The organism is Klebsiella sp. ZJOU C1, from assembly GCF_035620215.1.
Taxonomy (GTDB): domain Bacteria; phylum Pseudomonadota; class Gammaproteobacteria; order Enterobacterales; family Enterobacteriaceae; genus Klebsiella; species Klebsiella variicola.
Map to the genome: position 1 here is coordinate 575305 of NZ_CP141644.1, position 55708 is coordinate 631012.

57 protein-coding genes, 2 rRNA genes and 1 pseudogene (1 of these 60 cut by a window edge) are annotated in these 55708 nt (G+C 57.7%); 20 read left to right on the forward strand and 40 right to left on the reverse strand.

Annotated features, from left to right (window positions below; all coding sequences use genetic code 11):
* From SPE70_RS02655 to SPE70_RS02670, 4 genes are all read left to right on the forward strand, one after another.
* Positions 1-727, forward strand: a 23S ribosomal RNA gene (locus tag SPE70_RS02655) (it extends 2180 nt beyond the left edge of the window).
* Between the two features lie 96 nt (positions 728-823).
* Positions 824-939, forward strand: a 5S ribosomal RNA gene (gene rrf / locus SPE70_RS02660).
* A gap of 362 nt (positions 940-1301) precedes the next feature.
* Positions 1302-1577, forward strand: coding sequence for a DUF2574 family protein (locus SPE70_RS02665; RefSeq protein ID WP_012542998.1), 276 nt, complete (start codon positions 1302-1304; stop codon positions 1575-1577).
* A gap of 323 nt (positions 1578-1900) precedes the next feature.
* Positions 1901-2218, forward strand: coding sequence for a hypothetical protein (locus tag SPE70_RS02670; protein ID WP_012969041.1), 318 nt, complete (start codon positions 1901-1903; stop codon positions 2216-2218).
* 40 nt (positions 2219-2258) lie between these two features.
* Here SPE70_RS02670 and SPE70_RS02675 read toward each other — a convergent pair whose 3' ends face one another.
* The 3 genes from SPE70_RS02675 to SPE70_RS02685 are packed head-to-tail and all read right to left on the reverse strand — an operon-like array spanning position 2259 to position 7206.
* On the reverse strand, positions 2259-3383 hold the full coding sequence (locus tag SPE70_RS02675; protein WP_012542996.1) for an ABC transporter permease: 1125 nt from the start codon (positions 3381-3383) through the stop codon (positions 2259-2261).
* Positions 3383-6142 (reverse strand): ribosome-associated ATPase/putative transporter RbbA, encoded by a 2760-nt coding sequence (rbbA, locus tag SPE70_RS02680; RefSeq protein WP_063106338.1) that lies wholly within the window; start codon positions 6140-6142, stop codon positions 3383-3385. The genes SPE70_RS02675 and rbbA overlap by 1 nt, the downstream gene beginning before the upstream one ends.
* Entirely contained in the window at positions 6139-7206 is a 1068-nt protein-coding gene (locus SPE70_RS02685) for an HlyD family secretion protein (protein ID WP_008807610.1), read from the reverse strand. Before SPE70_RS02685 ends, rbbA begins: the two co-directional genes overlap by 4 nt.
* Before the next feature lie 403 nt (positions 7207-7609).
* Between SPE70_RS02685 and SPE70_RS02690 the strand changes: the two genes are divergently transcribed.
* Positions 7610-9004, forward strand: a complete 1395-nt coding sequence (locus SPE70_RS02690) for a diguanylate cyclase (RefSeq protein WP_012542993.1) — start codon at positions 7610-7612, stop codon at positions 9002-9004.
* Positions 9005-9052: 48 nt separating this feature from the next.
* Here SPE70_RS02690 and trpS read toward each other — a convergent pair whose 3' ends face one another.
* The 18 genes from trpS to SPE70_RS02780 all read right to left on the reverse strand — a co-directional run bounded on the left by trpS (position 9053) and on the right by SPE70_RS02780 (position 24612).
* Positions 9053-10060 carry a tryptophan--tRNA ligase gene (gene trpS, locus SPE70_RS02695; protein ID WP_064170642.1) on the reverse strand — a complete coding sequence of 336 codons (1008 nt, stop codon included), beginning with the start codon at positions 10058-10060 and terminating at the stop codon, positions 9053-9055.
* Between the two features lie 200 nt (positions 10061-10260).
* Positions 10261-10590: a DMT family transporter gene (locus SPE70_RS02700; protein WP_004204123.1), complete on the reverse strand. Its 330-nt coding sequence runs from the start codon at positions 10588-10590 to the stop codon at positions 10261-10263.
* A gap of 17 nt (positions 10591-10607) precedes the next feature.
* On the reverse strand, positions 10608-11021 hold the full coding sequence (locus tag SPE70_RS02705; RefSeq protein ID WP_046882164.1) for a DMT family transporter: 414 nt from the start codon (positions 11019-11021) through the stop codon (positions 10608-10610).
* Between the two features lie 31 nt (positions 11022-11052).
* Positions 11053-11718: a hypothetical protein gene (locus SPE70_RS02710; protein ID WP_064166998.1), complete on the reverse strand. Its 666-nt coding sequence runs from the start codon at positions 11716-11718 to the stop codon at positions 11053-11055.
* 12 nt (positions 11719-11730) lie between these two features.
* Entirely contained in the window at positions 11731-12351 is a 621-nt protein-coding gene (locus tag SPE70_RS02715; protein ID WP_023296997.1) for a phosphate propanoyltransferase, read from the reverse strand.
* Positions 12348-12746, reverse strand: coding sequence for a BMC domain-containing protein (locus SPE70_RS02720; protein WP_012542988.1), 399 nt, complete (start codon positions 12744-12746; stop codon positions 12348-12350). The genes SPE70_RS02715 and SPE70_RS02720 overlap by 4 nt, the downstream gene beginning before the upstream one ends.
* A 12-nt stretch (positions 12747-12758) precedes the next feature.
* The gene (gene cutD, locus SPE70_RS02725; RefSeq protein WP_022065980.1) at positions 12759-13706 is read right to left on the reverse strand and encodes a choline TMA-lyase-activating enzyme; all 948 of its coding nucleotides are present in this window, start codon (positions 13704-13706) and stop codon (positions 12759-12761) included.
* A gap of 85 nt (positions 13707-13791) precedes the next feature.
* On the reverse strand, positions 13792-17178 hold the full coding sequence (gene cutC / locus SPE70_RS02730; protein WP_064170640.1) for a choline trimethylamine-lyase: 3387 nt from the start codon (positions 17176-17178) through the stop codon (positions 13792-13794).
* A gap of 131 nt (positions 17179-17309) precedes the next feature.
* Complete coding sequence (locus tag SPE70_RS02735; protein ID WP_012969031.1) at positions 17310-18491, reverse strand: 1-propanol dehydrogenase PduQ; 1182 nt, start codon at positions 18489-18491, stop codon at positions 17310-17312.
* A 17-nt stretch (positions 18492-18508) separates the two neighbouring features.
* Positions 18509-18766, reverse strand: coding sequence for a EutN/CcmL family microcompartment protein (locus SPE70_RS02740; protein ID WP_004146127.1), 258 nt, complete (start codon positions 18764-18766; stop codon positions 18509-18511).
* Between the two features lie 24 nt (positions 18767-18790).
* Positions 18791-20392, reverse strand: coding sequence for an acetaldehyde dehydrogenase (acetylating) (locus SPE70_RS02745; RefSeq protein WP_064170639.1), 1602 nt, complete (start codon positions 20390-20392; stop codon positions 18791-18793).
* A 53-nt stretch (positions 20393-20445) separates the two neighbouring features.
* A complete protein-coding gene (locus SPE70_RS02750; protein WP_004146125.1) occupies positions 20446-20724 on the reverse strand; it encodes a BMC domain-containing protein in 279 nt (92 codons plus the stop codon).
* A 12-nt stretch (positions 20725-20736) separates the two neighbouring features.
* Positions 20737-21021, reverse strand: a complete 285-nt coding sequence (locus SPE70_RS02755) for a BMC domain-containing protein (protein ID WP_002442227.1) — start codon at positions 21019-21021, stop codon at positions 20737-20739.
* Between the two features lie 17 nt (positions 21022-21038).
* Positions 21039-21317: a BMC domain-containing protein gene (locus SPE70_RS02760; protein WP_012542984.1), complete on the reverse strand. Its 279-nt coding sequence runs from the start codon at positions 21315-21317 to the stop codon at positions 21039-21041.
* A 446-nt stretch (positions 21318-21763) separates the two neighbouring features.
* Entirely contained in the window at positions 21764-22282 is a 519-nt protein-coding gene (locus tag SPE70_RS02765) for a FidL-like protein (RefSeq protein ID WP_004182811.1), read from the reverse strand.
* Positions 22279-23082 carry a winged helix-turn-helix domain-containing protein gene (locus tag SPE70_RS02770; protein ID WP_012542983.1) on the reverse strand — a complete coding sequence of 268 codons (804 nt, stop codon included), beginning with the start codon at positions 23080-23082 and terminating at the stop codon, positions 22279-22281. Before SPE70_RS02770 ends, SPE70_RS02765 begins: the two co-directional genes overlap by 4 nt.
* Positions 23083-23103: 21 nt before the next feature.
* Positions 23104-23688, reverse strand: coding sequence for a TetR/AcrR family transcriptional regulator (locus SPE70_RS02775; protein WP_012542982.1), 585 nt, complete (start codon positions 23686-23688; stop codon positions 23104-23106).
* Between the two features lie 141 nt (positions 23689-23829).
* Complete coding sequence (locus tag SPE70_RS02780; RefSeq protein WP_012542981.1) at positions 23830-24612, reverse strand: NAD(P)H-dependent oxidoreductase; 783 nt, start codon at positions 24610-24612, stop codon at positions 23830-23832.
* An 86-nt stretch (positions 24613-24698) separates the two neighbouring features.
* On the opposite strand from SPE70_RS02780, the gene SPE70_RS02785 reads away from it, so the two are divergent.
* The 4 genes from SPE70_RS02785 (at position 24699) to SPE70_RS02800 (ending at position 26764) form a co-directional block, all read left to right on the forward strand.
* The gene (locus tag SPE70_RS02785; protein WP_012542980.1) at positions 24699-25607 is read left to right on the forward strand and encodes a LysR family transcriptional regulator; all 909 of its coding nucleotides are present in this window, start codon (positions 24699-24701) and stop codon (positions 25605-25607) included.
* Positions 25601-26020 (forward strand): FosA5 family fosfomycin resistance glutathione transferase, encoded by a 420-nt coding sequence (gene fosA, locus SPE70_RS02790; RefSeq protein ID WP_064170638.1) that lies wholly within the window; start codon positions 25601-25603, stop codon positions 26018-26020. The genes SPE70_RS02785 and fosA overlap by 7 nt, the downstream gene beginning before the upstream one ends.
* Positions 26021-26187: 167 nt before the next feature.
* On the forward strand, positions 26188-26475 hold the full coding sequence (locus SPE70_RS02795) for a BrnT family toxin (RefSeq protein ID WP_012542979.1): 288 nt from the start codon (positions 26188-26190) through the stop codon (positions 26473-26475).
* On the forward strand, positions 26462-26764 hold the full coding sequence (locus SPE70_RS02800) for a BrnA antitoxin family protein (RefSeq protein WP_022065028.1): 303 nt from the start codon (positions 26462-26464) through the stop codon (positions 26762-26764). Before SPE70_RS02795 ends, SPE70_RS02800 begins: the two co-directional genes overlap by 14 nt.
* Before the next feature lie 79 nt (positions 26765-26843).
* On the opposite strand, the gene SPE70_RS02805 is transcribed toward SPE70_RS02800, so the two are convergent.
* A complete protein-coding gene (locus SPE70_RS02805; RefSeq protein ID WP_060619705.1) occupies positions 26844-28256 on the reverse strand; it encodes an aminotransferase-like domain-containing protein in 1413 nt (470 codons plus the stop codon).
* Positions 28257-28433: 177 nt separating this feature from the next.
* Between SPE70_RS02805 and SPE70_RS02810 the strand changes: the two genes are divergently transcribed.
* From SPE70_RS02810 to SPE70_RS02825, 4 genes are all read left to right on the forward strand, one after another.
* Positions 28434-28598: a DUF1127 domain-containing protein gene (locus tag SPE70_RS02810; protein ID WP_008807599.1), complete on the forward strand. Its 165-nt coding sequence runs from the start codon at positions 28434-28436 to the stop codon at positions 28596-28598.
* A gap of 165 nt (positions 28599-28763) precedes the next feature.
* Positions 28764-29228: a MarR family winged helix-turn-helix transcriptional regulator gene (locus SPE70_RS02815; RefSeq protein ID WP_008807598.1), complete on the forward strand. Its 465-nt coding sequence runs from the start codon at positions 28764-28766 to the stop codon at positions 29226-29228.
* A gap of 6 nt (positions 29229-29234) precedes the next feature.
* Positions 29235-30302, forward strand: coding sequence for an HlyD family secretion protein (locus SPE70_RS02820; protein WP_008807597.1), 1068 nt, complete (start codon positions 29235-29237; stop codon positions 30300-30302).
* Positions 30292-31356 carry a DUF2955 domain-containing protein gene (locus tag SPE70_RS02825; RefSeq protein WP_008807596.1) on the forward strand — a complete coding sequence of 355 codons (1065 nt, stop codon included), beginning with the start codon at positions 30292-30294 and terminating at the stop codon, positions 31354-31356. The genes SPE70_RS02820 and SPE70_RS02825 overlap by 11 nt, the downstream gene beginning before the upstream one ends.
* Before the next feature lie 2 nt (positions 31357-31358).
* Here the strand turns inward: SPE70_RS02825 and SPE70_RS02830 are convergent, their stop codons facing one another.
* Positions 31359-32273 carry a LysR family transcriptional regulator gene (locus SPE70_RS02830; RefSeq protein ID WP_008807595.1) on the reverse strand — a complete coding sequence of 305 codons (915 nt, stop codon included), beginning with the start codon at positions 32271-32273 and terminating at the stop codon, positions 31359-31361.
* A 362-nt stretch (positions 32274-32635) separates the two neighbouring features.
* On the opposite strand from SPE70_RS02830, the gene SPE70_RS02835 reads away from it, so the two are divergent.
* The 3 genes from SPE70_RS02835 to SPE70_RS02845 are packed head-to-tail and all read left to right on the forward strand — an operon-like array spanning position 32636 to position 34903.
* Positions 32636-33319: a nucleoside recognition domain-containing protein gene (locus SPE70_RS02835; protein WP_008807594.1), complete on the forward strand. Its 684-nt coding sequence runs from the start codon at positions 32636-32638 to the stop codon at positions 33317-33319.
* Positions 33312-33779, forward strand: a complete 468-nt coding sequence (locus tag SPE70_RS02840; protein WP_008807593.1) for a YjiG family protein — start codon at positions 33312-33314, stop codon at positions 33777-33779. Before SPE70_RS02835 ends, SPE70_RS02840 begins: the two co-directional genes overlap by 8 nt.
* Before the next feature lie 20 nt (positions 33780-33799).
* Entirely contained in the window at positions 33800-34903 is a 1104-nt protein-coding gene (locus SPE70_RS02845) for a M20 peptidase aminoacylase family protein (RefSeq protein WP_023297005.1), read from the forward strand.
* 134 nt (positions 34904-35037) lie between these two features.
* Here SPE70_RS02845 and SPE70_RS02850 read toward each other — a convergent pair.
* The 8 genes and pseudogenes from SPE70_RS02850 to SPE70_RS02885 form a co-directional block, all read right to left on the reverse strand.
* A pseudogene (locus SPE70_RS02850) lies at positions 35038-35289 on the reverse strand (DUF3343 domain-containing protein); the annotation flags it as partial.
* Entirely contained in the window at positions 35286-36053 is a 768-nt protein-coding gene (yjiL, locus tag SPE70_RS02855) for a putative 2-hydroxyacyl-CoA dehydratase activator YjiL (protein ID WP_324726468.1), read from the reverse strand. The gene yjiL and the pseudogene SPE70_RS02850, both read right to left, overlap by 4 nt.
* 9 nt (positions 36054-36062) lie before the next feature.
* Entirely contained in the window at positions 36063-37214 is a 1152-nt protein-coding gene (locus SPE70_RS02860) for a double-cubane-cluster-containing anaerobic reductase (RefSeq protein WP_064170637.1), read from the reverse strand.
* 97 nt (positions 37215-37311) lie between these two features.
* Positions 37312-37551 (reverse strand): DUF2164 domain-containing protein, encoded by a 240-nt coding sequence (locus SPE70_RS02865; RefSeq protein ID WP_008807589.1) that lies wholly within the window; start codon positions 37549-37551, stop codon positions 37312-37314.
* A 25-nt stretch (positions 37552-37576) separates the two neighbouring features.
* The gene (gene mdtM / locus SPE70_RS02870) at positions 37577-38824 is read right to left on the reverse strand and encodes a multidrug efflux MFS transporter MdtM (RefSeq protein WP_012969015.1); all 1248 of its coding nucleotides are present in this window, start codon (positions 38822-38824) and stop codon (positions 37577-37579) included.
* Between the two features lie 53 nt (positions 38825-38877).
* Complete coding sequence (locus SPE70_RS02875; protein WP_012969014.1) at positions 38878-40170, reverse strand: DUF445 domain-containing protein; 1293 nt, start codon at positions 40168-40170, stop codon at positions 38878-38880.
* The gene (locus SPE70_RS02880) at positions 40163-40825 is read right to left on the reverse strand and encodes a LysE family translocator (protein ID WP_008807586.1); all 663 of its coding nucleotides are present in this window, start codon (positions 40823-40825) and stop codon (positions 40163-40165) included. Before SPE70_RS02880 ends, SPE70_RS02875 begins: the two co-directional genes overlap by 8 nt.
* 47 nt (positions 40826-40872) lie before the next feature.
* Complete coding sequence (locus SPE70_RS02885; protein ID WP_012969012.1) at positions 40873-41688, reverse strand: AraC family transcriptional regulator; 816 nt, start codon at positions 41686-41688, stop codon at positions 40873-40875.
* A gap of 217 nt (positions 41689-41905) precedes the next feature.
* Here SPE70_RS02885 and SPE70_RS02890 point away from each other — a divergent pair, with 217 nt between their 5' ends.
* Together SPE70_RS02890 and SPE70_RS02895 are read left to right on the forward strand one after the other, a co-directional pair.
* The gene (locus SPE70_RS02890) at positions 41906-42844 is read left to right on the forward strand and encodes an Rpn family recombination-promoting nuclease/putative transposase (protein ID WP_324726469.1); all 939 of its coding nucleotides are present in this window, start codon (positions 41906-41908) and stop codon (positions 42842-42844) included.
* 158 nt (positions 42845-43002) lie between these two features.
* On the forward strand, positions 43003-44373 hold the full coding sequence (locus tag SPE70_RS02895; protein ID WP_064170636.1) for an NAD-dependent succinate-semialdehyde dehydrogenase: 1371 nt from the start codon (positions 43003-43005) through the stop codon (positions 44371-44373).
* Positions 44374-44422: 49 nt separating this feature from the next.
* Here the strand turns inward: SPE70_RS02895 and SPE70_RS02900 are convergent, their stop codons facing one another.
* The 5 genes from SPE70_RS02900 to SPE70_RS02920 all read right to left on the reverse strand — a co-directional run bounded on the left by SPE70_RS02900 (position 44423) and on the right by SPE70_RS02920 (position 49113).
* On the reverse strand, positions 44423-44743 hold the full coding sequence (locus tag SPE70_RS02900; RefSeq protein ID WP_016160232.1) for a hypothetical protein: 321 nt from the start codon (positions 44741-44743) through the stop codon (positions 44423-44425).
* On the reverse strand, positions 44743-45288 hold the full coding sequence (locus SPE70_RS02905; RefSeq protein WP_008807582.1) for a YfaZ family outer membrane protein: 546 nt from the start codon (positions 45286-45288) through the stop codon (positions 44743-44745). The genes SPE70_RS02900 and SPE70_RS02905 overlap by 1 nt, the downstream gene beginning before the upstream one ends.
* A gap of 393 nt (positions 45289-45681) precedes the next feature.
* The gene (gene yjiA, locus SPE70_RS02910; protein ID WP_008807581.1) at positions 45682-46638 is read right to left on the reverse strand and encodes a GTPase; all 957 of its coding nucleotides are present in this window, start codon (positions 46636-46638) and stop codon (positions 45682-45684) included.
* A gap of 11 nt (positions 46639-46649) precedes the next feature.
* Positions 46650-46853 (reverse strand): YbdD/YjiX family protein, encoded by a 204-nt coding sequence (locus SPE70_RS02915; RefSeq protein ID WP_002887451.1) that lies wholly within the window; start codon positions 46851-46853, stop codon positions 46650-46652.
* Between the two features lie 109 nt (positions 46854-46962).
* Positions 46963-49113 (reverse strand): carbon starvation CstA family protein, encoded by a 2151-nt coding sequence (locus tag SPE70_RS02920; RefSeq protein ID WP_008807580.1) that lies wholly within the window; start codon positions 49111-49113, stop codon positions 46963-46965.
* Positions 49114-49497: 384 nt separating this feature from the next.
* On the opposite strand from SPE70_RS02920, the gene SPE70_RS02925 reads away from it, so the two are divergent.
* Both SPE70_RS02925 and SPE70_RS02930 read left to right on the forward strand, forming a co-directional pair.
* The gene (locus SPE70_RS02925; protein WP_008807579.1) at positions 49498-50121 is read left to right on the forward strand and encodes a hypothetical protein; all 624 of its coding nucleotides are present in this window, start codon (positions 49498-49500) and stop codon (positions 50119-50121) included.
* 127 nt (positions 50122-50248) lie between these two features.
* Positions 50249-50959: a transcriptional regulator gene (locus tag SPE70_RS02930; protein WP_074183194.1), complete on the forward strand. Its 711-nt coding sequence runs from the start codon at positions 50249-50251 to the stop codon at positions 50957-50959.
* A gap of 74 nt (positions 50960-51033) precedes the next feature.
* Here the strand turns inward: SPE70_RS02930 and SPE70_RS02935 are convergent, their stop codons facing one another.
* The 4 genes from SPE70_RS02935 to hpaX form a co-directional block, all read right to left on the reverse strand.
* Positions 51034-51546 carry a 4-hydroxyphenylacetate 3-monooxygenase reductase subunit gene (locus SPE70_RS02935; RefSeq protein ID WP_012542962.1) on the reverse strand — a complete coding sequence of 171 codons (513 nt, stop codon included), beginning with the start codon at positions 51544-51546 and terminating at the stop codon, positions 51034-51036.
* A gap of 19 nt (positions 51547-51565) precedes the next feature.
* Positions 51566-53128, reverse strand: a complete 1563-nt coding sequence (gene hpaB, locus SPE70_RS02940; RefSeq protein ID WP_002887473.1) for a 4-hydroxyphenylacetate 3-monooxygenase, oxygenase component — start codon at positions 53126-53128, stop codon at positions 51566-51568.
* 225 nt (positions 53129-53353) lie between these two features.
* On the reverse strand, positions 53354-54244 hold the full coding sequence (gene hpaA, locus SPE70_RS02945; protein WP_012542961.1) for a 4-hydroxyphenylacetate catabolism regulatory protein HpaA: 891 nt from the start codon (positions 54242-54244) through the stop codon (positions 53354-53356).
* 9 nt (positions 54245-54253) lie between these two features.
* Complete coding sequence (gene hpaX, locus SPE70_RS02950) at positions 54254-55630, reverse strand: 4-hydroxyphenylacetate permease (RefSeq protein WP_012542960.1); 1377 nt, start codon at positions 55628-55630, stop codon at positions 54254-54256.
* Positions 55631-55708 lie beyond the last annotated feature (78 nt).

Consider the following 55708-nt stretch of genomic DNA (forward strand, 5'->3'; position numbering starts at 1 on the left):
CCTTTAATGTTTGATGTTCTAACGTAGGCCCCTGACCGGGGTTGCGGACAGTGTCTGGTGGGTAGTTTGACTGGGGCGGTCTCCTCCCAAAGAGTAACGGAGGAGCACGAAGGTTAGCTAATCCTGGTCGGACATCAGGAGGTTAGTGCAATGGCATAAGCTAGCTTGACTGCGAGCGTGACGGCGCGAGCAGGTGCGAAAGCAGGTCATAGTGATCCGGTGGTTCTGAATGGAAGGGCCATCGCTCAACGGATAAAAGGTACTCCGGGGATAACAGGCTGATACCGCCCAAGAGTTCATATCGACGGCGGTGTTTGGCACCTCGATGTCGGCTCATCACATCCTGGGGCTGAAGTAGGTCCCAAGGGTATGGCTGTTCGCCATTTAAAGTGGTACGCGAGCTGGGTTTAGAACGTCGTGAGACAGTTCGGTCCCTATCTGCCGTGGGCGCTGGAGAATTGAGGGGGGCTGCTCCTAGTACGAGAGGACCGGAGTGGACGCATCACTGGTGTTCGGGTTGTCATGCCAATGGCACTGCCCGGTAGCTAAATGCGGAAGAGATAAGTGCTGAAAGCATCTAAGCACGAAACTTGCCCCGAGATGAGTTCTCCCTGAGACTATAAGTCTCCTGAAGGAACGTTAAAGACGATGACGTTGATAGGCCGGGTGTGTAAGCGCAGCGATGCGTTGAGCTAACCGGTACTAATGAACCGTGAGGCTTAACCTTACAACGCCGAAGCTGTTTTGGCGATTTGAGAGAAGATTTTCAGCTCTGATACAGATTACTCGATGCGTCCGTGAGACGTGTTGAAAACAGAATTTGCCTGGCGGCGATAGCGCGGTGGTCCCACCTGACCCCATGCCGAACTCAGAAGTGAAACGCCGTAGCGCCGATGGTAGTGTGGGGTCTCCCCATGTGAGAGTAGGGAACTGCCAGGCATCAAACAAGTAAAAAGCCCATCCTGCCGGATGGGCTTTTTGCGTTTCAGTGGTCCGGGCAGCGTGCCGGTATGTCTCCCCGGTGGCGCTGCGCTTACCGGGGCTACGGATTCGCACCCGCCCTGCACGACCTGTAGCCCGGACAAGGTGCGCAGCACCGCCTCCGGGGAAACATCCGGCCCGACCGCCGGGTTCGTTAACATCAGCAATACCTATCACATTAATAGGTTATCCTGCAATTGTCCTTACTAATAATATGGATTATATTCCCTGCGTGATGAATCAACGCATCATCTCTCCCGAGGGAGAAAAATAGAAAGCAACTCGCTTATTTCTCATCCTGTTAACTGGTTATAAATTCAATGAAAAAACCGCTAATTGGGATTCTGGCTTTCGCTTATGGACTAAGCTTACCTCTGTTTGCTGCTGATACCGCCACATTAACGCTCTCCGGGCGGGTGGTTTCAGAAACCTGCAGTACCGATATCGTCAATAAACAACCTCAGCAGCGTTGCGGAAAGAATACCTATCTTATTGCTTCGCAAAATAGCGTGACGAATGCTCGCGGCGTGATCACGCGGACGGTGAATTTACCGGATGATGCAAGTCGGAAAATAATTATTAGTAGTTACGATTAATATGATCTCTCTATTTCAGCGCCATTTTATTGTGCCTCGGTAAAATAATGGCGCTGCCTCTTCCTCCCGCAAAATAACGCACTTACGATTCAGAAAAAATATTTCCGTGACTGAATACTTCGCTCCCGGATGTATTGTGCCAAACAGTATGCTTCTTCCCTGTTTTTGTCTTAATGAGCTACATCATTAACACTTTGTTAACTTGATCTGGTTTATATGGCGGAAAATTTGTTATACAAAGGGGGATGATTGCCTGTATGGATGCTGCCCGAAATACCTTGCGAGACATATGCAGGTTATCGGCTGGCAATATGAGAATAGAAATGAAAATCCTGCTTAACTGGTCGCCACTGCGCCAGCTCTTCACTTACATTCAGGAGCGCTTTACCTTTCTGGTGCTGCTCTGCTGGCCAGCGATTATCTGGCTGTTCTGCCGGGTCGGCGTATGGCTTATGGATAACGTTTATGAACTGCTGGGGAAATCACCCGCCCAGTCCTTCACCGTTTATCTGCAGCCGTTTATGACCCCCGGCACGCTGCTGCGCATCTCCATCAGCTGGATTGTCTTATTGTTTATCCTGTTTAGTATGGCGATGGCCTTCACCTGGGGTTTACGTCGCTTTATGAACCGCCACAAATAAATCCCTGGGCCGCCGTAAGTCGACGGCCCTTCTTAAGCCCTTACGCCATCTCGCCAATAGTCTTACGAAAACGCAGCAACGCGATAGTAAAGAACACCCCGCCGATAGCCAGCAAGGTTAAGAACTGCGGCCAGACGATGGCAAAGCTGGCGCCACGGTACAGTATCGCCTGCGCCAGACTGACGAAGTGGGTGGTCGGCATGGTCAACATAATATCCTGTACCAGCTGCGGCATACTTTCCCGCGGCGTGGATCCGCCGGAAAGCATCTGCAGCGGCAGCAGCACCAGAATCATCAGCAGCCCCAGCTGCGGCATCGAGCGGGCGAGGGTGCCCATAAAAATGCCGATTGAGGTCGTGGCGAACAGGCTGAGCGCCACCCCCAGCATAAACAGTGGGATCGACCCCTCAATGGGCACCTGCAAAATCCCCTGCACCATCAGTATCAGCGACAACCCGGAGACCACCAGCACCACCAGGCCCATCGACCAGATCTTGGCCATCATGATTTCAAACGGCGTTACTGGCATCACCAACAAGTGCTCTATGGTGCCATGTTCCCGCTCGCGGATCAGCGCCGAACCGGTGAGGACGATCGCCAGCATGGTGATGTTATTGATGATCGCCATCACCGCGCCAAAGCGCTCCTGCTCAAGGTTAGGGTTAAAACGCATCCTTACCGCCAGCTCTACCGGCAGTACGCTGTTATCCCGATAACGGGCGACAAAGCTGTTGACTTCGCCACTGATAATATTCTGGATATAGCCGTTACCGGTAAAGGCCTGGCTCATTCGCGTGGCGTCAACGTTGACCTGGATTTCCGGCTGCCGACCGGCCAGCACATCGCGCTGGAAGTTAGGCGGGATGTTGATGGCGAAAGTGTAGCGCCCGGCATCCAGCCCGGCGTCCATCTCATCAGCGGTGATCAGCTCCGGCTCGAGAAACCAGGGACGGTAGAAAGCGTTAATAATGCGTGAAGAGAGCTGGGATTTATCCATATCAGCAACCGCGATCGGCGCCAGGTGCAGCGAACCGGGCATCACCGTGGCCGAGGAGTACACCGACACGGTAAACGCAAACACGATCAGCGCCAGCATCGCTTTATCGCCGAGCAGGCTGCGCAGCTCTTTGACGCCAAGATTATAAATATTGCGTAATCCGCGCATCATTCCTCCTGTTTCTTCAGCAGCAGCACGCTCAGCCCGAGCACCAGCGGCACCGCAATCAATAGCGGAATGAACGAGCCCCACAAATCGCTGAGATTCAGCGCTTTGGAGAAGGTGCCGCGAGCGATAGTCAGGAAGTGGCTGGTCGGATAAATTTGCCCGATCCAGCGCCCGGGCCCTTCCAGCGACGCCACCGGATCGATCATCCCGGAGAACTGGGTTGCCGGGATCAGCGTAATGATCGCGGTACCGAAGATGGCGGCGATTTGGCTCTTCATAAAGGTTGAGATCAGCAGCCCCAGACCGGTGGCGATGGTGACATACAGCAGCGCCGCCAGGGTCAGCGTCAGGAAGCTGCCCTTATGCGCGACGCCAAAGATAAAGACCGACAGCGCGCACAGCAGGAAGAAGTTAAACATCCCCAGTACGATGTAAGGCAGCTGCTTGCCGAGCAGGAATTCACTGCGGGTGGTTGGCGTTACGTACAAGTTGATAATCGATCCGAGCTCTTTCTCACGGACTACGCTCAGGGCGCTGAGCATCGCCGGGATCATCATCAGCAGCAGCGGGATCACCGCCGGGACGATGGCCGGCAGGCTCTTCACGTCCGGATTATAGCGATAGCGGGTCTCGATGGAGATGAGCGAGGTATCGCGCTGTGGGCTGCTCTGGCGGCCGGCCATCTCCTGCAGCCAGGCGAGATGCATCGCCTGCACGTAACCGCGCACGGTTTCCGCGCGGTTGGGCATCGCGCCGTCCACCCAGACGCCGATTTGCACCGGTGTGCCGCGGGCGATATCGCGACCAAAGTTCGGCGGGATCTCTATTGCCACCGCCAGTTCGCCGTCACGCATCCGGCGGTCCAGTTCGTCATAGCTGTGCAGTGGCGCCTGCTCGATAAAGTAGCGTGAACCGGCTATGTTCTGCGACCAGCCCTGGCTGCTGAGGGTTTGGTCGCGGTCGAGGACGGCAAAGCGCAGATCCTCAACGTCCATGCTGATCCCATAACCCATGATAAACATCAGGATCACCGTCCCCAGCAGCGCCAGCGTCGATCGCACCGGATCGCGGCGCAGCTCCAGCGCCTCGCGGCGGCTGTAGCTAAACAGGCGGCGCAGGCTGAATGACTGGCGTGGGGACGCGTTCTGCTGGTGTGATACGACAGCAGGCGGTGCGGGCGTGGTAGAGACAGAAACGGTCGGTTGTGCGGCATCCGCCGCTTCCTGCAGCCAGGCGATAAACGCCTCTTCGAGGCTGGCTGAGCCACGTTGCTCAACCAGCGCCTGCGGCGTATCGCTGGCCAGCACCTTGCCGGCGTGCATCAGCGAGATGCGATCGCAGCGTTCCGCCTCATTCATAAAGTGGGTGGAGATAAATATAGTAACGCGATCCTGGCGCGCCAGGTCTACCATCAGCTGCCAGAACATATCGCGCGCCACCGGGTCGACGCCGGAGGTCGGCTCATCGAGGATCAGCATCTCCGGGCGGTGGATGACCGCCACCGCTAACGACAGGCGCTGACGGATCCCCAGCGGCAGATCGGCGGGAAGCGCGTCTTTAACCTCGGTCAGCATAAAGCGCTCGCTCATCTCAGCGACCCGGTGGGCTATTTCGTCGTCCGGGATATGAAACAGGCGGGCGTGCAGCTCGAGGTTTTGCCGAACGCTCAGTTCGCTATAGAGCGAAAAGGCCTGTGACATATAGCCCACCCGCTGGCGGGTGGCGATATCCTTCGGGTCGACCGGCTGGCCGAACAGCCAGGCTTCACCTTCGCTGGCGGGCAGCAGGCCGGTGAGCATCTTCATGGTGGTGGATTTGCCGCAGCCGTTAGATCCAAGGAAGCCAAAGATTTCGCCGCGGGCGATGCGAAAGTTAACGTGGTCGACGGCAACAAAGTTGCCGAAGCGCATGGTCAGGCCGCGCGCTTCGATAGCGATCTCTTCCTCACGGTCGTCGCGCGGCGGGATGATTACCGCCTTATGCGCCTGACGTTGCGCTTCAGGTAGCAGGGCGATAAACGCCTGCTCCAGGGTCTGGCTGCCGGTCTGGGCTTTGAGCTCCGCGGCGCTGCCGGTCGCCAGCACCTCGCCGGCATTCATCGCCACCAGCCAGTCAAAGCGCTCGGCCTCTTCCATGTAGGCGGTAGCCACCAGCACGCTCATCTCCGGCTGGCGCTGGCGAATACTGTCGATAAGCTCCCAGAACTGCGCCCGGGAAAGCGGGTCGACGCCGGTGGTCGGTTCATCGAGGATCAGTAATTGAGGGTCATGGATCAGCGCGCAGCACAGGCCGAGCTTTTGCTTCATCCCACCGGAGAGTTTTCCGGCGGGGCGATCGCGAAACGGCGCCAGCCCGGTGCTCTGCAGCAGCTCGTTGATACGCAGTTCGCGCTCTGCTTTATCGTGACCAAACAGGCGGGCGAAGAAGTCGACGTTTTCATACACCGAGAGGGTGTGATAGAGGTTTTTCCCCAGCCCCTGTGGCATCCACGCGATTTTCGGGCACACGTCGCGGCGGTGATGCACATCACGCATATCGCCGCCAAGCACCATCACGTTACCCTGTCCAATGGCCCGCGCCCCGGCGATCAGCGAGAGCAGGCTCGATTTGCCGACGCCGTCCGGGCCAATCAGACCAACCATACGCCGTGCCGGGATCGCCAGGCTGATATCCCGCAGCGCGATGGTGGCGCCATACTGCTGGCCAACGTTTTCCAGCAGGGCGACGGGGGGCGAGGTATCCTGCGGCGTCAGTTTCATTGCGGCAACCTCACCGTTAGCGCCTCAGGCCAGGGTTGTTGTTTATCCACCCGCACGTAAGCCATGCCGGGCAGGCCGGTTTTGACATATTCCAGATGCTGCGCCAGCAGCTCCGGCGGGATGCGCGCTTTGACGCGGAACATCAGCTTAAGGCGCTCGTCGCTGGTTTCTACCGTTTTCGGCGTGAACTGGGCGACGCTGGCGACAAAGCTGATGTTGGCCGGGATCACCAGATCCGGCGCGGCATCAAGGATCAAGCGCGCTTCGCTGCCGAGCGCCAGCAGGCCAGCCTGTTCGGTTGGCAGAAAGAAGGTCATATAGACATCGGCGAGATCGACCATATTCAGCACCCGGCCACCGGCGGCCAGGACTTCGCCTGGCTCAGCGACGCGATACTGAATGCGGCCATCACGGGGTGCTTTCAGCTCGCTATCGTCAATATCGGCAAGGATCCGCCGTTCGGTCGCCTGGGCGGCTTCGACGCGGGTTTGCGCCTGAATAATGCTGGTGCGGGCAGCTTCGATGGCGGCGCGGGCGGCAGAGACCTGGGCTTTTGCCGATTCCAGCGCCGCGCGGGCACTCTCTGCTGCCGCGCGGTCGTCATCCAGCTGCTGGGCGGAGACGGCGCCGCGCTGCGACAGGGCATTCGAGCGGACATGGCGTTTCGCCGAGGAATCCAGCTCCGCCTGGCGCTGCTTCACCACTGCTTCGCTGGCGCGCATTTCACTCTGCCGCTGATCGAGCAAGGCTCTGGCGGCGAGCACCGCGCTTTCCGCCTCCTTGATTTGTGCGGCGGCTTCAAGACGCTGCTCGTTCAGTACGCGAGTATCCATCCTCGCGAGGACTTCTCCCTGACGCACAAACTGGCCCTCTTTGACCAAAATCGTGTCGATACGCCCGGCGATTTTACTGGCAATATCGACTTCGGTGGCTTCGATTCGGCCGTTGCTACTGGCAAAACCGTCCGGGAGACCTGGCGGGCGCAGCAGCCACCATGCGGCGGCGGCGAGCACCACCAGTAAGCCGACAAGATACCCTGCCCAACGTTTCTTTATTTTGTCCATACGCGACTCGCTTGATTCCCTTTGCTGAGTGGTGCGCGTGTTTCCTCCGCCGAGCGGAGCGTCCTCCTTGCGAGGGACGAAAAGGTGGGGGTAAAGGCCGCTGACGCCGCGCTCTGCCGCGTCGATGCGCAGCCGATCGCTGTGCTACTTATGTGGTCATCATCAGCGATCCAGGCCTTAATGAAACACGCATAGTGAGAGCTACCGTCATCGCGATAGTAACATTCGTGGCGATGTTGTCCATACGAAGTGCATGGTCTTGTCGGTGCGTTAACAGAAATACCAACCGTCAGGATAAAACCGCGAAAACAGGGCGCCTGTTTTGTTATCTGGTTGCCCCCCGGTAACTACGATATGATTCCGCTCCTGGCATTGAGAAACATCCGACGAGTGCTTTAATTTCATGAATGAAGAAAGCCAAAAATATATCGCCGTGATTTTTAAGGAATGGCTACCGCTGTATGACAGCCTGACGCCGGACGTCCGTGCATTACTTAAAAAAATGGCCGATGAGCGATCGTCGATGTTAGCGACCCGCTTTTACGATTTTATTTTTCAGGATCCGGATATCGCCAGGCACCTCTCTTATGAGCTGGTTGAGGAACGTCTGAGCCGCTCTCTGGCGGGATGGGTACAGCAGATCCTGACCTGTGAAAAAGAGGATCTTCAGGCTCTTGCGGAGCGCCAGTATCAGATCGGCAGCATTCATTCGCGGATTGGCATCCCGGCAGAGGCGGTGCTGCGCGGCGCGCGGCAGATAAAATCCGGGCTGGTGGAGGCGATTCGTGACAGCCAGGTCGCGCGGGACACAGGGATAGCGGCTATCCATTACGCGATCATGGCGATGAATATGGCGGTGGAGATGATGTGTCACGCCTATACGCTGTCGCATTATCGGGCTACCAAAAATGAAGAAGCTTTTCGTCTGTACAGCCTGATGGATAACGTCCCGATGGAGTATGGCAAGCAGCAGGCATCGCTTTCGGGTTGGGAAAATAGTGCGATTTTTAATATCGTCAGTGAGAACAGGACGGACCTTAACGCAACGTTATTATCTGAATCCGAATTTGGTTTGTGGTTTCGCCATAAATGCGTTCGCTATTTTAACCACAATCCGCAGATGGGGGAGATTACTGAGTTGATCGGTCAGGTGGATGCGTTGATTACCGAATGGCGTACCGCGGAACAGGATGCTGGTTATAAAAATACTCAGAGCCTGCTGCAAAAGATCCATATCCATTGCCAGCACATCAGCAGCCAGCTGGGAGTGTTATTCAGTAGTCTGTCGCAGATGCAAAATGGCAAAGACGCGCTAACCAGCCTGCTTAACCGTCGCTATCTGCCTGTGGTGCTCAAGCATGAAGTCACCCTGGCGATTGAGTATGACCTGCCGCTGACGGTAGCGATTATCGATATTGATTTCTTTAAAGAGATCAATGACAAATGGGGCCATATGGTCGGCGACCGCGCCATTAAGCACGTAGCCGATCTGCTCAGCGATAATATTCGCTCCAGCGACTATCTCTTCCGCTACGGCGGCGAGGAGTTTCTGCTGGTGCTGGTGGAGACCCGCGCGGCAGAGGCTTTCCCTCTCCTTGAACGTCTGCGCAAAAAGATTGGCCAGCTGGCGTTTAACGTTGGCGGCGACACGCAGATCCCCATCACCGCCAGCATTGGCTTTGCCGCCCACACCGGTCACCCCGATTACAACCTGCTGCTGCGCGACGCCGATAACGCGCTGTATGCCGCCAAGCGCGAGGGGCGCAACTGCGTGAAGATGCACAAAGGCGGGGGATAAAACCGCAGCCCCGGTAAGCGTAGCGCGACCTGGGAAGGGCTCTGAAACTCAGAACAGCACCGGCAGCCCCAGCCCGCGCTTCACCTCATGCAGCGTCTGCTGCGTGAGCTGGTGGGCACGTTCGCTGCCCTGGCGCAGCAGCTCAAGCAGCATCCCTTTATCCTGAATATAGGTAGCCCGGCGTTCGCGGATCGGCGCCAGTAGTTCCTGCAAGCAGGTTTCCAGTTCATTCTTACACTGGCGATCGCCCAGCCCGCCGCGCTGATAGTGGGCTTTCATCTCTGCCACCAGCGCCTTATCGCTATGGAAAGCGTCGAGATAGGTGAACACCACGTTGCCGTCGACATGTCCCGGATCGCTGACTCTCAGGTGCGTCGGGTCGGTATACATCGCGCTGACCGCGCGGTGGATCTCCTCTTCACTGGCCGATAACGTCAGCGTATTGCCCAGCGATTTCGACATTTTAGCATTACCGTCGACGCCCGGCAGGCGGCTCACTTCGCTGAGTAGCGCCTTGCAGTGGCGCAGCACCGGCTCGCCGGTGAGGCTATTCATCTTGTGGACGATCTCGTTGGTCTGCTCAATCATCGGTAGCTGATCGTCACCCACCGGCACCAGCTCGGCCTTGAAGGCGGTGATATCGGCCGCCTGGCTAATCGGATAGGCAAGAAAGCCCACTGGCAGCGAACGGGCGAATCCCTTTTGGGCAATCTCATTTTTGACCGTCGGATTACGTTCCACGCGGGCGACGGTGACGATATTCATATACAGCGCGCTGAGCTCCGCCAGCGCGGGCAGAGCGGACTGCAGGCAAATAGTGGTGAGCCTGGGGTCGATGCCGACGGCCAGATAATCGGCCATGACTTCGAGGATATGGTGGCTGATTTTTTGCGGGTTGCTGCCGTTATCGGTGAGCCCTTGCAGGTCGGCGATCAGGATAAACTGCTGGTGGTCGTGCTGCAGCGCGACGCGCTGGCGTAGCGAGCCGACGTAGTGGCCAAGGTGCAGCTGGCCGGTCGGGCGGTCGCCGGTGAGGATGATTTGTGGATGGTTCATCAGGGACTCCTTATCAGACTGTTCAGCCGAAAGACGTCCTGAAAACACCAAAGCCGCCTTCCGGCGGCTTTGAAAATGGAAACGTGTATCGTGCCGCCTGTTATGCAGGCAGCCACCAACGACGGGGATAGGTAACGATAACGTTTCTGTTCATCTTTTTATCCTGCCACGAAATCACGGCGGGGTAAACCCGCCTCGTATTACATGGTCGAGAAGACGTTCATGATAACGCCGCCGGAGATAATCAGCGCCATGGCGATAATGGCCGCCAGGTCCGGTTTCTGCTTATAGAGGATCATGGAGCAAATCGTCACGCCGACGATACCGAAGCCGCACCACAGCGAGTAGGCTACGCCCACCGGAATGGTGCTCATCGCGCGGGTGAGGGCGAAGTAACACAGGCCGTAGGCGCAGACCACCAGCACCGAAGGCGCCAGTTTGCTGAAGCCGTTGGTTTTTTTGATCATCGAGGTGCCGGTGATTTCGGAGCCGATAGACAGCGCCAGCCATAAAAATCCGAGATTAAACATAGGGTGTTCCTTTCCTGTTAGTTGGCGATTTTCTTATCCATAGAGGCGACTGGCGCGGCGGGTGCGGGCTCTTCGCTCTCTTCGGAACCCATTTTCGAGAACAGGTTCATGATAACGATGCCGCTGGCGATCACCGCCATGCCGATGATGGCGGCGGTATCCGGATGCTGGCCGTAGAATGCCATTCCCAGCGTCGAGACCACCAGGATACCGGTTCCGGACCAGGTGGCGTACGCCAGGCCGACCGGGATATCTTTCACCGCCCTTGAGAGCGAGTAATAGCAGGTGCAATAGAGCGCAATCAGCAATACGAGCAGCAGCATTTTTGTGCTGCCTTCGCTGCTACCGAACATTTTTAACGTCGAGGTTGCCGAGGTTTCGGAGAGGATAACCAGCAGCATCCATAACCAGCATTTTGTTTTCGAAGACATCGTTAAGCTCCAGGTTCATAGTTGGGTAAGGTCATATCTTTCTGTTTTTTAAATAATCAATGGCCGCATCGGTCAGTTGCGCGTGCGGGGCCGCCGCCAGCGCCGGATTATTCACTATGTCTGTGACGGTGAGATAACGGCGCGGTTCGCTGCTGGCGGCAGGCGCGGTGGGCGCGTCCAGCGTCGTCAGCAGCTCATTCATGGTGCCGAGGAAGACGCCGCAGGCTTCCAGGCGAGTCAGCGTGGCCTGCAGATGTCCGGCGTAGGCGCTGTCGGCCTGCGCCCCGCGCAACTGGTTGAGTTCGCTGAGCGGATCGCAGTGGTAGCGCAGCGCCAGCACGGGAATACCCGCCAGCAGCGCCTCGTGCGCGCAGCGGGCGAGCGGGCTGCGCAGCGTGCCGTTCAGCAGGTCTGAAGCCAGCGGGTAATCGAGAAACGGCAGCAGTACCGCCCGCCACGGCGCTGACGGCAGGGCATCCTGCCAGGCCGATGACGGGATAATCTCGCCCACCTCCTGCCACGCGGCGGCGTCGGCGAGACCCTCCTCCAGCGCGAGGCGCAGCGGGTAGCCGCAGCTTGCCAGGCGCTGGCGGATTGCCGTGCGGTAGCCGTCAGCGGCGGTCACCATCACCAGTACCGGCGGGCGCAGGCGCTGTAAAATTCGCGCGACTAAACCTTCAATCTGTTCGTCGGTCATGGCGAGCCTCCGTTAGCCGATGAGCGTCACCTGCGCGCCGTTTTTCAACCCGGCGGCATTGGCTTCTTCGGTATCGATGTGAAACTCCAGCGCGAAGTCATCGCGCACCCGCACCACCACTTCATCGAAAGTCAGCTGACGCTTGCCGTTGCTGCGCACGCTGACCTTCTGGCCATTGCTAACGTTGAGCTGGCGCGCGTCCTGCGGCGACATATGAATATGCCGCCAGGCGCAGATCACCTGCGAATGGAGTTCAACGTGGCCTGCGGGCCCAATCAGCAGCGCGCTACCGGCATTATCCAGCTGGCCGGACTCACGAACCGGCGCCTTAATCCCGAGCGTGAAACAGTCGGCGCGCGATACTTCCAGCTGCGATACCGGGCGGGTCGGCCCGAGGACGCGGACGTTGGTCAGCGAGCCTTTCGGCCCGACAACGGTCACGCACTCCTGGGCGGCGAACTGCCCCGGCTGGCGCAGCGGTTTGAACGGCGTCAGGCTGTAGCCTTTGCCGAATAGCGCCTCGACGTCCTGTTGCGCGAGATGGACGTGGCGGTTGGAGATCCCCACCGGGATCGCCGGCGCCGTTGCGCTCAGGCGGGCGGCGATTTTTTCGCGAACCAGGGTGTCGATCATGACTTCTTCCCTTTCTTCAGCGCCGGATGTTTATCTTCCGTTTCGTTCGGGGCGGCAGGGGGGACGATGGGTTCCGGGGCGGCGATAACCACCGGTTCGGCCGCTTTTTTCGCAGGCGGCGGGTTGCCTTTGAGGTTGCTTAACGCTTCAACCACACAGCGCTCCGGGCGGGCAATCACCAGCGACTTCACGGTGTGCTCGGCGCCGGCCACCGCCACGCCGCGTTCAATGGCGGTGTGGATGGCGCTGATCTCCCCTTCAAAGCAGACGCTCACCAGCCCGGAGCCTGGTTTGCGATAGCCAATGCAGGTCACTCCCGCAGCTTTACAGGCGGCGTCGACGGCCTGAATGGCGGCGACCCATCCTCGCGTTTCAATTACGCCTAAACTTTTCATGGTCGGCTCCTGTTAATGGCGGACTAAGCGAATATCAAAATCAAATTGCCGGAAGAAGGTTTCCAGCCGGTCCAGTTCGTCCGGTGAATAAGACGGGTCCTGGGTAATCGGGTAGGGCATATCCAGGCGTTCGTACTTTTTGCGTCCCAACTGGTGGTACGGCAGCATGTCGATGCGGCGGATATTCCCGCGCTTCGCCAGCTTCTGTACGTAATCAATGGCGCCGGTAATGGCGTCGAATGAGTCGTTGTAGCCGCGAATGAGCGGCATACGCACAATGACGTTGGCGCCGGAATCCACCAGCCATTCGAGATTGCGGCGGATCCCTTCGTTGCCGATGCCGAGCATCGCCCTGTGGTGATCGCTGTTAATCTGCTTTATGTCGAATAAGAAGGTGTCGGTGACCGGCGCCAGCTTCTGGTAGTTGGCAAGCGGGGTGGTGCCCTGGGTTTCGACGGCGGTGTTAATCATCATCTTTTTGCATTCGCTGAATAAGGCGACGGCAAAATCGGTCTGCAGGCTCATCTCGCCGCCGCCGATGGTGACGCCACCGCCGGAGGAGATGTAGAAGTCGTAGTCCTGCATGATGATCTCCATCAGCTCGCTGACGGTGACGTCCTTGCCCATAATGTCCAGCGCGTTCTGGGTGCAAATCTCTTCGCATTTGCGGCAGCCGATACAGTCTTTATTGCGGTCGACGAAGTGCTTCATTTCGCCGTTTTCTTCCGCCCGATAATGAATACCCGCCGGACAGACGCTGACGCAGTCGCCGCAGTTAATGCATTTGTCGTGCGAGAACATCACCTGGAACTGGCTGTTCAGCCCTTCCGGGTTGGCGCACCACGGGCAGCGAATGTTGCAGCCCTTAAAAAACACCAGCGTGCGAATGCCATCGCCGTCATAGATCGAATATTTCTGGATATTGAAAATTCGGCCCGTTAATTCTTGTTTTGCGATCACGCTTGCCTCCCGCTCCGTCCCGTTACGGGACGGAGAACTTCCGGTTATTTCTCAAATACAGCTCATTTAATTCTCTTTAAGAGAACTAGAACTTCTCAATCACCGTACGGCTGATGATCTCGTCCTGGACCTCTTTGCACAGCTCGACGAAGTAAGCGCTGTAGCCGGCGACGCGGACGATCAGGTCGCGGTATTTCTCCGGCTCCTGCTGCGCCTTCTTCAGCACTTCGTTATCGACATAGCTGAACTGCATCTGGCCGTTGCCGAGAATCGAGGCGGTACGCAGCAGGGTAATCAAGCCGTGGCGACCTTCCGGGGTATCCAGCAGTCCTTTGAGGAACTTGAAGTTGTGCACCATGCCGATGTTCATGGTTTCCACATTCATCTTGCTGACCGACTTGATAATCGCCGTCGGGCCTTGTTTATCCGCGCCCTGGGTTGGGCTGATGCCGTCGGAGAGCGGCATCCACGCCAGGCGGCCGTTCGGCGTGGCGTTGGTCAGCTCGCCGATTGGCGTGTTGTTGGAGATAGACAGGGTGCCGTGGCTGAGGGTCGAGTAGAGCATTTTGTACTTACGGCACTCTTTCTCGGTCCATTCGGTAATATCCAGCGCGTACTGGTCGACGTAGTTATCGTCGTTACCGTATTTCGGCGCGTTCAGGCAGTCGCGGCGCAGCGCTTCGTAACCTTCAAAGTTGGCCAGCAGCGCATCGCGGATCTGCTCAAGGGTGTATTTCTTCTCTTCGAACACCAGCTTGCGGATCGCCGCCATCGAGTCGACGTAGGTCGCCAGACCGGAGAAAATCAGCCCCGGACCGTGGTTGACCATTGCGCCGCCGGCGGCGACATCTTTGCCGCTCTCCATACAGCCTTCAACCAGCAACGACATCAGCGGCTTCGGCGCCACATCGCGGTGGACACGCTGGCTGATGACGGTGCCGATGGCCGACAGGCGCACGATATGGGCGATCTGCTGTTTCACCGCCGCATCGAATTCGTCGAAGGTGCGCAGGTCGCGCAGGTCGCCGGTATCCAGCCCCTGATAGCTATCGAACAGCACCATCCGCCCGCGGTTGAGCACGAATTCGATAGCGATAGGCCACTGGGTGTAGCCGGTGGAGGTCCACTGGTAGATGCGCCCGGATTTCTGCGGCTCAACGCAGCCCATCAGGCAGTAATCGCGGGCGTCTTCAAAATCGAAGCCTTTGCGCAGCATCATCTTGATGTGGGAGTCATCGAAGTGGCAGGCCGGGAAGCCCATTCCCGCTTTCACCACGTCGACGATTTTTTCCATGTATTTCTGCGGCGACTGGTTGTGAATACGGCAGGCCAGCGACGGCTGGTAAACCTTCACAAAGCGCACGGCGTCCATAATCAGATAGGTCAGATCGTTACAGGCATCGCCCCCGCTACGTTTCTGGCCGCCAACGGTGAGGTTGATAAACGGCTGATAACCCGCGAAATATTTCGCGCCCAGCTCGCTCGACATCCACATCAGTTCGGCACATTTGATGATGAACGCCTGCAGCAGCTCCAGCGCGCTGTCGTGGGTCAGGCGGCCTTCGCGGATATCGGCTTCGAACATCGGGTAGCAGTACTGGTCGACGCGCCCCAGCGACAGCCCGGTCTGGTTCTCTTCGATTTCAAACAGTGATTCGACGGTCCAGATACTCTGCAGCGCTTCCTGCAGGGTCTTCGGCGGATTGGCCGGCACGTTTTCGTTGACGTCGGCGATGGTCAGCAACTCGGCGCGGCGCTGGGCGTTTTGCTCTTTAGCCGCCAGTTCGCGGGCGTGGGCGGCGATGCGGCGGGCGTAGTTGACCACCCCTTCACAGGTTTCAATCGCCGCTTTGTAGTAGTAGATACGGTCGATATCTTCCGGGTTTTCCATGCTCAGGCTGGCCAGATGCGCTTCGGCATCGGCTTTAATGCCGTTCATCCCTTTGGTGAACAGCAGCACGTCGTAGCCCGGACAGGTATCGCCGCCGCCGTTAATCTGGTGATAGGAGAGGTCGCTGACGAAGGTCTCGCCGCTGAAGGCCCAGACGCCGGCTTCACGGTATTGCGCTTCGCAAATCTCGTCCAGCGAACGGCCTTCCCAGAACGGGACGATCTCTTCGCGAATGGTTTTTTTATCCACTTCGCTGATCTCAAACGGATCCTGCGGGCGGGTGCTCATGGTGTCGAGCTCGTCGCGCACCCAGCGCCAGGCGATATCCGGCGAGAAGGCACCCGCGCGCGGCTTGCCACACGGATGCCCGACGATCAGCTCATCGTCCTGAATCAGAATCGGCGCGGTTTCGCAGGCGTGGCGGAAGGCTTTCGCCCGTAGCAGAATGGTCGGCATGCCAGGGTTGGCTTTGACCACTTCGGTAAAGGCCAGCGCGCGATAAATAGAGACGCTCGGGCGCACCGTCAGGTAGTGGTTACGCAGGCGCTGCATACGCGGGGTTAAGCCTTCCATCACCGGCGTGTCGGCGCAGGCGGCGAACGGCGCGTGGCTGACCTGCTGTACGCCGCTAAACAGACGTACCGGCAGATTCAGCGCGCTGAGGTTGCGCTGGGCGCTGATAAACATCGCCGAGAGTTCGTTCACTTCAGCATGGTCAAAAGCGGCGCCGCGCAGCATGGCGTCGAGCATCGGATAGCCGTCAATGGCGCAGGCGGCGCGGACTTCGCTCAGTTCCGCCAGCTTGAACCACAGGCACTCCACGATTTCATAGGCCTGCTGGGTATTCAGCGCGCCGCTGTTGATATCGCGTTGGAAGTAAGGCAGTAGCGTGATATCCGCCCCTTGCGGGTTAACCGCATAGCTACCGTTATCCAGCTGTAGCACCAGCTGGAACAGATAGAACGCCTGGCAGGCTTCTTTGAAATTACGCGCCGGATGGGCCGGAACGTGGTGCAGAATAGCCGCGCTATCGAGCAGCTCGGCTTTGCGATAAGCATTGGTTTCCGCGGCCGCCAGCTGTTCGGCGCTAGTGGCCAGATTTTGCGCCAACGCTAACAGGGCGTCACAGGCGTAGATGGCGGCGCGGCAGCCGTTGACTTCATCCATCCCGCTGCGGCTGACCGCGCTACCGAGGGCGCGGGTTTTCTCTTCCAACTGGTGCTTAATCGCCAGCACGCCTTTTTCGACGACCAGTTTGTAGTCCGGTGAATCGAGATCGCTGCTGAGGTTGAGGAACTGGAATACGGATGGGCGATGCGCGGCGCTTTCATCATGGAAAATCGCCCCGTGCGGTTTACGGGTCTGGTTACCGACGATCAGTTCGTCGGCGCTGATGGTCAGCGGCAGCTGGCGCATCAGTTCATAGAAGCGGCGCGCCGGTTTAACTGCGGCGGGAACGCCCGCGATGTCGCCATCAAGAGCGTTCAGCGTGGTGGCATGTTCGGTGCACAGCGTGCTTTTCTGGGCGAGTAAACGGTCTGCCAGCACTTTGACGCGCGGCGTTAAGTTGTAGTGTGCCATGAAGTATTCTCCAGATGTTCTTTTTCCGCGGCTGATGACAACCCGGTTGTGGATACAGTGTCCGTTTCTGCCGGGTGGCGGCTGACGCCTTACCCGGCCTGCAAATAACCCAGCGATCACCCGGTTATCTGTTACCCGTAGGCCCGCGCAAGCGGAGCGCCGCCGGGCGATGTCTGTTGTCCATGCCACGCCTGGCGATAAAGTTCGGTTAACGCGTTAGCGTCTGGCGCGCGTGGGTTGGTCGGAGTACAGCTGTCGCGCAGCGCCTGGCCGACCATCTCCGGCAGGCGGCGGTCGAATTCAGGCGCGTCAATGCCGGTGTCGCTAATGCCGGAGGGCATGTTCATCTCTTCTTTTAAAGCCTGAATGGCGACCAGCAGGCTGGCGACGCCCTGGCGTGGCGAGGCGGCAGGCAGATCCAGCAGATGCGCCAGACGGGCATATTTATGCGCCGCGAGGGTGTCGCACTGGCCGTCGACATCGGCGTTCCAGGCGACGACGTGCGCCATCAGCAGGGCGTTGGCGCGGCCATGGGGCACGCGGAAGACGCCGCCGAGGGCGTGTGCCAGGCTGTGGGTTATCCCAAGCGACGCGTTGGTGAAGGCCATGCCCGCCATGCAGGAGGCGTTGTGCATCTTTTCGCGCGCCAGCAGGTTGTCGCCGCTGCGCCAGCAGGTCGGCAGATAGCGAAATACCTGCTGCACCACTTTCTCCGCCAGCGCGTCGGAAAAGTCGCTGGCGGCGCGGGAGACGTAGGCCTCAAGGGCGTGACACAGCACGTCCATGCCGGTGTCGGCGGTAATTGCCGGCGGTACCGAAGCCACCAGCGCCGGGTCAAGAATGGCGATATCCGGCAGCAGCGACGCATCCACCAACACCAGCTTCTCCGCGTTGGCTTTCACCACCGAAAAGGCGGTGACTTCCGAACCAGTGCCGCTGGTGGTGGGGATGGCGACAAAGCATGGACGCGGCCGGTTAGCCTGCGGACGGGTTTGCGCCAGGGAGAAAATAACCGCTTTGGCGGCATCGATTACCGAACCGCCGCCGAGCGCGATAACCAGATCCGGATAGTGGTTATCCATCAGCTTCATGCCGCGCACCACGGTGGCGATATCCGGATCGGCCACCACGTCGTCCCACACCTGCCAGGCGATCCCGCGCTGGCGCAGCAGGGCGGTGACGCGCTCGGCGAGGCCAAACTTCACCATCGCTTGATCGGTTACCAGCAGCACGCTGCGGGCGGAGAGTTCGTTCAGCACCGAGAGGGCGTCCTGACCGAAGCAAATCCGCGGTTTCAGTAAAAATTCACTCATTGGGCTATTCACTCCTGTTAGGCGTCCCGAAACACGTTCTCGACAATGGCGACCACCGACATCGCTTTGTAGCGCTCTTTATTGAGCGCGAAGTACTCTTCCGCCAGCACGATGTCGTGCATGCCGGCGCCGACGTTATCGACGGCGACCCAGGTCTGGTCCTTCATCGGCTGCTGATTGTCATCCAGTCGGGTGACCAACAGCAGGTTGCTGCCGCGTAGCTCATCGCATTTCTGCGTGGCGACGACATGGCCGGTTACCTTTGCGAGAATCATCGTTTATCGCCTTATATCAGTGCGTTACTTAGCAAGGCGCTCCAGCACCTGGCGGATAACGCGTTCCACGTTTTGCTCGTTGATTTCGCCTTCCATGCTGGCGGCGCCTGCGCTGGCGAAACGGTCATCGCTGCCTGCGGATCGCGCTGGCGCGGCGTTGGCCGGGGCGTTGAAACGCAGGTCATCAAGAATGCTGCGCTGCGGATCGCTCGTCGGAGAGACGATGGTCGGCTGTGGTTCAGGGCGGCTGCCCGGGGCGCGAAGCTCGTCGATCGACCGCACGCCGTAGCCGACTTTGCGGATATTGAGCAGGTTCATCGGGCCGACGTTGTCGGAGCTGGAACCGCCGCCGACCGCGCCGCAGCCGAGGGTCAGCGCCGGGGAGATGTTGGTAGTCGCGCCGATACCGCCGAGCGCCGCCGGAGTATTAATCAGAATGCGATTGACCGGTTTTTCGAGGCTGAACTGGCGGATGACGTCCTGATTACGGGTGTGGATCACCAGCGTATGGCCGAGTCCTTCGTTGGTCAGCAGCTCCACCACGCGGTGGCAGGCGGCTTTCCAGTCTTCTGCCACGTACAGGCCGAGCACCGGGCACAGTTTTTCGCGCGAGTAGGGGTTTTTCGGCGATACGGTGGTCTGTTCGGCGATCAGTACTTTAGTGCTGGCCGGGACACAGAAGCCCGCCATCTGGCTGAGGTACAGCGCGGTTTTGCCGACCACTTTCGGGTTGATGGTGCCGTTCGGGCGCAGCAGCAGCGCCGCCATTTTCGCCGCTTCATCTTCATTCATAAAGTAGGCACCCTGCGCTTCCAGCTCGCGGTGAACCTCGTCGTAAATGCAGCCTTCGACGATGATCGACTGCTCGGAGGCGCAGATCACCCCATTATCGAAGGTTTTGCTGGTGATGATATCTTTCACCGCGTGGTGGATATCGGCGCTGCGTTCGATAAACGCCGGGCCGTTGCCCGGGCCGCCGCTGATGGTTGGGGTGCCGGACGCATAGGCCGCACGCACCATGCCTTCGCCGCCGGTGGCGAGGATCAGCGACACGTCTTTGCTGTGAATCAGCTCAGAGGTGGCTTCGAGCGTCAGCTGGGTGATGCCGTCGACGCAGCCCTCCGGCGCACCGGCCGCTTCCGCCGCGCGTTTGACGATTTCAATCGCCTTCCAGCTGCACTGACGCGCGCCCGGATGCGGGGAGAAGATAATGGCGTTGCCGGCCTTGAGGGCGATCAGCGCTTTGTAGATAACCGTGGAGGTTGGGTTCGTTGAGGGGACCAGCGCGCAAATCACGCCCAGCGGCACGCCCACGTCCATCACTTTTTTTACCGGGTCGTCATGAATGATGCCAACGGTCTTCATATCTTTGATGGCGTCGTAGACGCGCAGCGAGGCGAAGCGGTTTTTCAGCACTTTGTCCTGCCAGTTGCCAAAACCAGTCTCTTCCGCGGCCATTTTCGCCAGCGCTTCGGCGTGGTGCGCTGCTTCCTGGGCCACGTTTTTCACGATGGCGTCGATTTGCTGTTGCGAAAAGGTGGCCAGCATCGCCTGCGCCTTTTTGGCGTTGCGCACCAGTTCCCGCGCGTTCTGCCGGGACTGCAAATCGTTATCCAGTTCAATCATGAGTCTATCCTTCATCAGACGAAAAGAGTGGAGACGGGGCGCGCCCTGTCAGGTCATGCTTTGTGCTGCGCCGCGATTTTTTCGATGTCGTTATGTGGACGCGCAATGACGCGAGAGCTGACGACTTCGCCGATGCGTTTCGCCGCTTCCACGCCGGAGTCGACCGCTGCGTTGACCGCGCCGACGTCGCCTTTCACCATCGCGGTGACCAGGCCGGAGCCGACGTTTTCATAGCCAATCAATTCGACGTTGGCGGCTTTACACATCGCATCCGCGGCTTCAATACAGGCCACCAGACCTTTGGTTTCGATAAGACCAAGCGCTTCTTTCATCAGGTTTCTCCGTTAGTCCGCAATCTTGTAATGCGAGACGATTTTGTTGATGTCGTTATGCGGACGGGCGATAACCAGCGAGGTCACCACTTCGCCGATGCGTTGTGCGGATTCCACGCCGGAATCGACTGCCGCTTTTACCGCGCCGACGTCGCCTTTCACCATCGCGGTGACGAGGCCGGAGCCGACGTTTTCATAGCCGATAAGCTCGACGTTGGCGGCTTTACACATCGCATCCGCCGCTTCAATGCAGGCCACCAGACCTTTGGTTTCAATCAGACCTAATGCATCACCCATTTGCGTTCTCCTGGCCTTCAGGCCTTGTGTTTAATGACGATTTTGTTGATGTCGTTATGTGGACGCGCGATGACCAGCGAGGTCACCACTTCGCCGATGCGCTGCGCGGATTCCACACCGGAATCCACCGCCGCTTTTACCGCGCCGACGTCGCCTTTCACCATCACGGTGACCAGGCCGGAGCCGACGTTTTCATAGCCGATCAGTTCGACGTTGGCGGCTTTACACATCGCGTCCGCTGCTTCAATACAGGCCACCAGACCTTTGGTTTCGATAAGCCCCAATGCATCACCCATCGTGATCTCCTCCAGAACAGGTTTTGTTATTCGGGAAAACCGTCCGCGTAACGGCATCAACACGCGGAAGCGGCGTTCGGGGTTCACTATAGGGAATGGGGAAGGAAGTGAAATTTAAATCCGTGTAGATGAATATTTTAGGTTTTTACTCTGTGATTTAGCCTTATCCAGGCTTCTATTTATCTTTTCGTTCTGTTTTATGCGTATTGATTTTTATGATGATATGGCGCTTTTTTAGGCTATTTATCGGCGGGAGATGAATGTTAATAAGATGTTAATTACTTGCCAGCGGTTAGTAATATAGCCGCGTGATAATTGTGGGTATGCTCATGTTTTGGCGTCGAAGCTAAATGCAAAACGTGCGCTTTTAGCATCGTGGAAAGAGGGGGCAATAATGGAGCGTGAGCGAGGGCGCATTTTCCTCGCGGCGGTTCAGGGGGGACGGGTTAGTTAAGCGTGCTGCCGGACTTCAGCGTGCAGATGTAGAGCGGCGAGTTGATAGAGCTCAGCAGGATAGCTTTGTCGTTAAGCTTTTGTGCGTTGAGGAACAGGCCGTCATGGCTGTCGGACATTTCGCGCATGAAGTAGTCGAAGATGACATTCGGCGATTCGTCGATGGATGAGGCGCTGGATTCCCACTTTTTGATGCGGTAGTGGCGTTCGGTTGCCGAGATGCGTTGGCTGGTGTAGCTGAATTTGACGTAGCGCTGCAGGTAGAGCCAGCCGGCGGCAGAATCGGTATAGCCTTCCACCACCATCGAACCGTTGCCGTTAGCGGCAAAGTTAAAATGGATATTGCCGTTCACATTCTCTTTTTCCATGTTTTCAAAACGCATGATCGCTTTGGTGGAGCAGCTCATCACGCCATCGTTGGCATCTGGCAGCAGGCGCCAGACGCTAAAACCGGCGGCGGCGACAAACGTCAGAGCGGAAAGGGCGAAAAAGGTGCGGGGCGCGAGTTTCATTGCGGCTTCCAGGAGTAGTAAAAGTAGTTATCGCAATAGCTAAACGGGTTATCCTCGTGCATCGCGCAGTGGGCGAGAAATACCCGGCCCAGGCCGTTAGTCTCCAGCCGGTCGCCGTAGAAGAAAACGAAACGCTCCCCCGGCTTGCAGCCGAGCTTCAGCCGCTGACGCACCTCATCGAAATTCTTAGCGTAGGCCGTGGCGGAAACCGAACGCAGCATTTCATCGCTGGCCAGCAGTTCGCACTGGCTGTGGTTCATCAGCGTCAGATTGATCGGTCGGGCGACGTGGGTACCGGCAAAAGTGAATGCCACCAGCAGCAGGGCGATGATCAGCAGACAGCCGCCGGCCAGATACCAGCACATTCCGCGCGCATGTGGCGAATCGGTGGGCGGCGTTGTCGCCGCCGGAGGGACGGTTTCAACAGCTCTCTGGGGTGGATTAGCACCCTCGGTAAGCGCCGGCCCGGCATCGAGCAGTTCAATGCTCAGATCCTGATTCAGCTGCAGCATGCCGCGCGATACAGTGACGATAATGTTATCGATATCGTAGTGGCGGAAGGTTTTACGCAGCATGCTCAGGTATTGATTGAGGTTGCTGTTGGAAGAGGTTAAACCATTATCATCCCAGACTTTTTTCAACACTTCATCGCGACTGACGACGCCAGTATGGCGGAGAAAAAAATAGAGTAGCGCGCTGGCGGTGATGGATAGCTGGCTATCCGGTTCATCGCTGCCGGGCAGGGTAAGCGTGCCGTCCGTTGCATCATAAATGAGACGGGCATTGATGTTGTAGCGCATCGCGGCCTCACTCTATTCGCTTCACGCGGGAAGCGTCATTTTGGTCAGATCGTTCACCAGCGACTGGCGGTGTTCACTGCTCATGGTGCGCCCTTCGGTCAGTTCCGATAACCAGATGCCGTCGGCCGCGTAGCGTACCAGCGTGCCGGTCGGGCCGTTATCCAGCGCATCGCCCTGCGCCAGGTGACCCAGCATCCAGTCGCGCCAGCATTTTCGCAGCACCGGCTCGTCCGGCATCGCCAGCGACAGCACCATCAACTGGCGGCTTTCGTGAGTGTCCGTCAGCTCCGGGTTGGACAGATAGCGCAAATAGGCGCGGGTAAAGCGCCCGTAAGCGATGTTATCGGCGGCCATCAGTTCGCTAATCGCCTTTTCCATGATCGCCAGCAGCCGGGCGAACAGGGCGAAAATCAGCGCCTGCTTATTGGGAAAGTGATGCAGGAGGCCACCTTTGCTCACGCCAGCCTCGCGGGCGACGGCGTTCAGCGACAGGGCGGCGATACCATCCCGGCCGGCAATCATCGCTGCCGATTCAAGCAACTGACGGTGGAGACGGACGGGATCTTTTTTACGATGCTGGGCTTCCATATTCATGGCCGGAATCATACCGACCAGACGGTATGATTATTCTTGATCGCTATCAATATGAGAGGTGGCTTCGTGCGACGGGATACCGTTAATGCGTGGAGGCTCACAAATTGTCATATTAATGAACGCGATAACCCGGATGGGCTATCGCGTTGAGGTTTATTTCGTTGCCAGATGCACCGCCAGGCCGCTTTGCCCCGGCGCCAGCTCCGGGCGCAGCGTCAGCGACGGGATCAGATAATCGCCATGATTCTGCCGGCGGAATGGAATGGGCTCGGTTTGCCACAGCGTGTCCAGCCGCTCGGCCAGCGTGGCGCACTGGTCGGCGAATTGCCCGGCATCGGTTTTATCCGTGCGGTAGAACACCAGCGGCGGAAGCACCTCAAAGCCGGGATAGAACAGCATACCGTGCTGAATGGGGAACAGGATGTCGTCGATGGGGCCATTGATCCCGCGCGGTGAATAGTGTTCCGCCCAGCCGCCGGCGGTGACGATCAGCATCGCCCGTTTGCCGACGAAGGTGCCTTCCCCATAGCGATCGCCCCAGTGGCGGTCGCTGTGCTCGCCGACGCCATAGGCAAAGCCCCAGGCGTACACCCGGTCGATCCAGCCCTTCATGATGGCGGGCATTGAGAACCACCACAGCGGGAACTGGAAAATCACCGTATCAGCCCACAGCAGCTTTTCCTGCTCGGCTGCGATATCCGCACTTTGGGTGCCCTGGGCAAAGGCCTGTTTGGAATCGAGGGTCGGCCGCCAGAACTCGCCGACCGGCGGGGCGCCGCTGTCATCGGCGTCATACCCGGCCTTCCAGCGCATGGCGTAGAGATCGGAGACTTGCACTTCATGCCCGGCCTGCTGCAGATGGCGGACGGCAAAATTTTTCAGCGCGCCATTAAGCGAGCGCGGTTCCGGATGGGCGTAAATCAGCAGTACTTTCATAACATCACCTCTGGCGTATGGAGAGCTGCAGAGTAGGAAAGCTGACGTTATAGTAGAAATTAATTACTTAAATTCCAGGTATAGCCGTGATTAATTTACATCGTCTGGATCTTAATCTGCTGCGCACGCTTGATGTGCTGCTCAGTGAAAATAATGTCACCCGGGCGGCGCAGCGGCTGAATCTGTCGCAGCCCTCGGTGAGCATTCAGCTCGCCAGGCTGCGGGAGATTTTCGCCGACCCGCTGCTGATGCCGGGTCCGCGCGGCATGCAGCCCACCGCCCGCGCCGATGAACTTCGCCAGCCGCTGCGCGCAGCGCTAGCCGCACTGGAGCAGGCGGTGGCGCCGGTGGCGCCTTTTGATCCGGCGACGGCGGCGGAGACCTGGCGGGTGGCAGCGACGGACTATATGGCCTCGGCGATCCTCCTGCCGATGCTGGGCAGGCTACGGCTGGCCTCTCCCGGCAGTCGGCTGGCGGTGTTCGAGCTACAGCCGGCGCGGCTGGAGCAGCAGGCGGCCAGCGATACAGTAGATCTCTTCTTTCATACCCGCGAGGGCGCGCCGCCGGGGCTACATCAGCGCCTGCTGTTTCGCGAACGCTATGTGCTGGCAGGCCGGGCGGAGCATCCGGCGCTGCGGCCTGGGCTTAGCCTGGAAACGTTCTGTCAGCTGGAGCACGTGATCGTCTCCCCGGACGGGGGCGGCTTCAGCGCGGCGACCGATACCGCGCTGGCGAATCTTGGCCTGGCGCGGCGGGTTGTCCTTTCCGTGCCACATTTCCTGTTTATGCTGGAGACCCTGCGCAATAGCGATCTGGTGGCGGTGCTGCCGGAGCGGCTGGTGCGCGGGCAGAGCGGGCTGGAAGTCGTCGAGCCGCCACTGGCGGTCGCCGGCTTTGAGATGCTGATGCTGTGGCACGAGCGCTGGCACCGCGACCCGGCGCATCAATGGCTGCGTCAGTTCATTGTGAATTCACTGGAGGAACAGACATGCTGAGTGGACTGAATCACCTGACCCTGGCAGTCAGCCAGTTGGCGCCGAGCGTGGCGTTTTATCAGCAACTGCTGGGCATGACGCTGCACGCCCGCTGGGACAGTGGCGCCTATCTCTCCTGCGGCGATCTGTGGCTGTGCCTGTCGCTGGATCCGCAGCGGCGCATCACCCCGTCGGAAGAGAGCGACTACACCCATTATGCGTTTAGCATTAGCGAGGCGGATTTCGCCAGCTTCGCCGCCCGCCTGGAGGTTGCCGGCGTGGCGGTCTGGAAGCTAAACCGCAGCGAAGGCGCCTCGCACTATTTCCTCGACCTCGACGGCCACAAGCTGGAGCTGCACGTCGGCAGTCTCGACCAGCGGCTGGCCGCCTGCCGTGAGCAGCCGTATAAGGGAATGGTGTTTTTTGACCAGTGAAGCTGATTTGCGGACGCGGGGTAACCCGTAGCCCCGGTAAGCGCAGCGCCACCGGGGAGATGCCTTTACAAATTACTCACTCAAAATGTGAGGTTTTTTCCAACGCTGTCACTATTATCACCGGATAATCGTATATACTTTTTTGTATATACAAAAGGATGAATAGTATGCCAATGGAGTTTGAGTGGGATGCAAACAAGGCATTAAGTAATCTACGAAAACATGGAGTCCGGTTTGAAGAAGCGGTATTAGTCTTTGACGATCCGCGGCACCTTTCCCGCCAGGAGCGGTTTGAGAATGGTGAATATCGCTGGCAGACCATCGGTCTTGTGCATGGGATCCTTGTTATCCTGGTGGCGCATTCGGTCCGTTTTGAAAGTGGAACTGAGGTTATTCGTATTATCAGCGCCCGGAAGGCGGACAGAAAAGAGAGGAATCGTTATGAGCATGGTTAAACATAAACGCGGCAATACGGCGGCGCTTACCGCTAAGCGTGATGCCGAACTCAAAGCGCTAGCGAGCAAAGCCGATGAGGATATCGATTACAGCGATATCCCCGCTACAGACGATGCGCAATGGTCAGATGCCGTTCGCGGCAAATTTTTTCGACCGCTAAAAACACAGGCTTCTGTGCGCATTGATGCCGATGTCATGGAGTGGCTCAAACGTCCAGGAAAAGGCTATCAAACTCGACTGAATGCGATTTTAAGAGAAGCGATGATTCGCGATCTTAATAAGAAATAGTTGCTGGTAGCGGCGCTACGTATTTTCGGAGCCCGTAGCCCCGGTAAGCGCAGCGCCACCGGGGAGAACAGGTTAAACTTCACTCCATCGCCACCTTCACCGCTTCCCCCAGCTTCACCATCACCGCTTTATGTTTCTCGGTCGGCGGCAGGGCGCAGTTGATCCTGACGCAGTTGCGATACTTGCCCGCTGCCGAAAACAGCGAGCCCGGCGCGACTTGGATCTTCAGCCGGCACAGCTGTTTGGCGACGCAGACCATATCCACCTGCTCCGGGAGCTCCACCCACAGCATAAAACCACCTTTTGGCCGGGTGACGCAGATCCCGCACGGGAAAAACTCCCGCAGCCAACAGGTGTAGATCTCCATATTACGCTGATAGATCTGCCGCATCCGCCGCACGTGACGGTGGTAGTGGCCTTCGCGAATAAAATTACAGGCCGCCAGTTGAGTGGAGGGGACGTTAGTGCCGCTGGCGGCGTACTTCATCTGTAGCAGCTTGTCGTAGTAGCGCCCGGGCGCTATCCAACCGATGCGCAGGCCGGGGGCGATGGTTTTGGTAAAAGAGCTGCAGAGCATCACCCGGCCGTCGATATCCCAGGAGTGAATGGTGCGCGGGCGCGGGTACTCGGTGGCCAGCTCGCCGTAAATATCATCCTCGAAAATCACGATATCGTGGCGCTGTGCCAGGTTCAGCACCGCGCGCTTGCGAGCGTCCGGCATGATAAAGCCCAGCGGGTTATTGCAGTTTGGCACGAGGATCACCCCTTTGATCGGCCACTGATCCAGCGCCAGCTCCAGGGCCTCAATGCTGATCCCGGTTTCCGGATCGGTAGGGATCTCAATGGTCTTTAATCCCAGTCCGCGCAGCATCTGCATCGTGCCGTAGTAGCAGGGAGATTCCACCGCCACGATATCGCCAGGCAGGCATACCGACAGCAAGGCCAGAGACAGCGCGCTATGGCAGCCGCTGGTGAGCACCAGATCGTCAGCCGTCACTACCGAGCCGCCGTCAAGCATCAGACGGGCGATCTGCTCCCTCAGCTCGCGGCGCCCGGCCAGCTCGTCATAGTTCAGCACTTCGCTGAGGTTATGCTGGATCGCCCGGCTCAGTTCGCGCCAGATAGGCTTCAGGCTTGGCTGTGTGACATCCGGCGAGCCGCCGCCGAAGGGGATAATCGATTTATCGTAGCGGGCGTCGAGCATGGTCAGCACCTGATCCCACTGGGTGATCTCCACCGGGCGCTGTACCGGACGCGACATCGGCGGCACCGGCGGCTGGGCCTTGCGGGGGGCAACGAAATAGCCCGATCGCGGCTGCGGTACGATCATCTGCTGCTGCTCAAGCAACTGATAGGCCTGCTGGACGGTGCTGATGCTGACGCCATGTTCCTGGCTCAGGCTGCGCACCGACGGCAGTTTTTCGCCGTGGCGATACAGGCCCTGTTCGATGCGTTCGGCCAGCAGCGTAGCGAGATATTGGTAGCGGGTCATGCTGTATCCTTAATTTCCGCCATACAGATGGAATAACCAGTACAGATTGGCGTAAAAATTGGGCTCTGGTGTACGTTTTAGCTAATCTGTATGTTAAAGAAAAGCGTTTTGTGAATCTGTATTCCTTGGCCCCAAATCCGTGAAGATAAAGCCTCTGGCAAGGTGAGGAGGTAGAGGATGGAATTTCACGAGAACAGGGCAAGACAGCCATTTATCGGTTTCGTACTGCTGGTGCGGTTTATCAAAAAATGGTGGCTTCAGGAGCAAACGCGCAGAGCTTTGCAGCGAATGAGCGACGAACAGCTGAAAGACATCGGCCTGCGTCGGGATCAGATCAATTAAAAAGTGCGGTTTTTTTCAGGCATCATTCCTTCTTTGCCCCGGTAAGCGCTGGCGACGCCGGGGAATACATTCACGAAATTTATCAATTGATGCGGCGCGATCGTCCGTTTCTTGATACTTACCCTGATAAGTATTATTTTCTTCTCAACAATGAGAGGAAAACCTGTGACCGAAGACGACCTGTTTGCCCGCCGCCCGTTGGGGATGAGAATGGCCATGGTGGTGCGCCAGTGGCGCGCTATTATTGACTCCGCTATCACCGATACCGGACTCACCCAGTCCAGCTGGACGGTGTTGATGCAACTGCATCAGCTGGGAGACAACGTCTCGGTCAGCGAACTGGCGGAGGTGCAGGGGATTGAACTGCCGCCGCTGATGCGCACCCTCTCGTTACTGGAAAAGCAGGGCTATCTGGTGCGTTCTACATCGCCATATGACAAACGCATTCGCCTGCTGACGCTGACCGCCGAGGGGCGGGCGATTCTGGAAAAACTGAGCTGCGTGATCGAGACCTATCAGGAACGCGTGACTCAGACCATCCCGGAGGCCGACCTCGCCACCTTCAGCGCCACATTAAATCAAATCGCCTGCCGTTTGCGGAATATCCGCGAAGAAGATAACAAGATCTAACACACTATGATGACGCCTGAACAAAAATTTGCCCGCTGGGTACGGGTGAGTATTGCCGCTTTTCTGGGAATATTCGCCTGGTTTATCGTTGCCGATATCTGGATCCCGCTGACGCCGGACTCCACCGTCATGCGCGTGGTGACCCCGGTTTCGTCGCGGGTCTCCGGCTATGTCTCGCACGTTTACGTGCACAACAACAGCCAGGTGAAAAAGGGCGACCTGCTGTATGAGCTCGACCCAACGCCATTCATTAATAAAGTTGAAGCGGCGCAGATCGCCCTCGAGCAGGCGAAACTGAGCAACCAGCAACTGGATGCACAAATCGCCGCCGCCCGCGCCAACCTGCGCACCGCACAGTACACCGCCCGTAACGATAAGGTCACGCTCGATCGCTACCAGCGCCTGAGTACGATGCAGAACGTCTCGCAGTCCGACCTCGATAAGGTGCGGACCACCTGGCAGACCAGCGAGCAGTCGGTCTCGGCGCTGAACGCGCAGATCCAGAACCTGCTGATCCAGCGCGGCGAGCGCGACGATAAGCGCAACGTCACTCTGCAGAAATACCGTAATGCGCTGGAGGAGGCGCAGCTGAACCTGGCCTGGACCCAGGTGCGTGCCGAAACTGATGGTATGGTCAGCAACCTGCAGCTTAACCCGGGGATCTACGCCACCGCGGCGACGGCTGTGCTGGCGCTGGTCAACAACAACACTGACATCGTCGCCGACTTCCGTGAAAAGAGCCTGCGCCACACGGCGGTGAATACCGATGCAGCGGTGGTCTTTGATGCCCTGCCGGGGCAAGTCTTCCCGGCGCACGTCACCAGCAGCGATGCCGGGATTCTGGCGGGGCAGGAGGCGGTGAACGGCCAGCTGTCGCAGCCGGAGCAGTCCACCCGCTGGGTGCGCGACGCACAGCGCATGCGCATTCACGTCGCGCTGGATCAGCCGCTGGCGAAACCGCTGCCGACCGGCGCCCGCGCCACGGTGCAGCTGTACAATAGCGAGGGACCTTTCGCCCGCACCTTCGCCGGCCTGCAGATCCACCTGGTGAGCTGGTTGCACTATGTCTATTAATACCCTGGCGCACGTCTTTACGCCGCACGGCAATATCGTCTACACGGCGAATGATTTTCGCCAGACGGTGCGTATCGCCGTGGCCGGGACGATTGCGCTCAGTATCTCCACCTTCTACGACGTGCAGTACGGCGTATTTTTTGTGGTGTATCCGCTGATGCTGATGTCGCTGGTGCCGGTGTTCAACCGCCATGTCGCCCGCCAGTTTGTGTTCAGCGCGGCGGTGAACTGCGTCGAAATGGTATTGATTGTCGGCTATTTGTCACAGTGGCCGGTGATCATGACCCTGGTGGTGTTCGCCCTGTACGTGATGCGTTTCCGCTTTATGAGCCAGGGGCCGCTGTTTCTGCTGGGGTCGATGGGGGTGGTGTGTCAGAGCACGATGCTCAACTTTATGAGCTATCCCACCAGCAACTGGCACACCCTGATGTTCTCCAATATGGAAGCCTGCGTGCTGGCGGTGGCGCTGAGCGCGCTGCTGCATTACCTGATCCCGGACGTCGAACCGCGCAAGCCGCCGCCGCGCATTGAAAAAGACGCCGCCCGCATTCGCCACGAGTCGCTGCTCTCCGGTACGGTCGCGACGATCATCTTTGTGGTGTTCCAGATCTGCGATCTCAGTGACTCGCTGTCGGCGCTGATGGCCGGGATCCTGATCCTGTTTCCGATGCACTATCGCGGGGCGGTGATCAGCTCGATCTGGCGCGTCGTCGGGGTGGTGCTGGCCTGTCTCTATATTCTGGTGGTGCAACTGATCATCTATGATTTCAGCAACCACATGATCCTGATGATGCCGCTGATTGGTCTCGGGCTGGCCTTCAGCGCCCGCCTGCACGTGATGGAGAAAGTGGGCGCCGGGGTGGGCTTCGCCAGCATCACCACCATCGGCATTATGTTCGGCCAGAATCTGCATCCCTATCAGGATCTGGTATTCAGCGACCTGTACCGCATCACCTCGGTGACGGTCTCGCTGGTGGTGACGCTGACTTTGGTCTTTCTCATGCACCGTCTTCTGAACTGCTTTGCGGCGACGCGCTTTGTGGTGAGTGAATAGGGTCACACCGTCATCGCCCGCTGCGCATCGCGAAAGGCGTTATGGAGTAAGCGCCACATATGGTGCGCAGCGGGGGGAAAGCGGCGGTTCGAGTTGCGTAATAAGTGGCATTGGGCGCTGCTGGCGATCGGATGGTCGATGGGGACCGCCTTTAGTATGCCGTGAGCGATTGCTTCCCGGGCGGCGAATTCGGTCATGAAAGAGATCCCCAGACCGGCCTGGCTCAGGCTCATGGCGGTGGAAAAGAGGTTGCAGCGATAGGCCGGATGAAACTGCCGCCCGGCGGTTTTAAACATGGCGTTCATATGGCGCTGTAGGCCAAAGCTTTCTGTCAGGGCGATCAGGCGATATTGCGTCAGCTCATCGATGGTCACCATTGACTGTCGCGCGATGGGATGCTGCGGAGAGACCACCGCGCAGATGGGCCCCCACTGGAAGCTGTGGCGTTTAAGCTCCGGATTGCCGATGGGGCCGAAGGCGACCGCCATATCCGCTTCACCGCTGGCGATATCGTTGAGCATCTCCTGCATATTGCCGACGCTAATATCAACGAATACGTTCGGCCACGACTGCGAAAACGTGCTCATCACCGACTCGATAAAGGTCGTCACCAACCCCCCGCCAATTCTCACAGAGATGGTGCCGCCACGCATATGGCGTAAATCCTTTAGATGACTCTCCAGCTTTTCCCGCCGCTGGCGGCTTTCGTGGTAATCCTCGGCCAGCAAACGTCCGGCTTCAGTGAGCGCCACATTGCGCCCCTGTCGCTCCAGCAGAGGGAGTTCCAGCGTTCGCTCCAGCTGCGCTATCTGGCGGCTGATAACCGACGGATTAATCCCCAGAATATCAGCGGCCCGCCGAATGCCCCCCTGGATCCCGACTTCGTACAGATAGCTCATGGGACGTTCGTGTAACATCCTGTCTCCCTCCTTTGTTGACTTCAGGTCAACAATAACATCCTTTACCAGACATTTATCATCCCGGCTAGTTATAGATAATCGTGATTCAGGTACATAACAGACAAGGGGAGTCACGGAACGGATTAACTGCCATGGCAATAAACCAGTACCACCGGTGGTTGCCAATAATAAGATATCGATATGCCAGTAAAAATATAAATAAGTGAGGTATATGCCTGTTGCCGGCTTTTCGGGAAAAGAGAGGCACCTTATTTATTGATGGGTTTTTACGTCAAAATAATCAATGCCAAAACCAATACATTGAAAAGCGTCCAAATGGCAAAAGACCAATAAGATATTTCATAATGTGAGGACAGGGTATGAGTGAAAATAAAACGTTGGAACGTTCCTCCGACGACGCGACAAATGAGTGGCGGGTAGGACCTGGAGCATGGATCTCGCTGGTGGTGGTGTTATTAGTCTTCTCCGGGCTGCTGTTTAAAGTGGAAGGGATGGCCTGGCTGGGGGCTTTCGACTTTACCACCCTCGGCGGCGCATTTGGCACGATGAAGACCCCGGAAACTAACACTTTTATCGGCAGCGGCGGCATCAGCGCCAAGGCCGGTTTCTTGTTTGCGCTGTCGCTGGTCCCTACGGTGATGCTGGCGCTGGGGTTGCTGGAAATCTTTACCCATTATGGCGCGATACGTGCAGCGCATAAGCTGCTGACGCCGTTGTTACGCCCGTTACTGGGGATCCCGGGTTATACCGGTCTGGCGTTAATTACCGACCTCCAAAGCACCGATGCCGGGGCCGCGTTGACCAAAGAGCTGTATGACAGCAAAAAAATTAGTCGGAAAGATGTGGTGATTATGGGGGCATGGCAATATTCCGGCGCCGGTCTGATCAATAACTATTTCTCCATTGGCTCAGCGCTTTTCGCATCGTTAACCATCCCTATTATTATTCCGCTGCTGTTAATGTTTGTGTTGAAATTCGTTGGCGCGGCAATCACCCGTCTGGTTTTGAATACGGCCTATAAAGGGGATTTTGATAATGAGTAATTCGGCAAAAGTGGCCAGTAATCCGTTTGATATTTTTGTTATCGGTGCACGTAAAGGATTTAATATCGCCATCAACAACCTGATGCCGAATGTATTAATGGCATATGTGATCGCCGAAATGCTTAATTTGCTCGGGGTGATGCAGTTGATAGGCCAGGTCTGCGCGCCGCTGATGGGCCTGTTTGGCTTACCGGGCGAAGCGATTACCGTGCTGCTCACCTCCTGGCTTTCCGCCTCGGCGGGGACGGGAGTGGCGGTGAGCCTGTTGAGTAAAGGCACCCTCAACGTGGCGGACGTCACCATCCTGATCCCGGCCATCTTCCTGATGGGTTCGCAACTACAGTATATGGGGCGGCTGCTTGGGGTGGCGGATGTACCGAAAAAATACTGGCCGCTGCTGATGGCGGTGAGCATTATCAACGCCGTCATCGCCATGCTGGTCATGCGCGTGATGGCATAATGAAAGGCAAGGAGTCAGTCGTGTCGCGAACGTTAGAGCATTTCAATTATCTGCACCAAATACCTGAGCTGGGCTTTGAGGAGTACAAAACCTCGGCTTACATCGGCGACGCCCTGGCGGCGGCAGGGTTCCGGGTTCACCGCAACGTTGGCGGGACGACCGGGATTGTCGCCGAAATCGATAGCGGGGAACCGGGGCCAGTGGTGGCGCTACGGGCAGATATGGATGCGCTGGGCCATATTATCGATGGCCGCTTAGAGGCCCGTCATACCTGCGGTCATGATGGCCACTCGTCGGTGGTATTAACCGCCGCCGAAGAGATCCTCGCCGAGGGGCTGGTAAAGCGTGGGAAGTTAAAAGTGCTTTTTCAGCCTGCTGAAGAGCTGGGGACGGGCGCGATCGCTTTAACGGAGGCCGGGGTACTGGATGACGTAGAGATGCTGTTCGGCTTCCATCTCCGGCCGCTGGAAGAGTGTCCGATGGGCCAGGCGGTACCGGCAATGTACTATTCCGCTTCGGCGACGGTGATGGTGGATTTTCACGGCAAAGCCGCTCACGCCGCTCGTCCGCATCTGGGCATTAACGCGCTGGATGCCGCCTCGCATGCAGTACAGGCGGTGAACGGTATCCATCTGGCGCCGTCGCTTACCTGGAGCGCGAAAGCGACGCGCTTTCTTTGCGATGCGGGCGTCACCAATTCGGTGCCGGCGAAAGCGCACGTTTGTTGGGATCTGCGCTGCGAGGAAAATGACGGCATGGCGACACTCAAAGAACGCGTGGTCAGGGCTATCGAGAGTAGCGCAGCAGCATATGGCGCCAGCGTCGACATCCGGGTAGTCAAAGAGATGCCGGCGGCGATTATCGACGCAGAAGCCACGGCTATCATAAGCCAGGCAATATGCGAAACCTTTGGCGAGGCAGGCTTAACGACCGCGAAGAGTACGCCGGGCAGCGAAGATTTTTTCCACTATTTGCGTCTGCGCCCGGCGGTGAAAGGTGGCTTCTGGGGACTGGGCTGCAACCTGCTGCCGGGCCTGCATCATCCGGAAATGCATTTCGATCGCACCGCGCTGGCGGATGGCGTGCGGGTATTCAAATCCTGCGTTCGCCAGCTGTTGGGCTGAAGCTAAGCTGCCAGCCCCCGGGTAGCGGCTTACGCCTTACCCGGGCTACGGTTGGGCATTTTGTCGGTAGCCCCGGTAAGCGTAAGCGCTACCGGGGAAGCGTCCCGGATGTCGGCTAACGCCTCATCCGGGCTACCGCGGTGCGCATAGGTCGCCAACAGGTGATAGTCATTTCCGGCGACGCGAAACAGGGCTGCCGTTTCGCCGGGTATAACCCATCGTTGCTCATCGCCTGGCATGCAGCTCAGGTAAATGCACAGCCCGCAGCCGCTGCGCAGCTGGCGCGGAATATCCTTCACCTCGAAGGTCATTCCCGCCGCCTGCAGGGCTTTGCGCATCCGCACCACCCCCACCGTGGAATGAAATAAAAACAGGAAGGTTGTCATCCGCGCCTCCGCTGGCGCTGGCCGATCAGCGCTGCGCCGATCGCCCCGGCAAACTGGGCGTCGGGATGGGTTGTCACCGCCATGCCGACATGGCTTTCCAGCATCCGGGCAAAGGTGGCGCAGTGGCTGACGCCGCCGGTAAACAGCAGTGGTCCCTGCGCCGATAAGCGGCCAATAAAGTTCGCGCTGCGCCGGGCCATGGCGTTAATCACCCCGGCCAGAATCGCCTCCGGCACGACGCCTGCCGACCGCAGGCTAATGACCTCCGATTCGGCAAACACCGTGCACATGCTGGTAATCGCATGCGGCTCGACGTCTGCAGTGATGCTGTCGAGTTGTTCGACGCTGGCGCCAAGCGTCCGTGAAATGACGTCCAGAAAGCGGCCGGTGCCGGCGGCGCATTTATCATTCATCAGGAAGTCGCTGAGATTGCCCTCGGCGTCCAGCTGGATGACTTTGCTGTCCTGGCCGCCGATGTCAATCACCGTGCGGGTGTCCGGCGCCAGCAGGCGAGCGCCGAGGCCGTGACAAGAGATCTCCGTCACCTGCTTATCGGCAAAATCCACCAGCTGGCGACCATAGCCGGTGAGGGTTAAAAAAGGCGTCTCCGTGAGGCCAGCGCGTAGCGTTTCCCAGGCCTTATGGATGGCGTCGGCGGGGCGAAAGGGAGTGGGGCAGAGGAAGCGGCGTACAATGACGCCGTCTGCCAGCAGGATGCCTTTTGTGGCGGTGGAGCCGGAATCAATGCCAACCGTATAGTTCACGCGAGCTCCTTACAACATTTCGATAAAGGCGGCGACGCGGGTGCTGAGCTGGCCGAGGTCCGCCGTCGAATAGTCTGTTTCTATCGCCATATAAGGAAGGTCGTGCTGCTGGCGCAGATGGCGTTTAATCGCCAGCGATTCCACGGCATAGGTATGGCAGGCCTGCAGAATGACGTCGATCACCCCGTCGGCCTGATACTCCTCCACCATCTGGCTCAGCAGCTGCAGACGCTGGTCGTTGGGGGAGATACAGGAGCAGCCGATGGCGAGATATTTATCGGTTAAGGCGTCGTAGACGTCACCCTCTTCCGCCACGCAGCGCTCGGTGGCTTTCGCGCCGGTGCAGTTCTCATAGCCGACCACCCAGCCGCCGTTTTCCTCGATGGCGCGGACCACTTTTTCCGCCGCGCCGCCGATCGGGCAGCCGGTGATCAGGATCCGCGGACGAGGTTCCAGCCGTTTACCCTGCCGCCACTCCTGATGGATGCGCTCCGCCATGGCATGCAGTTCATCAATCAGGGTGGTTTTGTCGAAACGGAAGGTGGCGCCATACACCACTTTCAGGATGTCGCCGCCGCTGAGCGCCGGCGGATTGAGTTGCCCGAGACGATAAAAGTGGGCCAGCGCCCGGCGCTCGCGATTTTTCAACACGATGGCTTCGCGTAGCGCCGCCTCGCTAATCGGCGTGCCAAACCGGGTCTCAATCACCTGCTGCAGGCGCAGGATCTCCGTTTTCCACAGCGTGCGGGAAGCGGCGTCGCTGGCGCTGTTCGGCAACTGCATGACGTGGACCGCCTTGAACTCGGCCATGTACTCGTACATCTTCTTTTTACCGTCGCAGGTGGTTTCCCCAACCACCAGGTCAGAGAAATAGAAGTACGGGCATTTATCGGTTTTGCCGAAGCCATAGCTGCTTTTGATAAGCGGGCAGAGGTTGCGCGGCAGATCTTTTTCCGCTTCCTCGATGGTTTCATCGGAGGTGGAGCACAGTGAAACGACAATGGCGCCCGCCGCCATGGCGATCTCCTGAGGCATAAAGGTGCAGTAGGTGCCCACCAGCGGCACGTTCTGCTCTTTAAGATCCATGACGGTGAGAAAGCCCTTCTGGCGAGCTTCTGAGAACTGGTCAAAAATGGCGGGTAGATCGGTGATAAGCGACATGATTTTCCTTCCCCGTACACGGGAGATGCTGAAAGAGTCGCCATTATAGCCCTGTTGTTTGTGAGCTTTTATTGATCTCCTGCGTCTGCGCGCGGCGTTAATAGACCTTCTTCAAATCCATCTCTTCCTGGATCCGCTCGCTCCACGCCAGATGGGTGCGGATAGCCTCTTCGATACCGGCGTTGTAAAACAGCGGCCCCAGCTCTTTGGCGATAAAGTCGACAAAAAACTCGGCGTCAAACTGCTCCAGCTCGAGGTTGAAGGTCTCTTCGCAGTACTTGCTGAGCTTATCGCGCAGCAGGTCGCGCTGTGCCGGGCTGAGTTCAATGTCGTTCATGATGGAGCTTTCTCCGTAAAAGGGCTCACGACTGCCGGGCTTCGATCACCGCTTGCCCACACTGGCGCTGATGGCGTAACAGTCCGGCCAGGCAGCAGGCGGCGACGATCCCGGCGGCCACCGCCAACAGGTGGAAGGGGAGTCTGCCGCCATGGAACCACAGCCAGCGCGCGCCTTCAATCGATAACGCGCTGACGCTGAGGATCACGATATTCAGCGAGGCGGAGACCGTGCCTTTCGGCAGGTCGTTGGAAAAGAGGGTAAAGCGAAACAGCGTCGGGAAAATCAGCCCGATGCCGAAGGCGTAGAAGCAGGTGCCGAGCACTGACCACAGCCAGACGTGCGGCCATATCAGATTCCCAACGATCAGGATGGCCAGGCCGAGCATTTGTATCGGGACCGCGCTGAGCACAAAGCGCGGGCGGGTGGGATCTTTTACCCAGCGCGCCACCGACAGATTAGCGATGATGACGGCGCTGAAGACCGGCACCTGGCTCCAGGCGAACTCGCTGGTGGTCAGCCCGCCGGCGTCCATTAAAATCACTGGCGATACCGCCACCCAGCTCATCAGCGGAATATAGCTCAGCGACAGCGTGGCGGCGCCGAGTAAAAAGATGCGGTTACGAAAGACGGCGCGGAAATCGCGCAGCACGCCGGGCAGGCTGAATGGCACATCGCCGCGGCGCACCGTCTCCGGCATGGTCAACAGCAGGCCGAGCCAGGCCACCAGCCCCATGGCGGCGATGATGCCGAACAGCGCTTTCCAGTGGATGAAATGCATCAGCGCCGCGCCGGAGAGCGGGCCGACGATCGGCGCCACCAGCACGACGGAGGTGATCACCGCCATCAGCCTGATCGATCTTTTTTCCTCAAAGGCCTCCTGCACGGTGACGTAGCCGACGGTGGCGATAAAGCAGATGCTGGTGCCCTGCACGAAGCGGGCAATCAGGAACTGGGTCATGGAGGTGGTGAACAACGTCGCCAGGCACGCGAGGGTGAAAATCAGCGCGCCGGTGAGCAGTACCGGACGCCGTCCGATCCGGTCAGAGAGCGGCCCCAACAGCCATTGCAGCGCCATGCCGCCGGCCATATACAGGCTCACCGAGGCAGGAGCCAGCGCCACATCGGCATTGAAATCCCGCACCACGTGGAGGATCCCCGGCTGGATCAGGTCGGTAGTAAGATAGGCTGAAAAATCATACAGAATGAGCGCCGCCGGGAAGAACAGCGCGGCGGCGTGGCGGGTCAGCCAGTGGGAAATCCGGTGCATCATTTCTCCCTCCCTGTGGAATATTTATCAGCGCTATTGTTCGGATAGTATCATTGCTAACCAATATGCAGATGCAGCAGCGAGGGGATCTGCGAGAGCAGCCACAACATCAGGCCGATGGTCCCCCCCACCAGGGTGCCGTTGATGCGGATAAACTGCAGATCTTTACCGATATTGAGCTCGATCTGCCGCGACATATCGCGGGCGTCCCAGCTCTTCACCGTGTCGCTGATATGGCGGGTGAGGAAGGCGGCGAACTCCGGCGCCACCCGGTGCGCCGCCTGTTCCAGGTGTTCGTTAAGCGATTCGCGCAGGGCGTCGTCGCGGAGTAAGGTTTCACCGAACCACTGGCCAGCCTCGGCGATGCGCTGCTTAATACGTGAGTCATCGCTGCTGATATCGTTTTTTACCCAGCTGCGCAGGTCGCCCCACACTTCACCGAGATAGCGGTTAAAGGTCTCATCATTTTTCAGATATGCTTTGATGTTCTCGGCCTTCTGCGCCATGAGCGGGTCGGATTTCAGGTTGTCGATAAGCTTCTGCACCGCGTGGTCGAAGGCCTGGCGGATCTGGTGGGTACGGTCATGGCTCACCTCGTCCAGCAGGGTATTCACCGCATCGGTGACCATCTCGGCGCTGTGCTCGCCGAGCCACTCGGTGGGTAACAGTTTGGCCTTCAGCGGGTGCTCGGTCTCCAGCCAGCGCACGATGCCGCGGGCGATAAAGGCGCGGGAGTTGTCCCGCTGCAGCAGGGCGATAAGCTGGCTTATCAGCGAATCCAGCAGCTTCTGGTGGCGATTGTCGCGGGTCATTCCCTCCAGCATCATGGCGCTGGTCTGCGTCAGGTCGACTTTATCGATCGCCTTATGTACCGCGCGGCGCAGCAGGCGCTGAATGCGCGCGTCGTCGGTCAGTTCAAGAAAACCGCTCATCACCTGCAGCAGATGCTGGCCGACCCGCCGGGCATTCTCCGGCTGGCTGAACCAGTTGCCGAGCATCAGGGCTGGCTCATAGCGGCGGATCAACGCGACCAGCGACGGGGTATCGAGGAACTTCTCCTCGACAAAGCGGCCAAGATTATCGGCGATGCGGTCTTTGTTACGCGGGATAATCGCCGTATGGCGGGCGACAAAGGGCAGCGGAATACGACGAAACAACGCGACCACCGCAAACCAGTCGGCCAGCGCCCCGACCATCGCCGCTTCGGAAATGGCCTTTAGCGCGCTGACCCACGGCGTCGGCGGCAGCAGCAGGGTGGTGATAAATAGCGCGGCGGCGATCAGCAGCAGCGACAGCGCCAGCAGTTTGGCGCGTTTGAGTTCAGCGAGTTTTTCCATAAACTTAAGCATATAACCTGACGGCGAGGTCGTGCAAAAATCGCCAGATAATCCACAGACCGAAGATCATCAGGACCGCCCCTGCCGCCCGCTCGACTCGCCAGACGATGGCGCCCAGGCGGCGCTGTACCTGCGGCAGCGCAATCGCACTCACCAGCAATAAATCCCAGAAGAACACCACGCTGACCATCCACAACCCGCTCACCGTTTGCTGCAGCAGGGTGACCGCCGGCCCGAGCAGGGAAGTCATCAGCGCCAGATAAAACAGAGCGTTTTTGGGGTTGAGCAGCGATGACCCCAGCCCGAGCAGCAGCTGCCTGCCGAACCCCGGACGCGATGCGCGAATGCTCTCCACCGCCAGCGTCGCGGGACGGCTGCGTATCAGCAGGCTGCCAACCCACAGTAAATAGCCCGCCCCCAACAGCTCAATGAGCAAAAACAGCAGCGGCGCCTGGCGCAGAAGCCCCCAGCCGACGATGGCGAGAACAATATACAGCGCATTGCCGGCGGCGATGCCGAGACACAATCCGATGCTGCCGCGGATCCGGTAGCGCACGGCGTAGCCGACCAGCAGAAAAAAATCAGGGCCCGGGCTGAGCAGAGCGACAAAGTGAGACAGGGCTAGCGCCGGGAAGGCGGCGGGAAAGAGCGTCGATAAGGTATGCATAGTGGCCTCGATAATGGTACTGAGGCCACCCTAAGCGAAGTGCCGTATTACTTATTGTCGGATATTGATCTGCTGTGCGCATATTGCCGCGGCGTGGCGGCGGTATAGCTGACAAAGGTTTTATGGAAATGGCTCTGATCGGCAAAGCCAGCCTGATAGCCGACATCGGCAATAGGGTCCCCGGCGCGTAAACGCGTTTTCGCATATTCGATGCGCGCCATGTTGATCAAACTGGCGGGTGTCAGGCCGGTATCCTGTTTCACGGCGCGGATAACGGTCTCTTTACGAAGCGCGCTGTCGTGGGCCAGCTTATCCAGCGACGGCGGCGCTGGCAGATCTGTCGCCAGGCGCTGAAACAGCAGGGCGCTGGCGTGATGTGGCGCCTGCGGCGCGGTGGCGCACAGCGGCAGCGCGTGCAGGAGTTGCGCCAGCCGGGCGGGCAGTTGTTCAAGGCTCCCGCGGCTCATCAGGGCGACAACCTGCTGGAAACAGGCAAAGAGAGGGCTGTCGCGCAACAGTGGCTGCGGCGAGGCGATACTGGCGCCAGGGGGAATATCCGGGCGCTGCGCGTGGCACCATGCCGCCTCCAGGTACAGCATATGATAGCTGCGCGGCCTGTCATGCAGCGGATTACAGCTATGCGGCGCGTGCGGGGGGATCACGATCAGATCCCCGGGCTGCAGGAGATATTCCTCACCATTGCACAGGCAGCGCGTTTCCCCCTCGATAATCGCCCCCACCGAGAGCTGCGGGTGGCTGTGGCGTTTGTAGGCCTGGCGGCTGCGCCAGGTGCTGCGCAGCTCCAGCCACGGTAGACGATCGTCTCGCCAGAAGGTTTGGGGGATATCTCGGGTATGGTTCACCGCATCGACCTTTGCTGAGGAGGGAGAGGTCGTTTATAGCATGCTGCGCGGAGGCTGTCGCCCGCCTGGATTTGCGTACCGCCTCGAAAAAGGATGTCGCGCTTGCAGTCCGGGGAAATCTATTTTCGTGGCGGTGCGTAAAGGTTGTATTGCCCGGGTGTCAGAAACATTCCGAGCGCGTAGAGTCCCTGCAGGATAAGCAGGCAGGGATGAGCCGATGGCAAAGGGTACCACCTCGACGCCGCATGATGCGGTGTTTAAACAGTTTCTCACTCAGGCCGACACCGCGCGTGATTTCCTGGCGATCCATTTACCGCCTGCGCTGCGTCAGCGCTGCGACCTCGATACCTTACAGCTGGAATCGGCAAGCTTTATCGAGGAGAGCCTGCGGGCCTGGTACTCCGATGTGCTGTGGTCACTCAAAACCGCGTCTGGCGAGGGCTACATTTATGTGGTTATCGAACATCAGAGCTCGCCGGACGCGCAGATGGCTTTTCGCCTGATGCGCTATGCCATCGCCGCGATGCAGCGCCATCTTGATGGCGGTCATACCAGACTGCCGCTGGTGGTGCCGATGCTGTTCTATCACGGAGCGACCACGCCATACCCGTGGTCGCTCAGCTGGCTGGACTGTTTTGCCGATCCGCAGCTGGCGAGGGCGCTTTATATCTCGCCCTTTCCGCTGGTGGATGTCACGGTGATCCCCGACGATGAGATCGTTCGCCACCGGCGCGTGGCATTACTCGAGCTGATACAGAAGCATATTCGCCAGCGCGATTTAATGGGCATTGTTGAGCAACTGACGACGATTTTACTTAGCGGGGACGCTAATGACAGACAGCTAAAAACGCTGTTTAATTATCTGCTGCAGACTGGCAACGCGCGCCGCTTTGGCCGGTTTATCCACGAAGTGGCGCAACGGGTTCCTCAGCACAGGGAGAGATTGATGACCATCGCCGAAAGATTACAGGAAGTGGGCCGCAGAAAAGGCAAACGGGAAGGCCGGCAAGAAGGATGGCAACAAGGCAGACAAGAAGGACAGCATGCCGAGGCGCTGCGCATTGCACAGAGGATGCTGGACGACGGTATTGCCCGCGAGACGGTGGTGAAAATCACTGGCCTGGCCGCCGACGAGATCGCCACGCTGGAACATTGATAACGCCGGGGCGGCCTGAAGGTAGCCCCGGTTAGCCTCTTTATGGAATATTCCGGATATACCTAACTTTACCCGCATCGCCAGCCATCTCGACTACCCTTAATATCCTTGACGGCATTTTTGACTGCCTTAATAGCGATAACAAGGAGACATGCGATATGGCCTATCAGACGGTGAATCCTGCGAATAATCAGCTTATTAAAACGTACCCGGCGCACAGCGACGCGGACGTGGAGGCGGCGCTGCAGCAGGCGGATGCGCTCTACCATTCAGCCTGGGCAAAAGGCGATATTGAACCGCGGCTGGCGGTACTGCATAAGCTGGCTGATCTGATCGACAGCCGGGCGGAGGAACTGGCAAAAATCGCCAGCCAGGAGATGGGGAAACTCATTAAGCAGAGCCGCGGCGAAGTGAAACTTTGCGCGCAGATCGCCCGCTATTATGCCGATAACGCCAAATCGTTGCTGGCGCCGGTGAAATATCCCTCCGAACTCGGCGACGCCTGGGTTGAGCATCATCCCATCGGCGTCTTAATGGCGGTGGAGCCGTGGAACTTCCCCTATTACCAGTTGATGCGCGTCCTGGCGCCAAACCTGGCGGCCGGCAACCCGGTTATCGCCAAACACGCCAGCATTGTGCCGCACTGCGCGGAGACCTTTGCCCATCTGGTGCGCGAGGCCGGCGCACCGGAAGGGGCGTGGACCAACCTGTTTATCTCCCAGGATCAGGTGGCGAAGATTATCGCCGACGATCGCGTGCAGGGCGCGGCGCTCACCGGGTCGGAGAAAGCCGGCAGCGTGGTGGCGGCGCAGGCGGCGAAGCATATTAAGAAATCGACGCTGGAACTGGGCGGTAACGATGTATTTGTGGTACTGGACGATGCCGACCTGGAACGCGCGGTGAAAATCGGCGTCCAGGCGCGGCTGAATAACGCCGGCCAGGTGTGTACCGCTGCCAAGCGTTTTATCCTGCACGAAAATATCGCTGAGTCGTTTCTGGCGAAATTTAGTGAGGCGTTTCGCCAGGTGAAAATCGGCGATCCGCTGGATGAAAGCACCACGCTGGGGCCGCTCTCTTCCAAAGATGCGCTGGACACCCTAAGCAAACAGGTGGACGAGGCGGTGAAAAATGGCGCTACGCTGCATCTGGGCGGCAAAGCGGTGGCACGAGAAGGCAATTTCTTTGAACCCACCATTTTGACCGGTATCACCCGTGACAACCCGGCGTACTTTGAAGAGTTCTTTGGCCCGGTGGCGCAGATCTACGTGGTGAAAAATGACGAGGAGGCAATCCAGCTGGCCAATGATTCCCACTATGGTCTGGGCGGCGCGGTCTTCAGTCAGGATATCGAACGCGCCAAACGGATGGCCTCCGCCATTGAAACCGGGATGGTTTATATCAACTGGCTTACCGATACCGCGCCGGAGCTGCCGTTTGGCGGCGTGAAGCGTTCCGGTTACGGACGGGAGCTCTCCGATCTCGGCATCAAAGAGTTTGTGAACCAGATGCTGGTGGTGGTGCGCCACTAAGCCCGGCCATAAAAAAACCTGCCATTCGGCAGGTTTTTTTATAATAGATTCATTGCACTTCGACTTTATCCCAGCCGCTTTTGAACATACAGCTGTCGACTAAGGTCTCCCGCTGATATTCATTCGCGTCTTCTACCGTATAGCTTGTTTCAACATCCTGTTTCTTATGTTTTTTGTCCGTTTTTTCTGAACTGGACCCGGTCACCACGTTATCCGGAGGGAGATCGACCAGGGCCTGCGCTTCACATTCGGTGAGCTTTTTATGCATTTCGGCATCGCTTAAACCCGGCTTCACCCAGGTATACTGAGTGCAGCCGGTCAGCAGCAACGCCAGGCTCAGCGCAGAGAGCGCGGCGAGACGTGGTTTCATCAGAAGGTGACTCCGCCGCCCACGTAGGCGCCATCAATCAGGGTGTGGTTTGGGCGACCCTCTTTGCCGTCAACGCTCACGTGACGGTAACCCACTTTCAACGTCACTGGACCAATCGGGGACCAGCTTACGCCGCCGTTCGCTTCGACATAGTTTTTTACGCTGTTGTTCAGGCCGTCCGGCGCGACATACCCTTCGCCAAACACGTGGATGCTGTCGGTCAGGGCCACGTTCACCCCGCCGCCGACCGGAAACGCGACGCCGTTATCGCCTTTTTTCGGCCCGAGGTAGATAGCTTTCGCGCCAGCGTTGAGCATAACCGGACCTACTTCCAGATTGTAACCCGCGCCAACGCCGCCGGTCTGGCTACCATCATCGGTATTCTTCAGCCAGTGGCTTTCGGCGTACAGGCCAGAAGAGGATTTACCCATTTCCATATTCAGATTGGTGAAGTTTTTACCTTGTTCAACGGTAAATCCCATCGCCATGGCGGAACCAGAGACCGCGGTCAGGGCAGCAACAATCAGGATGTTAAGCTTTTTCATGGTTTGCTCCTCGTCATTAAATTTGTCTGAGCGCACCTTAACAATCGATGTTTACCTCTGCAAATGTGACTTACGTCAATTTTTTATGCTGGGTTTGTCAGGGCGGTGTTTTGAAAATGTTGTAATGACGTTGGGTTACGGCGAGGTCAATCAGCAAATTTGGTCTGTTTAGCCGCGGTTTAATGGGTGGGCTAAACAGAAACTGAACAGGGCGGGCATTAATTATTAAGGATCCTATTCATTTAGTTTCTTATTATTTCCAAAAGTGTTTCTGCTGTTACTTATTAAAACGTTGCTTTACATTTTTCGACGCGCTGCCGACGTTTGGTCCCTGTTTTTGGCGAGGTGTCAGAGAGAGGATGGTGCCTGCGCCTTGGGGCGCAGGCGGGCAGGTTAGCGTCGTAACCCGGCAAATGCGGCGCGAATTTCCTCTTCCGGCAGCTGAATGCCGATAAATACCAGCGTGCTGTGCGGCGTTTCATCGCCCCACGGGCGATCCCAGTCGGCGCTGTAGAGGCGCTGCACGCCCTGAAACAGCAGGCGATTTGGCTCGCCGTCGATCCACAGCATGCCTTTATAGCGCATCAGTTGCTCGGCGAAGGAGAGCAACAGGTTTTCCATTACCCGTGAAACTTCACTGATATCCACCGGATAGTCGAGCTCGACCACAATCGACGAGACGTCGTTCTGCTTTTCTGCAACAAAATGAAAACGCGGTGTGGCGCTGACAACCTTTTCTTCCAGCATAAAGCCGCTGGTGTTAAACAGCTGGCTTAGATCGATATCGCCGTGAATGACGGTATAAACCGGCGCCCGCGCATTGATGCGCGCCAGCCGTTCGCGCAGCTTCTCGGTGTCGCCGGCAACGTCGGTTTTGGTTAGCAAAATGCGGTCCGCATAGCCGACCTGCGACTGGGCGATGGTGAACTGATCCATCTGCTGGTCGGCATGGACGGCATCCACCAGGGCGATCACGCCGTCCAGCAGATAGCGCTCGCAGAGCACCTCATGGGAGAAAAAGGTCTGGATAATCGGCCCCGGGTCGGCCATGCCGGTGCACTCAATCACCAGCCGGTCAAACTCGATTTCGCCGCGATCGCGACTGTCGAGGAGATCGAGCAGGGCGTCTTCCAGTTCGTTGGAGCGCGTACAGCAAATACAGCCGTTGGTCAGGGTTTTGATCTGCGTGGCGCGGTCGCCGATCAGCTGATCGTCAACGGAGACTTCGCCAAATTCATTTTCAATCACGGCGATTTTGAAACCGTGCTGCTCATTCAGGATATGGCGCAGGAGGGTGGTTTTTCCTGCGCCGAGAAAACCGGTGAGTAGGGTGACTGCAATCGGTGCCATTATTGCCTCCATTAACAGCAGCGTACGCCGCCTTTGCCGTCTCCGCCGTAGCGGGCCTGCTGGCGTTCGCGGAAGAATTCTTCATAAGTCATGTACGGCTGATCCGGATGGTTGGTTTGCATATGTGTGACGTAGTTGTCGTAATCCGGAATGCCAATTAGCATTTTTGCCGCCTGACCGAGATATTTTTTTGCCTGACCTAAGTTACCAAACATTGTAAGTTCCAGATAACGAATAAAGCCGGATGGCGGCTAGCGCCTTATCCGGCCTACGTTAATGCACTTTTTGTAGGCCGGATACGCGTAGCACTATCCGGCATCAGGGTTAATGATGTGACGAGGTCTTCACGCCGCCTTCCGGTACCGGCACGTACGGGGTCTCTTTGTCGGTACGCACCTTATTGTTGCGCACGTTGAGCCAGGTTTTGATGCCGTAGAAGATGATGCTGTACACCACCACCAGGAACAGGATACTCAGCCCGGCGTTGGTGTAGTTGTTGACCACGATATGATTCATGTTGGCAATCTGCTGCGCGGTCAGCTCGCCGCCGGCGGCAATCTTCTCTTTATACTGCTGAGCCATAAAGAAGAAGCCTTCCATCTGCGGATTGCTGCTGAACAGCTTCAGACCCAGCGCCCAGGTGGTGCACAGCAGCAGCCACGCTGCCGGGATAACGGTGACCCAGATATATTTGGTGCGCTGCATTTTGACCAGCACCACGGTGCCAAGCACCAGCGCCACGGCGGCCAGCATCTGGTTAGAGATACCGAACAGCGGCCACAGGCTCTTCACACCGCCCAGCGGGTCGACCACGCCCTGATACAGCAGGTAGCCCCACAGGCCGACGCAGCCCGCGGTACCGATAATCCCGGCGACCAGTGAGTCGGTTTTTTTCAGGAACGGCACGAAGTTACCCAGCAGATCCTGCAGCATAAAGCGGCCTGCGCGGGTACCGGCATCCAGCGCGGTGAGGATAAACAGCGCTTCAAACAGGATACCAAAGTGGTACCAGAAGCCCATATCCGCCATCGGGATGATTTTATGGAACACATGGGCGATACCGACGGCCAGCGTCGGCGCGCCGCCGGCGCGGTTCAGTACCGAAGGTTCGCCGATATCTTTCGCCGTCTGCAGGATCTGCTCAGGGGAGATCACGAAGCCCCAGGAGCTGACGGTCGCCGCCGCATGGACGGTCACTTCTTTCAGCTGCGCGGCGATCATCGCCGCGTTTTCACCGCCCATTTCATGCAGGTTCGGCATGACGATGCCAAGGCCCGCTGGCGGGGTGTTCATCGCGAAGTAGAGACCCGGTTCGATAATCGAGGCGGCGACCAGCGCCATGATGGCCACGAACGACTCCATCAGCATCGCACCGTAGCCGATAAAGCGGGCATCGGTTTCGTTGGCCAGCAGCTTCGGCGTGGTGCCGGAGGCGATCAGCGCGTGGAAGCCGGAGACCGCGCCGCAGGCGATGGTGATAAACAGGAACGGGAACAGCGCGCCTTTCCACAGCGGGCCGGTACCATCAATGTACTGGGTCACCGCCGGCATTTTCAGGTCCGGGTTGAGGATAACGATCCCCAGCGCCAGGCCGACGATCACGCCGATTTTCAGGAAGGTGGCCAGATAGTCACGCGGCGCCAGAATCAGCCATACCGGCAGCAGCGCGGAGATAAACGCGTAGCCAATCAGGGTAAAGGTGATGGTGGTGTCTTTAAAGGTCAGCGCCGGGCCCCAGTATGGGTCGTGGGCAATGATGCCGCCAAACCAGATGGACGCCACCAGCAGCACGATACCGATAACCGAGACTTCACCCACGCGGCCAGGGCGCAGGAAGCGCATGTAGATCCCCATAAACAGGGCAATAGGTACCGTCGAGCAGACGGTAAAGACGCCCCACGGGCTTTCCGCCAGCGCTTTCACCACGATGAGCGCCAGCACCGCGAGGATGATGATCATAATCAGGAAGCAGCCGAACAGCGCGATAGAGCCCGGAACCGGCCCCATTTCCTGCTTGATCATCTCGCCCAGCGAGGCGCCGTTACGCCGTGAGGAGATAAACAGCACCATGAAGTCCTGTACCGCGCCCGCCAGCACCACGCCGGCCAGCAGCCACAGGGTGCCCGGCAGATAGCCCATCTGCGCGGCCAGTACCGGGCCAACCAGCGGGCCGGCGCCGGCAATGGCGGCAAAGTGGTGGCCAAACAGCACGTAGCGGTTGGTTGGCACATAGTTCAGGCCATCGTTATTAATGACCGCCGGCGTCGAGCGCGTTGGGTCAAGCTTCATCACCTTCTGCGCGATGTACAGGCTGTAATAACGGTAGGCGACGAGGTACACAGAAACCGAGGCGACGACGATCCACAGGGCACTGACGTGCTCACCGCGGCGCAACGCGACGACTGAGAGGCAAAATGCCCCGATGATTCCGAGAATCACCCAGGGTATGTGCTTGAATAGTTTTTTGGTATCCATAGTAAAACCTGGCGTTAATTAGATGAATAATTGGCCGAAGCCGTCTGGTTTTAAGTAAGGGTTGATGGAGGTATTGATTAGCTAGGCTGCCTCCGATCTTGCCAGAACAGCGCGCGCGTAAAGTTGGGTAAATGGGTGAGTGGTTGTATAGGAGGTTAAGCGGTTACTGGAAGGGGTAAGCGGTTAGATATGAGTACGAGAGCGCGTAAATGTGTGATTAAGTTCACAATATTATTCTGCGCATCTCAAAGATATGCTTTCAAACTGAGGATAACGGTTTTTATCACCCGCAGATTACTATCTTTATTTCAAATAGAGGTATTTTGATATTATGCTGGCTTTGTCATGTCGTATGGATAGCGTTTAGCAAAGGGAATTCGTGTTATGAAATTTGTAAAGATAATGATCGTCGCCAGTGCTTTTTATTTAACATTTGCTCATGCAAGAGAGATACATCAGGCTGTTGATGAGCCGGCAGCCCCTTATAATTTGCGCTGGGGGATGAGTTACGATGAAGCCAGAAACACGCCTTTATATTCTCTTGAGGTATCAGATATCAATTATGCCGGAAAAGACCCGGATCTGATTATCTCAACGCTGACTCCCCAGGAAGTGGGGGCATTGAAATATCAGGAGATGAAGCTTTATTTCGATAAGAATAAAGGGCTGAAAAGTGTTTTTGTTAGCGCTGATGTTGATTCCAGTCAGCAGGCCTATAAAGTTGATGATGGCCGGGAAGCACTCGCCTTATATAATGAGGAAGTTAAGGTCCTTGATCGAGAATATGGGCCAGCGACAATCAAAGAAGAGTTCATTGCAGACAAAGGGAAATTCTATCAAAGTCTTTCCGCCTGCATTGCAAAACAGCAGGAGTGGTATAGTAAAAGATTAGATCTGAATAAAATAACAAATTGTTCTACCTGGCAACGTACTTATAAAAAAGGTCGGGTAACCGTTTTGCTATACATCGAACCGAGACAAGTTTCCAAACATTATATTTATAAATAAATTAAAGGACTTCACGGTGAGAATATATAAGATTTTTTTTAGAATTATTGCCATGGTCATTATGGTTATGCTCCTTTCTGATTGTCGTCAGTCGTATTATATTGCCAGAAATACGGGGCGCAATATAATGACCTTATCCGACCATCAGCGCGCTAAATCGGCGTTAAACGCTAACGATTTAAACGCAGCTCAGGGCTACCTGACGGGAGAAAAATACAATAATCGCTACAGGCCTGTTAGCGGTGAGGAATCCTGGGGAAGTTTACAATATCGGGCGGCGAAAATCGTCGCCAACGCCGCGGCGAACGGTCAAAAAGTGCGTGATGATGCGCTCTATCTCGCTTATATCTCTTTGTTTGAAGCAGAAGAGGGAGTGCCCGAACGTCCCGATATTATGTTGGGTTACATGCATAAAGCCATGGCGCTACTGTTAGCGAATTCGCAATTACTCGATAAAATCGATTCTAAAAATGTCAGTACTTTACCCAGCCAGTTTACCCTTGAGCGCTATGCTGTATGGCAATATTTATACGATGGCGGCGAGATTGACTGGACCAAAAAAGCGCCTGAAGGTGAAGGTTATACAATTGCTGGCGAAAGCTATCAGACCTGGAATATCAAGTTAAAAAAAGCTATCTGGAATCGGGGAGATGCCTTTTTAACAAATATAGGTAAACAACAATTTATTCATGACGCTATAGATTATTCTCAATTTCCGGTTATTGCCTGTACCGCCAGGCGAAAAGGCTGGCACTTAACATTACCTGCTGACTACCGGGAACAAAATTTCCGCGGCGGTGGACGTTTTGATTGGGCTTCATGTCGCGCTGTTGAATAAGGCTGGCGGGTGAGATGACGCATATTAAGCGCCAGGTTTACGCATCGGGCGATAAGTAAACCTGGGCGCGGATTTTAGACTGCCACTTCCATTTCCATCATCACCGGGTGGAAACGGCGTTTAAAGTAAATCAGACCGTGCCCCTGCGGGCTCAGGGTAATATTGCGGATCTCCACCAGATACACCAGGTGGGTACCAATGGTTTGCACCTGGCTTATCTCGCCTTCGAGACTGGCCAGTGAACCTTTCAGCACCGGCTGCCCGAGCGCGCCCTGCTGCCAGCCGCTGAGGGCAAACCGCTCTTCCATCGTCACCCCGGTCATCCCGGCGAAATGACGGGCCATGATTTCCTGTTCGTGGTTCAGCACGTTGATGCACAACTTGCCGTTACCCTGAAACACCGGGTTCATCGCGCTGTTGGCGTTGATACAAACCATCACCGATGGCGGCGTATCCGTCACCGAGCACACCGCCGTGGCGGTAATGCCGCAGCGACCGGCTTCGCCTTCGGTGGTGACAACGTTAACCGCCGCCGACAGGCTGGCCATGGCATCGCGAAAACGCAGGCGTTGTTCATCTAATTGCATTATGACCTCCCGCTGTGAATTACTTCAGCAGCTTATCCAACATGTTGATATCAGCGTTATTGTGCAGATGCGGCACCGTCCAGCCGTTCTGGTCGTACTCGGACAGGCAGCGGTCGACCATCGCCATCATTTTGTCCATATTGCCGGAGCTCTGCGCCTGGCGCAGACACTGCAGGCGAATTTCATCCTGGCTACCGGAGTAGTTGATCTCATACAGTTCATGGCGACCGCCGAATTCGCTGCCGATCGCGTCCCACATCAGTTTGAGGATCTTGATACGTTCAACGTGATCCATACCGTTGGAGCCGCGCACGTACTTCGCCAGATACTGGTCGATCTGCGGGTTGTTCAGATCGCGGGCGCTGGACGGCAGATAAATCAGGCCGCTGGTGACGTTGCGCTCGATGATGTTCTTGATCTTGGCGTAGGCCATCGGGGCCATCACGCGATAGGTCTGCAGCGCGGCGTGATCCGGCAGCCATGCGCCATTGACCCACGGCGTCGCTTCCGAGCACATGGAATCGCTAAGCGCCCAGAACATGTTGCGCCAAGCGACTACTTCGCCGAGGTCGGCCTGTACGCCGCGGAACTCGAGGGTGCCGGTACATTCCAGAGAGCGTTTCAGCAGGGCGGTGATAAAGTCCAGTTTTACCGCCAGGCGTACGCAGGCCTGCAGGGGATACATGCGGGCGAAACCACCTTCCATGGTCCAGCGGCGGCAGCGGTCAAAGTCGCGATAAATCAGTACGTTCTCCCATGGGATCAGCACCTTATCCATTACCAGAATCGCGTCGTTCTCGTCGAAACGGCTGGAAAGCGGATAGTCGTACGGGGAGCCGGTCGCACCGGCGACCATCTCATAGGAGGCGCGGGAGATAAGCTTGACGCCTTCGGCATCCATCGGCGCGACGAACATCAGCGCGAAGTCCGGGTTCTCGCCCATCACCTGTGCGGAGCCGAAGCCGATCATGTTGTAGTGGGTCAGCGCTGAGTTGGTGGCGACCACTTTCGCGCCGCTGACGATGATCCCGGCATCGGTCTCTTTTTCCAGCTTGATGTAGACATCCTTCACTTCATCAGCCGGCTTGTGGCGGTCGATCGGCGGGTTGACGATCGCGTGGTTAAAGTACAGGCCGGTTTCCTGAATGCGGGTGTACCAGTTGCGGGCGTTCTGCTCGAACTGGCCGTAAAACGCCGGGTTGGCGCCCAGCGCGCAGCCGAAGGCGGCTTTGTAGTCCGGGGTGCGGCCCATCCAGCCGTAGCTTAAGCGCGACCACTCGGCGATGGCGTCGCGCTGCTGGCGCAGGTCGTCGGCGCTTTTCGCCACGCGGAAGAATTTATGGGTGTAGCCGCCGCTGCCGGTATCGGTGCCCCAGCACAGGGAATCCTGCATCTCCGGTTTGTGCAGCGCATCGTACAGCTGAGCGACAGAAGCCGCGGCGTTACGGAAGGCCGGGTGGGTGGTGACATCCTTCACGCGCTCGCCGTAGATATAAATTTCGCGGCCATCCTGCAGGCTTTTTAAATACTCTTCGCCAGTTAACGGGCGTTTCGCGTCGGCGCGGAAATCTTCAGGTTTCATAGGGGCCTCTTCAGTATTTATCGGAAAAATAATGTTAAATATATGTTTTGTTTTTGTTGTTTAATTGAAGCGGTTATTGCGCTTGCCGTGAAGGGACGTTTGCGACAACGGCGGGTACTTTTCAGGCGGGATTAAATTTTGTGATCTCGGCAGCTTTTGGCGGGTGGCGCGGCGCTGACCCGCCCTGTGGTCTGTAGCCCAGGCAAGCGCAGCGCCGCCGGGGTATTACGACACAGGTACTTTTTGCGCCCGGTAGCTGCTGGGCGAGCAGCCGACCTGGCGGCTAAAAAAGCGCGCAAAATAGGCAGGGTCTTTAAACCCCAGCTGCCAGGCAATCTCATTGACCGCGCTATCGGAAAACAGCAGCAGCCGCTTCGCCTCGCGCAGCTGGCGGTCGAATATCAGCCGCTTCGGCGAACGGTTGGCGAAGCGGCGGCAGATATCGGTCAGCCGCGATTCGGTCAGATGCAGCTCCCTGGCGTAATCCGGTACCGTCCAGTGCTGATGGTAGTGGCTGTCGATCATCTGGTTAAAGCGCTGGAATAGCTTCAGCTCGCCGCGCATCCCGCTGGCGGCATGATCGTCGAGCCTGGCGTTGCGCAGCAGCAGGGTAAATACCGCCTGCGCCAGCAGCGCCAGGGTGTGTTCCCGCCCGGGCAACTGGGCGGTAGATTCCCGACGAATCAGCTGCCAGTAGTGGGCCAGCGCCGCCAGCTCGTCGGGTTTATCTGCCAGCGACAGACAGATCCCCGGCAGGCCGAAGGTCTCCCGCGTGCCGGGATAAAGCACCTCCAGCAGCGGCCAGATGAGTTCTTCGTGCACCGTCAACACGTGACCATCGCTATCGGACTCGGTAATAAACGCGTGCGGCACCGAGGGCGGCGTTAACACAAACAGCGGCGCCTGCACCGAATAGCGATGGTCATCAAGCTGCAGCTCAATCTGCCCGGTATCAAGGTAGTGCATCTGGAAATAACGGTCGTGACGATGCGCCTGCATGTCGCGGCCAAAAAAGGCCGCCATGCGGGAAAACGACTGATAGTGCACCTCTTCGGTGCCCAGGCTCTCGTCGTACTCTTTATTGATATCGATGTTGGCGATTGGGCTTTGGCACATAGCGGCTCCTTACGGTGTCGCGCGAGGGCGCGAGCCCTTCATCGGAATCGCCCAGATGATCACCGCGCCAATCACCAGCAGTGCGGCGACGAACCACAGCCCGCTGCTGAAGCTGCCGGTAATATCCTTCAGCCAGCCGATCATAAAGGGACTGAGCGCCGATCCGATATTGCCGGTGGCGTTGATCACCGCAATGCCGATTGCGCGGGCACGCAGACTGATGGACTGATCCGGCGTGGTCCAGAAGATGGCCATAGCGCTAAACGATCCGGTGGAGGCCATCACGATCCCGAGCAGCTGGATCAGGTTATGATCGGTGGCTGACGCCAGCAGCCAGCCCGCAGCGGCGAACAGGAACGGCAGGGCAGTGTGATGCTTCCGCTCCTGGTATTTATCGGAGTGGCGGCTCCAGTAGATCATCCCGAGAATGGTACAAATTTGCGGGATCGCCGCCAGCAGACCGATGGTGATATTGCTGCTGCTTTCGTTAAAGCTTTTGAGGATCTGCGGCGTCCAGATGCTGATCGCGCTGAGCGTATTGGTCAGGCAGAAGTAGGCGAGGGTATACATCAACACGATCGGGGTGAACACTTCCCGCCACAGGCTGCGCTGCTGCATGGCGTGATGGCTGATGGCCCCTTCCGGCTGCACCAGAGTCAGGCGATCGTTATCCATCATCTCCTGCAGACATTTTTTGTCCTCCGCCGTCAGCCACCTGGCCTTCGACGGCGAATCATCGAGCCAGAACCAGACCATAATGCCGAGCAGCACCGACGGGAAGCCTTCCAGCAGGAACAGCCACTGCCAGCCGTGCAGGTTCAGCAGACCGTCGAGGGACAAGATATAGCCGGAGACGATCGACCCCAGCGCGGTGGTCACCGGCATCGCAATCATAAACAACGCGTTAGCGCGGGCGCGGAAAAATGCCGGGAACCAGTAGGTCAGGTACAGCAGGATACCCGGCAGGAAACCGGCCTCGGTGATCCCCACCAGCATGCGCAGAACATAGAGACTTTTTGGTCCGGTGGCGAACATGGTGGCGGTAGAGGCGATGCCCCACAGCACCATGATGGTAGCGATCCAGCGTCGTGCGCCGACGATGCTGAGCATCACGTTGCTGGGAATGCCAAAAATGACGTAAGTGGCGTAAAACAGGGTGGTGGCCAGGCCAAACATGGTGGCGTTGAGGCCCAGATCCTGCCCCATGGTTAATCCAGCAAAGCCGATATTGATCCGGTCTAAAAACGAAAAGATAAACAGGACGAATAAAAACACGATCAGACGGCGGAAGAGCTTGTTGATAACCGACTGCTGCTGCGCCGTCAGCTGTTTGTGCTGATTCGCCGGATCGAACTTTTCCGGGATGGCAGGTGATGTATCGCTCATTATTATTTTCCTCTAATGGGAATTTTGTAGGGTACTGCGGGTTGCCCGGTAGTGCTGCGCTTACCGGACCTGCGATTC

Bases quoted from the DNA above. Each gene is read 5' to 3' on its own strand.
- SPE70_RS02865 (WP_008807589.1), bottom strand. From the start codon at position 37,551: ATGAACGACATTGAACTCAGCCCGGCACAGCGCGACCTGCTGCGCGAT.
- hpaA (WP_012542961.1), bottom strand. From the start codon at position 54,244: ATGTGCCAAAGCCCAATCGCCAACATCGATATCAATAAAGAGTACGAC.
- SPE70_RS02705 (WP_046882164.1), bottom strand. From the start codon at position 11,021: ATGTCTTCGAAAACAAAATGCTGGTTATGGATGCTGCTGGTTATCCTC.
- trpS (WP_064170642.1), bottom strand. From the start codon at position 10,060: ATGAACCATCCACAAATCATCCTCACCGGCGACCGCCCGACCGGCCAG.
- SPE70_RS02930 (WP_074183194.1), top strand. From the start codon at position 50,249: ATGACCTTATCCGACCATCAGCGCGCTAAATCGGCGTTAAACGCTAAC.
- SPE70_RS02740 (WP_004146127.1), bottom strand. From the start codon at position 18,766: ATGATTCTCGCAAAGGTAACCGGCCATGTCGTCGCCACGCAGAAATGC.
- SPE70_RS02900 (WP_016160232.1), bottom strand. From the start codon at position 44,743: ATGAAACCACGTCTCGCCGCGCTCTCTGCGCTGAGCCTGGCGTTGCTG.
- SPE70_RS02755 (WP_002442227.1), bottom strand. From the start codon at position 21,021: ATGGGTGATGCATTAGGTCTGATTGAAACCAAAGGTCTGGTGGCCTGC.
- hpaX (WP_012542960.1), bottom strand. From the start codon at position 55,630: ATGAGCGATACATCACCTGCCATCCCGGAAAAGTTCGATCCGGCGAAT.
- SPE70_RS02920 (WP_008807580.1), bottom strand. From the start codon at position 49,113: ATGGATACCAAAAAACTATTCAAGCACATACCCTGGGTGATTCTCGGA.
- SPE70_RS02805 (WP_060619705.1), bottom strand. From the start codon at position 28,256: ATGACCCGCTACCAATATCTCGCTACGCTGCTGGCCGAACGCATCGAA.
- SPE70_RS02700 (WP_004204123.1), bottom strand. From the start codon at position 10,590: ATGTTTAATCTCGGATTTTTATGGCTGGCGCTGTCTATCGGCTCCGAA.
- SPE70_RS02875 (WP_012969014.1), bottom strand. From the start codon at position 40,170: ATGCTTAAGTTTATGGAAAAACTCGCTGAACTCAAACGCGCCAAACTG.
- SPE70_RS02860 (WP_064170637.1), bottom strand. From the start codon at position 37,214: ATGTCGCTTATCACCGATCTACCCGCCATTTTTGACCAGTTCTCAGAA.
- mdtM (WP_012969015.1), bottom strand. From the start codon at position 38,824: ATGATGCACCGGATTTCCCACTGGCTGACCCGCCACGCCGCCGCGCTG.
- SPE70_RS02735 (WP_012969031.1), bottom strand. From the start codon at position 18,491: ATGAGTGAATTTTTACTGAAACCGCGGATTTGCTTCGGTCAGGACGCC.
- SPE70_RS02670 (WP_012969041.1), top strand. From the start codon at position 1,901: ATGAAAATCCTGCTTAACTGGTCGCCACTGCGCCAGCTCTTCACTTAC.
- SPE70_RS02795 (WP_012542979.1), top strand. From the start codon at position 26,188: ATGCCAATGGAGTTTGAGTGGGATGCAAACAAGGCATTAAGTAATCTA.
- SPE70_RS02745 (WP_064170639.1), bottom strand. From the start codon at position 20,392: ATGATTGAACTGGATAACGATTTGCAGTCCCGGCAGAACGCGCGGGAA.
- hpaB (WP_002887473.1), bottom strand. From the start codon at position 53,128: ATGAAACCTGAAGATTTCCGCGCCGACGCGAAACGCCCGTTAACTGGC.
- SPE70_RS02780 (WP_012542981.1), bottom strand. From the start codon at position 24,612: ATGAAAGTACTGCTGATTTACGCCCATCCGGAACCGCGCTCGCTTAAT.
- SPE70_RS02675 (WP_012542996.1), bottom strand. From the start codon at position 3,383: ATGCGCGGATTACGCAATATTTATAATCTTGGCGTCAAAGAGCTGCGC.
- SPE70_RS02840 (WP_008807593.1), top strand. From the start codon at position 33,312: ATGAGTAATTCGGCAAAAGTGGCCAGTAATCCGTTTGATATTTTTGTT.
- SPE70_RS02760 (WP_012542984.1), bottom strand. From the start codon at position 21,317: ATGGGTGATGCATTGGGGCTTATCGAAACCAAAGGTCTGGTGGCCTGT.
- SPE70_RS02810 (WP_008807599.1), top strand. From the start codon at position 28,434: ATGGAATTTCACGAGAACAGGGCAAGACAGCCATTTATCGGTTTCGTA.
- SPE70_RS02765 (WP_004182811.1), bottom strand. From the start codon at position 22,282: ATGAAACTCGCGCCCCGCACCTTTTTCGCCCTTTCCGCTCTGACGTTT.
- SPE70_RS02770 (WP_012542983.1), bottom strand. From the start codon at position 23,082: ATGCGCTACAACATCAATGCCCGTCTCATTTATGATGCAACGGACGGC.
- SPE70_RS02820 (WP_008807597.1), top strand. From the start codon at position 29,235: ATGATGACGCCTGAACAAAAATTTGCCCGCTGGGTACGGGTGAGTATT.
- SPE70_RS02935 (WP_012542962.1), bottom strand. From the start codon at position 51,546: ATGCAATTAGATGAACAACGCCTGCGTTTTCGCGATGCCATGGCCAGC.
- SPE70_RS02800 (WP_022065028.1), top strand. From the start codon at position 26,462: ATGAGCATGGTTAAACATAAACGCGGCAATACGGCGGCGCTTACCGCT.
- SPE70_RS02665 (WP_012542998.1), top strand. From the start codon at position 1,302: ATGAAAAAACCGCTAATTGGGATTCTGGCTTTCGCTTATGGACTAAGC.
- yjiA (WP_008807581.1), bottom strand. From the start codon at position 46,638: ATGGCACCGATTGCAGTCACCCTACTCACCGGTTTTCTCGGCGCAGGA.
- SPE70_RS02895 (WP_064170636.1), top strand. From the start codon at position 43,003: ATGGCCTATCAGACGGTGAATCCTGCGAATAATCAGCTTATTAAAACG.
- SPE70_RS02880 (WP_008807586.1), bottom strand. From the start codon at position 40,825: ATGCATACCTTATCGACGCTCTTTCCCGCCGCCTTCCCGGCGCTAGCC.
- SPE70_RS02825 (WP_008807596.1), top strand. From the start codon at position 30,292: ATGTCTATTAATACCCTGGCGCACGTCTTTACGCCGCACGGCAATATC.
- SPE70_RS02925 (WP_008807579.1), top strand. From the start codon at position 49,498: ATGAAATTTGTAAAGATAATGATCGTCGCCAGTGCTTTTTATTTAACA.
- rbbA (WP_063106338.1), bottom strand. From the start codon at position 6,142: ATGAAACTGACGCCGCAGGATACCTCGCCCCCCGTCGCCCTGCTGGAA.
- SPE70_RS02905 (WP_008807582.1), bottom strand. From the start codon at position 45,288: ATGAAAAAGCTTAACATCCTGATTGTTGCTGCCCTGACCGCGGTCTCT.
- SPE70_RS02775 (WP_012542982.1), bottom strand. From the start codon at position 23,688: ATGATTCCGGCCATGAATATGGAAGCCCAGCATCGTAAAAAAGATCCC.
- SPE70_RS02750 (WP_004146125.1), bottom strand. From the start codon at position 20,724: ATGAAAGAAGCGCTTGGTCTTATCGAAACCAAAGGTCTGGTGGCCTGT.
- SPE70_RS02890 (WP_324726469.1), top strand. From the start codon at position 41,906: ATGGCAAAGGGTACCACCTCGACGCCGCATGATGCGGTGTTTAAACAG.
- SPE70_RS02720 (WP_012542988.1), bottom strand. From the start codon at position 12,746: ATGAAAAGTTTAGGCGTAATTGAAACGCGAGGATGGGTCGCCGCCATT.
- SPE70_RS02830 (WP_008807595.1), bottom strand. From the start codon at position 32,273: ATGTTACACGAACGTCCCATGAGCTATCTGTACGAAGTCGGGATCCAG.
- SPE70_RS02710 (WP_064166998.1), bottom strand. From the start codon at position 11,718: ATGACCGACGAACAGATTGAAGGTTTAGTCGCGCGAATTTTACAGCGC.
- SPE70_RS02690 (WP_012542993.1), top strand. From the start codon at position 7,610: ATGAATGAAGAAAGCCAAAAATATATCGCCGTGATTTTTAAGGAATGG.
- cutC (WP_064170640.1), bottom strand. From the start codon at position 17,178: ATGGCACACTACAACTTAACGCCGCGCGTCAAAGTGCTGGCAGACCGT.
- SPE70_RS02915 (WP_002887451.1), bottom strand. From the start codon at position 46,853: ATGTTTGGTAACTTAGGTCAGGCAAAAAAATATCTCGGTCAGGCGGCA.
- SPE70_RS02685 (WP_008807610.1), bottom strand. From the start codon at position 7,206: ATGGACAAAATAAAGAAACGTTGGGCAGGGTATCTTGTCGGCTTACTG.
- SPE70_RS02715 (WP_023296997.1), bottom strand. From the start codon at position 12,351: ATGATCGACACCCTGGTTCGCGAAAAAATCGCCGCCCGCCTGAGCGCA.
- fosA (WP_064170638.1), top strand. From the start codon at position 25,601: ATGCTGAGTGGACTGAATCACCTGACCCTGGCAGTCAGCCAGTTGGCG.
- SPE70_RS02835 (WP_008807594.1), top strand. From the start codon at position 32,636: ATGAGTGAAAATAAAACGTTGGAACGTTCCTCCGACGACGCGACAAAT.